Raw genomic sequence first — 57,671 nt, 5'->3', positions numbered from 1 at the left:
AGCTCGAAGTGCACATTAAAGCCGTGGGCAAAGGCCAGCGCGGCGCCGGATTTCAGGTTCGGCGCCACCTCCTCACGGTAGATGGCAGCCTGGTACTCGTCGGGCGCCAGGATCATGACCACATCGGCATCTTTTACCGCATCGGTAATTTCCGCCACGCGCAGGCCGGCTTTTTCGGCCTTGGCCCAGGAGCTGGAGCCTTTGCGCAGACCGACAACGACATTGCTAACGCCGGAATCTTTCAGGTTGTTGGCGTGGGCATGCCCCTGGGAACCGTAACCGACGATGGCTACGGTCTTCTGCCGGATCAAAGAGAGATCGCAATCTTTATCGTAAAAAACTTGCATTGTTCACTTCCTATTTCTTGCCAATTCAAACACTCAAAACCTTTTCGCCGCGGGCGATGCCCGACACTCCGGAGCGCACCACTTCCATAATCGTGTGCTCGCCGAGAGCCTGCAAAAAAGCATCCAGTTTCTCGCCAGTGCCCGCCACCTGCACGGTGTACATATTGCTGGTGACATCCACTATCTGGCCGCGAAAAATATCCACACTGCGCTTGATCTCGTCGCGCTGCGCCCCACTGGCACGCACCTTGACCAGCAACAGCTCACGCTCGATATGCGAGCCCTCGGTCAGGTCGACCAGCTTCACCACGTCAATCAGCTTGTTCAGGTTCTTGGTGACCTGCTCAATCTTGTGATCGTCGCCAATAGTAACCAGCGTCAGACGTGACAGGGTGGCATCCTCGGTCGGCGCCACCGTCAGACTCTCGATGTTGTAACCGCGCTGGGAGAAGAGCCCAACCACGCGCGAGAGTGCACCGGGTTCGTTTTCCATCAGAACTGAAATTATTCTGCGCATCGTCTTACTTCCTAGGTCCGCTCCGTCTTGCTCAACCACATATCCCGCATGGAGCCATTCGGCATCACCTGCATCGGATACACATGCTCGGACGGATCGACGTATACATCGATAAATACGGTGCGGTCCTTGATTGCAAACGCCTCTTGCAGCTTGTCGTGCAGCTCTTCACGGCGATCGATCTTTACCCCGAGATGGCCATAGGCCTCCGCGAGTTTGACGAAGTCCGGCAGCGACTCCTCGTACACACTGTTGGACAGACGCCCTTCGTACTGCATTTCCTGCCACTGCTTCACCATGCCGAGCGCCTGGTTGTTCAGGCAGAGAATCTTTACCGGCAGGTGGTACTGGGTCGCGGTGGACAGTTCCTGAATACACATCTGGATACTGCCCTCGCCGGTTACGCAGACCACTTCTTTGTCCGGATGCGCGATCTTCACCCCCAGCGCCGCCGGCAGGCCGAAGCCCATGGTTCCAAGACCGCCGGAGTTGATCCAGCGCCGCGGCTTGTCGAACAGGTAGTACTGGGCCGCAAACATCTGGTGCTGCCCCACATCGGAGGTCACGAAGGCATCGCCCTCGGTAATGTCGTAAACGGCGCGGATGACCTCCTGCGGCATGATCAGGGCGCCGTCGGTCCGGTAACGGGGCGCCGTATAGATGCCATGGCGCTCGCGCCAGTCATCTATCTGCCGCCACCAGTCGACAATCGCCGATTGATCCGGCTGTTCATCGGAAGACTTCAGCATCTCCAGCATTTCACCCAGCACCGATTGCACAGTACCCACGATCGGGACATCCGCAACGATCGTCTTGGAAATGGAGGCCGGGTCCACATCGATATGGATAATCTTGGCACCGGGACAGAACTTGTTCGGGGTGTTGGTCACACGGTCGTCGAAGCGCGCGCCGACGGCGAGAATCACATCGGCGTGATGCATTGCCGTGTTGGCCTCAAAAGTACCGTGCATTCCCAACATGCCGAGGAAGCGCTTGTCGCTGCCGGGATAGGCGCCGAGCCCCATCAGGGTATTGGTCACCGGGTAATTCAGGCGCTGTGCCAGCTCGGTCAGCAGTTCGGCACCGCCCCCCTGCACCACGCCTCCTCCCGCGTAGATCACCGGTCGCTTGGCGGAAAGCAGCAGCGCCACCGCCTTGCGGATCTGGCCGCTGTGTCCCTTACCCGCCGGCGTATAGGAGCGCATGCGCACTTTCTCCGGGAAGCGGTACGGGAAGCGGTCAGCTGGATTGGTAACGTCCTTGGGCACATCGATAACCACCGGACCGGGACGGCCGGTACTGGCGATATAGAAAGCCTTTTTGACAATTTCGGGAATTTCCTCGGCATTCTTGACCAGGAAGCTGTGCTTCACGATTGGCCGCGAACAGCCGACCATATCGGTTTCCTGGAAGGCGTCCTCGCCGATCTTGTCACTGGGGACCTGACCGGAAATCACCACCATGGGAATGGAATCCATATACGCGGTGGCAATGCCGGTAATCGCATTGGTCGCGCCCGGACCCGAGGTCACCAGCACCACCCCCGCCTTGCCGGTGGAGCGGGCATAGCCGTCCGCCGCGTGAGTAGCACCCTGCTCGTGGCGCACCAGCACGTGCTTGATGCCCTTTTGCCGAAAGATGGCATCGTAGATATGTAACGCCGAACCGCCGGGGTATCCGAATATCAATTCAACCCCTTCATCCTGCAGCGCGCGAACCAACATATCGCCGCCGGAGAGTAATTCCACTGAAGCCCCCTCAAATTTCCTGTTTCGTAGGATATCCATCACTCAAGAACGGGAAAACCGCCAGATGACGAGAAAGTCAAAGGGCGATTGTAAAGGAAAATTATGACAAATATCAGCCTGTAGCGTATTTTTGTGCCGGCTTTTAGGATAACTTCATCGGCAGCGCGAATACGCCAATCCCGCAGGACTCACTTAAAGGTGATCGCGACGGGCTTGCAGGCCTCCGAGGATAAGGAGGAGGACCCTCTCGACAGGGTGAGGCGGGCGGTGGCCCACCGGAAGGTAGAATGGAATCCGCGGGTGTGCGGTGACATCTACTCGCCGAGCGAACGATTGATTCTGCAAACTGAGTCGTGGCTGTCAATAGCGTTTGCTGCGGGTAATTGGCAAAACTGTTAAAACGGTTGCAGGAATGCGCGCCCAGACCGGTACAATGCCATCTGGCACATACGACACAGAACAAAAAGGGGCCCCCGATGCGCATCGCTCTCGCGATTCTGATTTCCATTCTTGCAATCTCCGCACATGCCGACGGCATCTACAAATGGGTGGATGAGAATGGCGTGGTGCACTTCGGCGCACAGCCACCGAAGAAAGAAGGGGTTGAGGTGGTCAGGAAGCCCAAGTCCGAGCGCTACAAGCAATGGCAGGCGGAACAGCAGGCCATGAAAGCGGAGACGACCGAGGATGCCGCAACTTCTGTCGAAAGATCCGTCGCCGCAAAACCGGAGCCGCAGCAGGACCCACAGCAGGCCGAGGCGCTGACCAAAGCGCAACAGGCTGTCCGCGCTCAACGCTGCCGTATGGCGCAGACCAATCTAAAGGAACTGACCACCCACTCCCGCGTGCGTGAGATTGGTCAGGACGGCAAGATGCGTGTCCTGCCGGAAGAGGAGCGCCAGCAGCGTATCGCCGATGCGCAGCAGACTATCCAAGAGAACTGCTAACACCCCAAGGCGAGCGCCAAGGAGGGCGCCGCTATGAAAAAGGACTTTTTCGCCACCCGCGTTCCCTCCCAGCCTTTCCCCAATTTCCCACTTTCCGCAGCGCTGTTTTCGCTGCTGCTATGTTTTACCGCTCCGCAGGCGGCGGCACAGCTCCCGAACTGTCCGCCGTGGAGCGACCATCGCGCGCAGACAGAGATCAGCCAGTTGCGGCAGAAAATTGCGCAGTGGGACGAGGCTTACTATTTCAAGCATCAGTCCCTGATCGAGGACGCGGTCTACGACCAGGCGCGGGCGAAGCTCGCGCGCTGGAACCTCTGTTTCCCGCAATACGCACAAGCGGCAACACCGCCGCAAGAAGTGGCTGGGCGAACACTGGTGCACCCGGTTCCCCACACGGGGCTGCGCAAGCTGGCCAGTGCCGCTTCGGTCGCCGACTGGCTGGATGCGCAGCAGGAAACCTGGATTCAACCCAAGGTCGACGGCGTGGCGGTAACGCTGATCTACGAGTACGGCAAATTGGTGCGAATGATCAGTCGCGGCGACGGCGAGCGCGGCCAGGACTGGACACACCACGCGCGGGAGATAGCGGCGATACTGCCGGAGATTCCCGACAACCGCGCGCAACTGGTATTACAGGGCGAAGTCTACTGGCGCTTTGAAGGCCACCGCCAAAGGTACGGCAGCAACAATGCGCGCGGACTGGCCAGCGGTGCCATGGCTTCGCGAACACTGTCACCGGAGCAGGCACAGCGGCTGGCGATTTTCATCTGGGACTGGCCGCAGGGACCTGCGGCCATACCGGAGCGCCTGCAAGCGCTGAAGGCGCTGGGCTACGACACCACGGCTTTCACCTGGCCGGTTGCAACCCTGGAGCAGGTCCGCAGCTGGCGCGACCGCTGGTACGGTGAACCGCTGCCATTCGCCACTGACGGCATCGTATTGCGGCGGGGCGCGCGACCAGCGGCCGAACACTGGCGCGCCGAGCCGCCGAGCTGGGCCGCGGCCTGGAAGTACCCCGGCGAAACGGCGCTGGCACAAGTCGTCGATGTGCATTTTCCAATCGGGCGCACCGGTAAGATCGTGCCGGTCATCGAGATCAGACCAACAACGCTCGACGACCGCGAGATCAGGCGCATCAGCAGTGGTTCTTTCGCCCGCTGGCGGAAACTCGATATCCGCCCCGGCGACCAGCTGCGCATAACTCTGGCCGGCCGGACCATTCCAAAAGTTCTCGATGTAGTGCTACCGGCGACCCGGCGCGCCGCGCTGGAGATTCCGGATCCCGGGGACTACAGCGCCCTGAGCTGTTGGCGACCGACCGCCGGATGCGAGCAGCAGTTTCTCGCACGCGCCCAATGGCTCGGCGAGAAACTGGGATTTCGCGGCATGAGCGAGGGCCAATGGCGTTCGCTACTGGAGGCGGGCGCACTGCCGGACCTGCTGGCCTGGACCAAGCTGTCGCACCAGGTACTAACTGGTATTCCCGGCATCGGCGACGGACGCGCCGCGCAACTCGAAAATAACTTTGCACAGGCCCACAGACGCAGCTTTCGCGACTGGATGATTGCGCTCGGCATGCCCTCAGCGGCCGGCCTCGCGGATGACTTCTGGCGAGGCGAGAATTTTTCCAGCCTCGCGCACCGCAGCGCTGAAGACTGGCGACAACTGCCAAATATCGGCCCCAAACGCGCGGAGTCGATCGTCGACTTTATGCGACATCCGGAAGTGTTGGCGCTGCGCCGACAGCTGGCAACACTGAAAATTGCCGGCTTCTGACGGCCTTAGACAGACTTGGATTCTGATCGGCCTTTCCGCGTCGGTCTAATTGATGTGAACGACTGGCCCGTCGCGGAACACGTAGCTCCGACCGACTCGTGCGGCCGCTGTACCGCCTCCGCCGGCTACTGAAATCAGACGAATCCGCCTCATGAATCCAATAAGAAATTAATTCACTGGTGAACGGAGTCTCCGCCTCAAGGAACCGTCGAACACTTCAAACTTAATAACGACGTGTGGACAAAAACCTTTTTCTTACGCCGAGGCAGGGGCTTGCGAATTGAACCGGTGGAGCAGAGTGCTCCACCAGCGCAACAAAAATCTATTTTTTCAGGGCTTTCTCACGAAGTGCCGTATAATTGTAATACAGACTCCCTTGAATCTCATCGTCCTCATTAACATGCTGCTCAGCGAAATCCTCTCTGGCGGTAGCAACGGGCTCCACCATGGGAGGGAGCTTAGAAAGATCAATTTGTTCCAGTACATTGATCATGACGTAAACATTGTATTGATCTATCTGCGTTTTTGAGTCAGCGTTCTTCATAATCAACATGTTATTACCGCGCTTGTCGGCCACGCTTTCAGGTAGGTCACCTATCTTCGGTCGAGCTATCACCCAGTAAACCCCAGAATCTAAACAACTATCGGTCACTTGCGGTGTGTCGCATGCCAATACTCGGTAGAGGCTTCCGCCTTCGACCGTTCTTTTCGTGACTCCATAATTTTCTATTGCAGGCTTTTCAATGTTTCGCCAACTTTCCTCAGACACATCAAAAACTTGAGGGATGAAATACGCTTTATTTGTCTCGCTAAAATTCCATGCCAGTTTACATTGGGCTTGATAAGTAGGTTTCTCACAACTTATTCTGCCTGAACGCTCAGGAGGCGAGGCATTGACTGAAAAAACAACCGCGCAGCATGATATAAAGCAAATGTAAGGTTTCATAATACGTTCTCCTCAAGGCAGTTGTTGCCCTTCGCACTGATGACGGGGTAGCCATACAAGATTTGAATCTGTATCCCACAATCCTCCAATGACAAATTTGTACCACTTGAGATTGACACCTGGTCCAACACAGCCATTTTGAGGAAGGTTATCTTGCCATTCACCCCACTCACCTTGGTTTGTGGGCGCTATCTTTATGGAATTCTTGCTCTGCACCGAATGACCGTTAGTCCAACTTAGAGCCCACAGCTTAAATAGTGGATCGCAATCGAAAAACTCCTTCCTAAGCTCAGGATCTGAAGCCGACGCTGAGAAGGCGGCAAAAGTCATACTGAGGTAGCACAAGAAGATGACTATTCGCTTCATATTGACTCCCTTTACTAGATTAAATGGATGCTCGAGTTAATCGTCGCAACCGATGTCATAATTTTTTTGAACCAGAAATCCAGAGCCAGGATAGCTGCTGCTTTAGGTTTAGCAAGATGTCAATAAATGGTTCTGCGTCACACTCGGGCCAATGAGAACGGAATCACTATATTTAGTAAAATTAGCTGATGTGATGAAAGTAGAAATGTTTGCCTCGCGTGGAGGCAGGCGACCTGGGTTGTCGGCGTCATTACCATCTAAAATGAATTGATTTTCTACGCCAATAGTTGAAGCCGGACAAGTCACTGATGAATCAGGCATAGTTATGGACTGGCCGAGCAGCTTTGCTCTATGGCTGGCACAAGACATCATGAGTACCTGCACTACAATTTACCGGCCAATTTATCACTAAGGGGATTTTGCAAGTTGAGGGATACGGAAATTTCATGGTGACCGGCATTCTGGGCAAAGCTTCTTGAGGAGAATTGCTGCGATCCGTTTACCGGGATAACACCTAACTCTTTAGGGACGCGAACTCGGAAGCCTGCCTCTTTACCATTGAGTATACGCAGGCACCAATGGATACCGGCCGAAGAGCAGAAAACGTAAATTTTTGCTCAATAGGTTTCCCATCATCCAAAACAAATTCCTGCACCCAGCCAACCGAAAATGCGTCGAGCACTACCGACGATGAAACGAAATGTTAAATACCACGCAAAGCAATGAGATACGCACTGCAAAACAATTGTATATTCATAACCCCCTAAATCGATTCTTGACAGCAGGTGCAAAAATTGACCAACACGAGAAAATTTTGAGCGCGGAAATGAAAAAAATAGAGCTAATAATGGAGCCGAAAGGTAGTATCGTCATTTATATACGTATTGACGAAAACATTGGATTTTTCGCCAACTATTGTTTTTCAATGGTCATATTAAAGTGTCTTTTTTCTAAATCTAGTCGATATTTTTAGCCGTTACTCACTTGCCGAGTAGCAGCCCGCCATCTCGAAAGCACAACTATGTGGTCCGTATAAATTTCTGGTAGTCCCGCCCGAGATACAGATACATCGCCGGCACCACGAACAGCGTGAACAGCGTGCCGATGGTCATGCCCGTGGCCACTACCAGTCCCATCGCGTAACGCGCACCGCCACCGGGACCGGCGGCGATCAGTAATGGCACCATTGCCAGTACCAGCGAAGCGGTGGTCATCAGCACCGGCCGCAAGCGGATGGACGCCGCCTCCTCAATCGCCGCGCGCCTGTACAGCCCGCCCCCCTGCAGATTGTCGGCAAATTCCACCATAAAAATGCCGGATATCTATGACTCCGTCCCATTGATCGACCCTCCTTGTCAGCCCCCGCTATCTTTATCCGAACTTTCAGAGCCAGAAAGCGCACGGATCAGCCTTCCACTCGATATCCACATAGCGGACCACATGACTATGAAAAGTATGAGCATGTAAGCAGGATCAGGAATTTCTACAGAAAACTTTTCCTCAATCCATATTCGACCACGATAGACAGCAAATCCAGAAAGCACGATAGTCGGCATCGAAACGAACAACCCAAGAAATACCGCCCTCAATACCATATTCTTTGATGATTTAACTCGTATTTCTCACAACTATAGTCATTGCCAACTGGCAGTGCTTCTGCAACCGCTCCAGATAGGTCAGCACCAGCTAGACCCACCAACCCTCCACGCAGACCAGGCTTTAACGTTCGGTTTTCCATAAACCCATTGGTAGCCCCTTCAGAGAACCCGCCAACAGCGATAAATCTATCTCTCACTAACCTAAAAGAACACGATTCACGTCTTTCGGCTTAGCACGGTAACATCGAATCATATGTTCACAATAGTCACCTACTGTTCGTATTACCAAAGTACCGGAAGCTAGTTCTTTAAGAACCTGGTGGTCTGCAACATCGCGAATATCGTAATCTAACTGATCAAACTCGTTGGCCTTGAAATTGGAGATAAAACTCGCCTTTAGATCCTCCCCAAATACCATGTCAAACGACAGCGCATCTGGATTCAGGTTAAACAAGCGAGCAACTCTTAGCTTGGCCGCTAAACGCAGATCATCTTCCGAAAATCCCATAGCACGATCTCTCTAATTGCCTTCACACTCACAGTCACCAGAAGATGTATTATCCCAGGCGGCCTTTCCGATAACCCCCCAGTCATAAAAGCCCTCAAAAATTAAAGCCCCAGTAGCTACTGTTCCCGCAGCCACACCTAAGGCCGCTCGCCCAGCTTCACGTAATACTCTGGTACCAAGCCGACCTGACCACCGACTTAACTGACCGGTATATGGGTTTAATTGCCCTTTGGGCACTCCAAGTCCTCTCAATTCTCCAGGAGTCTTGGGCATTGTGCCAATGGCCTCCGCCGTAACAAGAGTGCCGAGAGTGGCTATTAGATCGAGGCGATTTTTCTCAATTTGATCGGCAAACTTACCGAAGTCAAAACATAGCAAGCCAGTGGGGTCAATTGAATTGATCGGATCATTTGACACATATGCATAAATATTCGAGTCGCCAGCATCAAAGCGTATCGGATCTTTTGCGGTCCAACGTCCAGTCTCTGCATCGTAATCCCTCGCACCAAACCGAGTCAGCTTGGTGTGTTGGTCATAAATACCACCCGCAAAACCGAATGGCTGGAAACCAGGATTGGTATCTGCGATCACGTTGCCCCAGGCGTCGTAGTCCATACGCTGGGCAATCTCTCCCGTACTGGCCTTCACAACCAGTCTCGGGCTTCCAAGGTGATCACTGATAATACGGTAAGTAGTGCCTCCTTTTATCATGTAGGCAGGCACATTGACCTTTTCGGCATAGACGAAGCGAGCAACTATGTTGCCGCTTCCATCCAGCTCAACCACGGGGCTCAATTGATCTTCGTAGTGGAATCCCTGTACCAGCTGGCCGTTGACCTTCTTGCCGATTCTTCTGTCGCGGCCGTCGATCACGTATTCGATCCGCATGTCTCCGGGCAGGGTAGCGCTGATCAAGTTGCCGAATTCGTCGTAGCTGTAGCTGGTGTTCGCTCCGATTTCGGTCTTGCTTTTCAGTTCGCCGTTGGCGGTGTAGTCGTAGCTCGCCCCCTTGTAGGTAAGCAGGCGGTCCTGCTCGTCGTAGGTGGCGACTTGCTGGCCATTTTCGTGGGTGCGGTTACCGTTGCTGTCGTATTGCCAGCTTGTGGTCACTCCATCACGGGTAACGGACTTAAGGCGACCCGCTGTGTCGTACTCGTAGCTTTCGGTTACCGCGCTGCCGTTCAAGATTTCGGTTTTGCTGCTGATGCGGCCGAGACTGTCGCGCTGGTAGCCGAAGCTGGCCAGGGCGGTGCCCGAGGCTTCCGTCTCCGCACTAAGCAGCTCGCCGAAGCTGTTGTAGCCGTATTCGGTGACGGTGCTGCCCAGTTCCGAACTCGTCAGCAGGCCGCTCTGGGCGTGACGGGTCTGGCTCAGGGCGCCGGCCTGGAGGAGCAGGCCGTCATCGTCGTAGCCGAAGCTGACGCAGTTGTTCGTGTTGACGCACTGCTGGGTGAGCCAGAAGTTATTGTCGTAGTTCCAGGATACGCTGCCGGCAATGCTGCCGCCCCAGGTTTCGGACAGGGACAGGAAGCCGTCGTAGCTGTAGCTGAGGGTCCCGCCGCCGGGAGCGGTGATGGTGCTCAGCTGGCCGGAGTTCTCATCGTAGACATAGCTGTAACTGCCGCGGTCGATAGTGCGGCTGGCGAGGCGGCCACCGTCATCGTAGTCGTAGGCGATAGTGCGGCTGTCTGGGCGCTCTACCAGAGTCAGCTGTTTGTCCTTGTTGTACTGGTAGCGGGTCACCGTTTCCACGCCATCCAGATCCGGTGGGGTGTAGCCCTCCTCCAGGTTGACTTTGGTGTAGTTGAATAGGTGAGCCTCGCGCCCCGGCGGGATGATCGCGGTGAGGTTGCCGGCGGGGTCGTACTGGTAGCCGACACTGCGACTGTCGTGGTACGTCTGTCGGGTGACACGGCCGGCGAGGTCATAATCGAAGCTGGTGGTGCGCTGCAGGGTGTCGGTGATGCTTTCAAGGAAGCCGTCGGAGTCGTAGCCGTAGCTCACGCTGCGCTGCTCCATGCCCGTGCCCGCGGTGGACACGACCAGTCTGCCGCGAGTGTCGTAGCCAAAGCCGAGGGGCGCAAGGCCGCCGGCTTGCTGGAAGATGGGACGACCCTTTTCATCTAGCTCTGTAGTGCTCTGGCGACCTTCGGGCGTGATGCCCAGCCAAGTGCGGGTTGGGCCATCATAGGTCGCCGTCGTCACGCGACCGTTAACACTGACGGATTGCCCCAAGGAAGTATGGCTCAGGGGGTCTGACTTATCCTCCAGTGCAGCAGACCGTGTAGTGACGATAACCTGCTTCAAACCACTCGGCGTAGTCACCGTGACGTTATCGGAAACGGGCGCAGCCAAGCCAAAACGGGGATCGGGACCGGGCTTGCGGAAAGTTTCTGTTCCATCCGGAGCGATGGCAAGCACATCGCCATTTAAGCCGAAAAGTTTTGTCAGAATCGTACCGTCCGGATAAATGGTGTTGCGCAATCGGCCACCGACACTCTGTGGAACCACCTGGTAACGAGTGGTGTGACCCTCGGCGGAAGTCATGCGGTATTCATTACCGGGCTGTAGCTTATCCCTTTCCAAGGTCCAGCCACCTTCCGCTGCGTTGATGTCGGTTTGCAGAAAGCCGAGCGCGTCGTAAGTCATTGTGGAGCTGTGCTGGTTGGGGTCGGTGAAGCGGGTAAGTAGACCATCGCCCGTATAGCCCATGGTATGGCTTTCGCCAGCGGGATTGGTGGCACTGGCAAGGTAGCCTTCTGGATTCAGCAGCAGCGTGGTCCGCTGACCATCTGGTGCAACAATCGTCACGTTCGTACCGGAACTGTCGCGCTCGATGACCGTTGCACTGCCATAAGCGTCTTCGATACGCCTCAACAAGTTATTTTCATCGTAATGGAAATGGTAAACCACCTCGCCACTTACGGTGTCATATGTATTCAGGTGGCGCCCATTTACATCAAATTCATACAGTTCCCGTCCGCCTGCAGAGGCTACAAATGTATTCTCCTGTAACAAGGGTGGCCAAAATTCAACCTTACGAATATTATGTGCATTATTGTCAATTATGTAGAGTTCGTCAGCGTTGCCCAGCGCAATGCGAAGCGGCCAATTGAGTTCGGCATTATTGGCTGCACCACCATCACCAGAGACTCCTCGCTCACCCGTACCAACCACCGTCGAAATTATGCCATCGGGGGTTACACGCCGAATTCTTCGATTCCCTGTATCTGCTATATAGAGACTGCCATCTCGACCCACTGCAACGTCCGCCGGGCCAAGAGTTGCATCAATAGCCTTACCTCCATCCCCACTGAAACCAGAGCTCCCTGTCCCCGCTACCGTACTTATGACTCCATTTGGGTCGATTCTTCGTACGCGATCCGCGCCGAAGTCGGCGATATAGATACTGCCGTCTTGGGACACAGCCAGCCCACCGCTGTACTCGAAACTGGCATTTATCGCCAGCCCTCCATCACCCTCGCTTCCGAATTCTCCGGTACCAGCAATGGTTGAGATTATTCCATCGGGTCCAATTCGGCGTATGCGCGCGCCCGAACCTCCCATACTACTCCTGGTGACAATATAGAGACTGCCGTCTGGGCCAACTTCAACCGCACTCGGGTAATTTAATTTCGCGTTAACCGCAGGTCCACCATCACCTGAAAATCCCAGCTGACCAGTACCTGCCACACGCTCCAACGATCCATCTGGTCTTATTACATCGATCGTGCATGCGCTACTATTCGCAATATAAACATTGCCGTCGCCATCAACAGCGACATCCGCAGGCGAAATAATATTTATCTCGGCGGTAGGCCAACACGGAGAGGCGCTATCATCTCCCTCCACCATTGTGGAGATGATCCCGCTTGTGTCTATTCGTCGAATCCTGTTATTCCACCGGTCTGCGATGTAGACAGTGCCATCCGGAGCCACTGCCGCGCCCAGAGGCCCCCTAAACTGGGCTTCCCTAGCATCACCACCATCACCAGAGTCTCCGTATTCTCCAGTGCCGGCGATAGTCAAGATCTCCGCAATCGCAGACTTCTTCAGTGATTGCCCATCACCTCGATCCAATTGTCCATTCCGGATGTCATACTTATGGTGATTAGACAAAGTCCAGAAGCCAAATTCCTCGCCGCCCGTAGCGGAAGCAACAATTTGCTTTTGGGTCGATGACCAAAGCGTAATGGTCTGACGAGCCGGGATACCGCTGCCGCTGTCATCCACGAGCGAGCCCAACCCGGATCTCGAAAAAGCTCTCAAGGTATTATCCGGAACACTATAGAAAGCGTCATATACATAGCCGATTTTAATATTGGCCATTTGACTTCCGGATAGTTTTCGCCCAAATACATCAACCCCATCCCACACGAACTGATGCTGCAAGTTCATCTGAGGCGCAAAAGAGTACTCAAACTTTCGCCCAGCAATGGATACTTCGAGCACTACCTCTTTTAGTGAAGATGGAATTGTGTCTCCCGTGAGTTGAATTTCCGCGAACGCTTTGCGACCGGGCACGCGGTCACTGCGATAATTTAGTGTCAGGGGGGTGCCTACTACCTGCACTCGCTCCCGCAATACCTGGCCCTGACATTCGATGATCGAGCCACCCTCGCATTCCGGTTCAGGTTCCGGCTCATCAGTTTCCGTCTCTGGCTCAGGCCGCTCCGCATCATCTGGTGGAGTGAGAGGCCAGTTGAAATCCCATGGCGTAAAGTGATCAACCGGCACACGCCATAAGCTCGCACCAACTTCATAAATGTGTGTCAGCTGTTGCAGCTCGGCGTCGGTAATCCCCAATCTCGCTAGAGCAAACGCATCAGCGGCATTACCACTGCCATCCACGTCCAAGGTTGCGAGACCGTCTATTACATCTATGATCTCAATCACTACGCCATCGTCGGACGGTATCCATGCCGCACTTTGCTGATCGTACCAACCCGCGGGCACTACAGTTCCTGCGGGAAACTCTAAGAAGTTATCAACGTATACCGGTAGTGGTTGACTGAAGTCGACACGGGTGGCGCCGGCGGCGATGCCTTCGTCCACGCTGAGTTCCACGGCGTAGGTGTAGCCGCTGGTAGGCGGTAACTCACCGGGCATGGTTTCGGGGCCGTTTTCGCCGACGGTATATTCGGTGGCGCGCACGCTCAGCTGATCAATGGACGCCACGCCACCACCGGGTAGGGTCATGGTGGCCGTGGTGCCGGCGGGGAAGAGGATGGTGGCCTGACGGCTACCATCGTCGTCGGTCTGCAGGCCGCCCCGATGTATCTGGAACGGCTGGCTGTCGTCGGTTAAGTCTATAGTGGTGACCTGACTGTCCAGCGGGATCAGCACCACGTCTTCTGCGAGGGCGTAGTCGTTCCACGGGGCCTTAACCCGGCGCTGAGCGGGGAGATAACCCTCCTTCTCGTAATCAATCACCAGGTAGCCACCGCCGTTGACGGCCATATCGAAGCCGCCGTTTTCGCGGCTCTGGGTCCGGCCGAACTCCGGGTGGCCCTTGATCGTGATGGTAACGCCGTGCAGCGGGTTGTTTTCCTTGTCGCGCACTGTGCCGCGAATCACGGAGGCGCGGCGCTCCTCGATTACTTCCGGGTCCACTCCGGCCTGTATCGGGTTGGTGCCGGTGTAGAGGAACTCGGTGGTGCTCTTGAGACTGGAGGTGCCGGTGGTGTCGATGGGCGTAGCGACCTCCGCCGGTTCCGGAGGCAGATCGCCGGGCTCCCCACCGCCGCCGTCAGTGATGGTGAAGCTGCTGTCGGCGCTGGTGGCGTTACCGGCAAGGTCGCGGATGGAAGCGGTAAGCCGGATCTCCCCGGGTGGCAGGTCGTTTTGCGGCTGGCACAGGGCGGCGCCGCTATCCGCGGTGCAAATTCCGGCGCTGCCGTTGATGGTGAGTTCTATCGAGGAGGTATCAGCTACCAGGTTGTCGTGGAAGCCTAGCAGGATTTCCGGGCGCAAGTCCTGCACTTGAGCGCCACCTGCCGGTTGAATGATGGCGATGGTCGGCGCGGTTTTATCCAGATTGATGGTGACTTGAGCTTCCGCGCTGTTGCCTGCCTTATCCGTTACCGCTCCGGTAAATATCTGATTTTCTCCTTCACTGCTTACCACAACCGGCCCACTGCAGTCTTCGATACCGCTTCCTGAGTCACTGCAAATGAAACTCACCGTCACGTCATCCCTGTGCCAACCGGCGGCATTAGCGGCCGGGCTGACGACTGCATTAATTCCCGGAATATCATCGTCAAAACCAATCACTTCGGCACGCAAACCGCTTCCGGGTTGACCGGCCAACTTCACAGTTAGGGTATTTTGCAATTCAAGCGATACGGGGACTTCGAGATAGCTGGCGCTTTGGGTAAAGTCTTCCGGAGAGAACTTCTGTGTCCCATTGAGCGAGATGACACCAGACGTTACAGGGTAGGCGACCTGAAAGCTCGCCCCTTCTCCGTTGAGGATGCGCAGGCGGTAATGGTCGCCGACGGCGGGAGCGGAAAATGTGACCGTCTGCTCGACCGGCTGCCCGGTTTCTCGTATGAAGTCCTGTACACCACTAACGGAGAATTCACCGGCTACCGCTAGCGATGACACTATAAGCCCCAAGGCACACAAAAAAATTCGTTTCGCACGAAATAACTGCCGTAGAAACATGTTTCCCCCAATCGATCCTTGAAAGCAAGCACAGCAATTAGCCGAGCCAAAAAATATTGCATGCAGAAATGCGGTTAAAAAGAGTTCCGCATGCAATCACAGGGTGGCGGTGGTTTCAACAGATACATTGATACACAAAAGAATTTCGCGCCGACTTTTATTTGCCAGGAGCCTTATTAAAAATTATTTGATTTAACTTGGATTCGATTACCGAGTCTGCGGACCGTAGGCCGCTGAAGTTCGAAACTTTCTGCACGGTGCGCGCGGCACACCCTACGTGGGTTGTTCTGATTTGCGATAATCGCGGCCGAGATACAGATACATCGCCGGCACCACGAACAGCGTGAACAGCGTGCCGATGGTCATGCCCGTGGCCACTACCAGTCCCATCGCGTAACGCGCACCGCCACCGGGACCGGCGGCGATCAGTAATGGCACCATTGCCAGTACCAGCGAAGCAGTGGTCATCAGCACCGGACGCAAGCGGATGGACGCCGCCTCCTCAATCGCCGCGCGCTTGTCCAGCCCGCCTTGCTGCAATTTGTTGGCAAACTCCACGATCAGGATGCCGTGCTTGGAAATCACGCCGATCAGTGTCACCAGTCCGACCTGGGTGTAGATATTCAAGGTGGTGAACCCCAGACTGACAAAGATCATCGCACCGCACACACTCATCGGCACGGTGACCAGCATGATCAACGGATCGCGCCAGGACTCGAACTGAGCCGCCAGCACCAGGTAGATCACGATCAGGGCAAAGAAGAAAGTGACCACCAGCTGCGAGCCCTCGGATTTGTACTGACGTGACTGGCCCGCGTAGTCGACGGAGTAGCCCCGCGGCAAAATTTCCTGGGCCGCCGACTCGAGCACATCGAGCGCCTCGCCCAGCGTGACTCCCGGGCGCGGCACACCGGAGATGGTGACCGCGTTCAGCTGCTGAAACCGCTTTAACTGCTGCGGCTCTACCGTTTCGCGCAGGTTGACCAGGGTGGCCACCGGCACCAGGTCCCCATTTACGGCGCGGATATAGTATTGCTTCAGCTGATTGGCGGTGAGGCGGTCGATGCGCTGCACCTGGGGAATCACCTTGTAGCTGCGGTTATCCAGTGAAAAGCGATTCGTGTAGGCGCCGGACAACATGGAGCCCAGCTCGCGGCCGACGTCCTCCATGGTCACCCCCATGGCCGCAGCCTTGTCGCGGTCGATCTCTATTTCGACCTTGGGTCTATCGATCTTCAGATCGGCGTCGACAAAAATAAATTTCCGGCTGGCCAGCGCGCGCTCCATGATTTCATCGGAAACACTGGCGAGGTTTTCCATCGGCTCGGTGGCACCGATAACGAACTCGACCGGCAGGCGGCCGCCGGCAGTGGGCAGGCTCGGCGGCACGACTACGGCAACCTTTAGTCCGGCGATCTGCGCGACCTCTTCACTGATGATCGCCTGCATCTGCGCGGTGTCCTTGTCGCGCTCGTTCCAGGAGTCCAGCACAAAGCCGGCAACCGCGCTGTTAGTGGCATTGCCGGCACCGCCTACACCATTGAGCAGGAAGATATTCTCCACCTCGCGGTGACGCTCGGCGATATCGTTCAGCTGCACGGTGAACTGCTCCAGGTAATCGAGGGTCGCATAGGCGTCGGCAGAGGAAATCGTCAGGATAAAACCGCGGTCTTCTTTCGGCTCCAGCTCGCGCGGCGATGTCACGAACAGGAAGTAGCAGCTGGCGAGGACAATCAGGCCGAAAATGAGTATTACCAGGCGATCATCCAGGGCGTGGTGCAACCTGCGCCGATACCCTTTCCGCAGCCGCTCGAACTGACGCTCGAGCCAGTTTTCGAGCCTGGTGCCCCCGCCGCCGTTATGCGGCCGAAGTATCTTCGATGCCATCATCGGCGACAGGGTCAGGGCCACGACGCCCGACAACAACACCGCCCCGGCCAGAGAGAAGGCAAACTCTACAAACAGGGTACCGGTAAGGCCGCCCAGAAAGCCGATCGGCAAATACACCGCAATCAATGTGGTGGTCATGGCCACGACGGGCCAGGCGAGTTCGCGCGCGCCGACAATAGCGGCCTCTTTCGGCGCCATGCCCTCCTCGATGTGCCGATGGACGTTCTCCAGCACGATGATTGCATCGTCCACGACTATGCCGATTGCCAGCACCATGCTGAGCAGCGTCAACAGGTTGATGGAAAACCCCATCAACAGCATCAGGAACAGAGCCCCCACCAGGGACAGGGGCACCGCGATGGCCGGGATCAACACGCTGCGCAGCGAACCGAGAAACAGGTAAATCACCAGGATGACGATCAGCACCGCCTCGATGATAGTTTTTACCACTTCATCGATGGAATCCTGAATATATTCGGTGCTGTCATAGGGGATCTCGCCGATCATGCCTCGCGGCAATTGCGGGAAGATTTCCTGTTCCAGCTTCGCCCGCACAACCTTGATCACATCCAGCGAGTTGGCATCGGGCGCCACCTCAATGGCGATAAAAGTGGCCGAACGGCCGTTGAAGGTGACCGAGGTATCGTAGGATTCCGAGCCCAGCTCGACATCCGCAACGTCGCCGAGGCGCACCAGGCGGTCGCCATCGGCACGCACCACCAGGCGGCGAAATGCCTCCGCCGAAGCGATATCGGTATTGGCCCGAATATCCATCGCCACCCGAGAGCCCTTGGTGGAACCAACCGCGGACAGTACATTGTTGTCACGCAGGGCGTCGCTCACATCGGCCGGCGTCACCTCCTGTGCAGCCATTTCCGCCGGCCGCAGCCAGATACGCATGGCAAAGGTTCGATTGCCCAGCAGTCGCGCGCGCTGCACACCGGGAATGGTCGACAATTTTGGCTGTACCACCCGCGTCAGGTAATCGGTGATTTGGTTGTTGTCGAGAATTTCCGACGAGAAAGACAGGTACATAGCGGCGGTAGTCTGTCCCACCGCCATGTCCACACTGGAATCTTCCGACTCTTCCGGCAGTTCACTGCGCAGTCGGTTGACCTTGGCCACCACCTGAGTGAGCACTTCATTGGGATCGAAATCGAAACTCACATAGGCCTGAATGGTGGAGACCCCCTGCACACTGGTGGACACCATGTAGTCGATGCCATCGGCCGTGGCGATTTCCTGCTCCAGCGGCGTGGTGATAAAGCCCTGCACCAGGTCGGAGTCGGCGCCGACATAAATCGTGGTGACCGTGATCACCGCATTTTCCAGCTCCGGGTACTGGCGCACATTCAGCTCTGCCGCCGCGCGCAAACCGAGCAGGAATATGAACAGGCTGACCACACTCGCCAGTACCGGCCTGCGAATAAAGATCTCAGTGAAATTCACGGCCGCCCACCCACCGCTAGCTGTTTTCCGGGGACGGATCTGCAGTGGCGGGCGGCTTGTTTTCGTTATTGATGATCACCGCCCCTTCATTGCGCAGTTTGAGCAGGCCACTGCTGGCCACGACCTCACCCGCGCGCACACCCTGCAGTATCTCCACCAGGTCGCCCCGCTCCTCGCCGGTTTTGACGAAGCGCTTACTGGCCAGGTAGCTGTCGCCCTGTGCACTTTTTTCCAGGACGAATACGGCATTGCCGTAGGGTGAGAAGACCAGCGCCGTGCGCGGAACGACCAGCACCCGGCGGCGCGCCTCTACCTGCACCGCCACATCGGCAAACATACCCGGGCGCAGCTCCCTGTCGGCATTGTCCAGTGTCGCCTGTACGAGGAAATTGCGACTGGCGCTATCCACCTGCGGATCTATCGCGGTGATACTTCCGCGATAAACCTTGCCGGGAAAGGCGTCTGTCCTCAGGGTCACCGGCAGATCGAGGGTGACGCTGGCGAAATGTCTTTCCGGCAGTGAGAAATCGACAAAGATAGGGTGCAGCTGCTGCAGGGATACCACCGTTTCACCGGGGTTCACATTCTGCCCCAGGTCGACGCGGCGAATGCCCAGCACGCCGCTGAATGGCGCTGTGATGCGGCGCTTGTCGATGGTGGCGCGCTGCACCTCGAGATTGGCCAGAACCTGATCCAGTGCACTGCGGGTACTGTCCAGATCCGCCTCGGTGGTAACGCCCCTCTTATGCAGGGCTCTGACACGCTCGTGATTGCGCCGCGCCAACATGAGTTCCGCCTCCAGCACCTGCAACTGAGCCTTTTCCGGCTCCGCCGCCAGCTCGACCAACAGCCTGCCTTTCTCCACGGTTTGACCGGATTTGAAATGAATGGCGCTGACCACACCCTGGGCCTCGGTGGTCACGTCAACGCCGTTGACCGCGCGCAGGGTGCCCACTGCAGCCAGGTTTTCCTGCCAGACCTGTTGCGCCGCGGTCGCGGAAGTCACCGTCGCCGCTGGCAGCGGCATGGTGTCGAATGCCTTGTTCATCATGTGACGACCGAACATCTTGAACGCGAAAATACCGCCGAACAGCAGCAGGCAGCCGATCAGCATTAACAGCATGCGCTTGTTCAGAATTCCGCCCGAGTCAGACACAGAGCCAATCCATTCAGTGACAGCTTCAACTTCCTGCCGCCCACCCCTTCCCTGGATGAGCACCGGGACTTTTGCCGAACGATACAGTTCAGTTTACGTAGAAAAGCGCAGGCACGCGCGGGCCCTGCCGCCCCGTTGCACGCAGGCTGGCGCGGATTACCTGCTGATAAAAAACATACGATTAAGAATGTCGACGGGATCGTCTGCAATGCTGTGGGGTGCCCGTGACAGCGGGCACCCCATGCCTGAACGAGAAATCAGCGGAATACGGCTTTGTCGCCTTCGAGTTCGGCGTGGATGGTGTCACCGGGAGCAAACTTGCCCGCCAGCACATCCTGCGCCAGTGGATTTTCCAGCCACATCTGGATCGCGCGCTTCAGCGGGCGGGCACCGTATACCGGGTCGAAGCCCACGTCGGCGAGCTTGTCGAGCAGCGGCTCGGCCACTTCCAGTTTCAGGTCGCGCTCGGCCAGCCGCTTGCGCAGCTGTTCCAGCTGGATTTCCGCGATGGAGCGCACCTCCGCCTTGTTCAGCGGGTGGAAGACCACCACCTCGTCGATGCGGTTGATAAACTCCGGGCGGAAATGCTGACCGACCACTTCCATCACCGCATTCTTCATCTGCCGGTAGTGAATTTCCGCGTCGAGCTCGTCCGCATCGCGGTCGCTGGCGTGCTTCTGGATCAGGTCGGAACCCAGGTTGGAGGTCATCACCACCACCGTATTGCGGAAATCCACGGTGCGGCCCTGGCCGTCGGTCAGGCGCCCGTCGTCCAGCACCTGCAGCAGGATATTGAAGACATCGGGATGCGCCTTTTCCACTTCGTCCAGTAACACCACCGAATAGGGCTTGCGGCGCACGGCCTCGGTGAGATAACCGCCCTCCTCGTAGCCGACATAGCCGGGCGGCGCACCGATAAGACGCGCGACCGAGTGCTTCTCCATAAATTCCGACATATCGATGCGCACCATCGCATCCTCGGTGTCGAACAGGAACTGCGCCAGCGCCTTGCACAGCTCGGTCTTGCCCACGCCGGTCGGGCCGAGGAACAGGAAGGAACCGTTGGGGCGATTTGGATCCGCGAGGCCGGCTCGCGAGCGGCGCACGGCGTTTGCCACCGCCTCGACCGCCTCGCCCTGCCCGATAACGCGCTTGTGCAGTTCCTTCTCCATGCGCAGCAGTTTTTCCCGCTCGCCCTCCAGCATTTTCGATACCGGGATACCGGTCCAGCGCGATACCACTTCCGCCACCTCTTCATCGGTGACGCGGTTGCGCAGCAGGCGCGGTTCCTCAGATGTCTCGGCACTGGCGGCGGATTTCAACTGCTGTTCCAGCTGCGGGATGACACCGTACTGCAGTTCCGACATGCGCGTCAGGTCGCCGGCGCGGCGCGCGGCTTCCATATCCAGCTTGGCTTGCTCCAGTTTCTCCTTGATATCGTGGCTGCCGGCGAGCTGGGCCTTTTCCGCTTTCCAGACTTCCTCGAGGTCCGAGTACTCTCTTTCCAGCTGGTGGATTTCTTCTTCGAGCTTGGTGAGGCGTTTCTTGGCCGCCTCGTCGTCCTTGTCTTTCTTTAATGCCTCGCGCTCTATCTTCAACTGGATCAGGCGGCGATCCAGCTTGTCCATCGCTTCGGGCTTGGAGTCGATCTCCATACGGATGCGGCTCGCCGCCTCATCGATCAGGTCGATGGCCTTGTCGGGCAACTGGCGGTCGGTGATATAGCGCTGCGACAGTTTTGTCGCGGCGATGATTGCGGAGTCAGTAATGTCCACGCCGTGGTGGACTTCGTAGCGCTCCTTGAGGCCGCGCAGTATCGCAATGGTGTCCTCCTCGGTGGGCTCGTCCACCAACACTTTCTGGAAGCGGCGCTCCAGTGCGGCATCCTTTTCGATGTATTTGCGATATTCGTCGAGCGTGGTCGCGCCCACGCAGTGCAACTCACCGCGCGCCAGCGCCGGCTTGAGCATATTGCCGGCATCCATTGCCCCCTCGGCCTTACCGGCACCGACCATGGTGTGCAATTCGTCGATAAACAGGATGATACGGCCTTCCTGCTTGGAGAGTTCATTCAATACCGCCTTTAACCGCTCCTCGAACTCGCCGCGGAACTTGGCACCGGCGAGCAGGGCGCCGAGATCCAGCGACAGCAGCCGCTTGTCTTTCAGGCCCTCCGGCACTTCTCCGTTGACGATGCGCTGTGCCAATCCTTCGACGATCGCCGTTTTACCCACGCCGGGCTCGCCGATCAGCACCGGGTTGTTCTTGGTGCGCCGCTGCAGCACCTGAATAGTGCGGCGGATTTCGTCGTCGCGACCGATCACCGGATCCAGCTTGCCGGCGACTGCACGCTCGGTCAGGTCGAGCGTGTACTTATCCAGGGCCTGTCGCGCCTCCTCCGCATTGGGATCGTCGACTTTCTCCTCTCCGCGGACTTTCCTGATGGCCTCCTGCAGGTGCTTGAGGTCGCCATTGGCATTCAGGATTTTGGCGATTTCCCCAGCGGCAGAATCAAAAGCAGCCAGCAGCACTGTCTCGCTGGAAATAAAACTGTCGCCGTTCTGCTGCGCTTTTTTATCGGCGAGATTGAACAGGCGCGCCAACTCCTGGGACATGCCGACATCGCCGGTCGGCGAGCTGATGGTCGGCAGGTTGTCGAGTCGTTTGGCCAGATCGTTGCGCAGCCCATTGAGGTTGAAACCCGCCTGGGACAGAAAGGCCGGCACACTGCCATTGTTCTGGTTGAGCAGTGCCAGCAACAGGTGTTCGGGATAAATCTGATTGTGGTCGCGCCCAACGGCCAGGGATTGCGCGTCAGCAATCGCGGCCTGCAGCGGGTTTGTCATTTTATCTATACGCATGGACGAAACCTCTCCTCCTCGCAAAACTATTGAAGCGACAAGACAGTGGCGCCGATTTGGCGCCACACATTCAGTGTAGTGTTGCGAAATAAAATAAGGGCGGGAGGCCGGTTTTCAATGATCCAGATCAACTGGCGCTATTTTTTCGTATTGCGCTATGCGTTGAGCCAGATCAGGGACGCCATGCGACCGGTGGTCTTGTCGCGACGGTAGGAAAAAAATTTATCCGTTTCGGAAACGGTACAGTGGTCGCCACCGTAGATGGCGTCGATACCGAGCTGGCGCAGTTCCGCACGCGCCAACGCATACATATCGGCGAGAAAATGCAGCGGCTTTTCCGTGTGGGGGCGGAAGCAGTGTGCGATCTCCTCCATATGCTCGCCATTCAGCGCATTTTCGAAAAAGACTTCAAGTACATCGACTCCGGTCTCGAAGGCGCGCGGACCTATTGCCGGGCCGAGCCAGACCAACAGTTCCCGCGGTTCGCAGTCGAGTGCCTCAACAGTGCTGCGCAGGATGCCGCCGGCGAGACCGCGCCAGCCGGCGTGCGCCGCCGCTACCCTGGTACCCGCCCGGTCGCAGAACAATACCGGCAGGCAATCGGCCGTTAGCACCGCACACACGGCGCCGGGCCCGGAAGCGAAGCTCGCATCGGCGGTGCGCACCAGGCCGTCGGCCCGCGCTTCGATGACCTTGTCGCTGTGAATCTGCTCCAGCCACTCCGGCTCTGCCGGGAGTTCCAGTTCCTGCCGCAATTGCCGGCGATTGGCCAGCACGGCCTGCTCGTCGTCGCCGACATGGTTCCCCAGATTGAAGGACGCGTAAGCCCCCTCGCTATGCCCACCGGCACGCAGGCTAGTGGCGGCGCGCACATTGGCGGGCGCAGGCCAGCTGGGGAACAGGTAGTGGTCAGTGGACATCGGTTCTTTGCCTTAAGCCGGTTTCGTCAGTTCTCGCACCGGGCGGTCGCCAGATAACCGCCGTTAATCCGCACGCAGCTGTGCGAGCAGCTGCAGCATATCCGCCGGCATCGGCGCGCACCAGTGCATTTCCTCTCCGCTCTGCGGGTGTATCAACGCCAGCTCGGCTGCATGTAACGCCTGGCGCGGAAACTGTTGCAGCGCACCGATAAGTGCCGCCGACGCATCCCGGGGCAACTTCGGGCGACCGCCGTACAGGGGGTCACCGACCAGGGGATGGCGGATATGCGCCATATGTACCCGAATCTGGTGGGTACGACCGGTTTCCAATTTGCAGCGCAGCAACGTGTGGGCGGGAAAGCGCTCCTGCACCCGGTAGTGAGTGATCGCTTCCTTACCGCCGAAGTCCAGCACCGCCATCTTCAGGCGGTTCTGCCGGTGGCGCCCGATGGCGGCGTCGACAGTGCCACCGGCGGTGATCGTCCCCTGCACCAGGGCGTCGTACTGGCGGCTGACACTGCGCTCCTTGAGCTGATCCACCAGGCTGGTCTGGGCCGGCAGCGTCTTGGCCACCACCATCAGGCCGCTGGTGTCCTTGTCCAGCCGGTGCACTATGCCGGCGCGCGGGATCTTTTCCAGATCCGGGCAGTGGTGCAGCAGGCCGTTCAGCAGGGTGTTGTCCGGGTTGCCCGCCGCCGGGTGCACCACCAGGCCTGCGGGCTTGTTGAGCACCAGTAGAGTTTCGTCCTCGTAGACGATATCCAGATCCAGGGGCTGGGCGAGCCATTCCCCCTGGGGCTCCAGTTCGGCGCGCAGGCGCAGCTGCTCGCCGCCGAACAGCTTGTCCTTGGGCTTGGCCTGGGCGCCATTAACGGTCAATTGGCCGCCTTTTATCCAGGATTGCAGCCGCGCGCGGGAGTAATCGGGAATTAATTCCGCTGCAGCCTGGTCCAACCTGTGACCGGCCAGATGGGCAGGGACTTGAATATCGAGCTCGAGTTGGTCAATCATTAATCAGTTTCAAACGCTTTGGGCAGCACCGCGACTGTGGTTAAATGTCCGGCCCGCCCGTTACCTGTAATGGCGGCCAGTTTAATCAGGCAGAGAGCAATAAGGTAGAGAGTAATAATGATAGAGCGAGGCGCTATGCAGGCCTGGAAGACACTGTGGTTGGCCTTTTTTGCAGCGATTCTGGTCGCCTGCGCCAGCACAGATGAATCCGAAGAGGGGCTGCCCACCGGCAACCGCACCGAACAGGCTTTCTATGAAGCGGCACAGCGCCAGCTGCGCTCCAGTCAGTGGGACCTGGCCATCAAGAACCTGCGGGCCCTGGAGGACAACTTCCCGTTTGGCAACTACGCCGAGCAGGCCCAGCTGGAGCTGATTTACGCCTACTACCGCAACTATGAGAACGACGCGGCCATCGCCGCTGCGGACCGCTTTATTCGCCTGCACCCGCAGCACCGCAACGTCGACTACGCCTACTACATGAAGGGGTTGGCGTCCTTCACCGAGGGTGCGGGCCTGTTTGAGCGCTTCCTGCCCACCGACATGACCAGTCGCGACCCCGGCTCCGCACGCGAGTCCTTTGCCTACTTCGCTCAGCTGATGGCTCGCTACCCGGAGAGTCGCTACGCGCCGGACGCGCAGAAGCGCATGATCCACCTGCGCAACCTGCTGGCGCGCTACGAGATCCACGTCGCCAACTACTACTTCAAGCGCGGCGCCTACCTGGCCGCCGCCAACCGCGGCCGCTATGTAGTGGAAAACTTCCAGCAGACCCCGGCGGTACCCGATGCACTGGCAGCGATGGTACAGGGATATCACCTGCTGGAGATGCCGGAACTGGAAGGCAATGCACTGACCGTATTGCGCGCCAACTATCCGAATCACCCGGCCTTCCGCGCGGACGGCAGCTTCAATTACAACTACTACAAGGGCGCCAGCGGTCGCAGCTTTATCCACCGGGTCACCCTCGGCCTGTTCGAGAAGTCGGACCCTCGCGGTTTCGACAGTCGCGAGCTGTACAACGCGGAATACAACCGCGACGAGGCGCCGCTGCCGCCGGAACTGATCTAAGCCAGCAACAGCTGCAAACGAAAACGGCGCCCGCGGGCGCCGTTTTCGTTTGCTGACAAAGTAATGCTGTGAAAATTTAAGGCGAAGTGCTAGGACGAGTGTTTCGAAATGCTCGTCCTAGTGCTTGGCCGCCACTGCACCAGCTCAGAACGGAATGCGGGGTTTATCAACAGTCTGAAACGGCGCCCGCGGGCGCCGTTTTTTATTGCTTGTCCGATCGGTGGCGCCTACTCGCCCGCTTTCCAGCCATTGGTGACCGGATAGCGCCGATCGCGCCCAAAGCCCCGCTCGGAAATGCGCACGCCGACCGCCGCCTGGCGGCGCTTGTATTCGTTGCGGTCCACCAGCCGCACTACCCGCTCCACGGTCTCCTGCTCAAAGCCGCGCGCAACTATATCCGCGGCGCTGTAGTCCTTGTCGACATACAGATTCAGTATCTGATCCAGGATCTCGTACGGCGGCAGGCTGTCGGAATCCACCTGATCCGGTGCCAACTCGGCACTGGGTGGGCGGGTGATGACCGTCTCCGGGATAACTTCAGACAGCGAGTTGCGGTAGCGGGCCAGCTCGAACACCAGCACCTTGGGCACATCTTTCAACGCGTTGTAGCCGCCCACCATGTCGCCGTAGAGGGTGGCATAGCCCACGGCCAGCTCACTCTTGTTACCCGTCGTCAGCACCATGGCGCCCTTCTTGTTGGAAATGGCCATCAGCAGCACGCCGCGCGAGCGCGCCTGCAGGTTCTCCTCCGTGGTATCCCGCTCGCTGCCGGCAAACTCTTCCGCCAGCGCCGCCATAAAGGCATCGAATATCGGCTCGATGCTAATCACCCGGTAGTGGATGCCCAGGCGCTGCGCCTGGTCGGCGGCATCGTTCTTGCTGAGGTCGGACGTGTAGCGGAACGGCATCATCACCGCTTCGACCCGCTCCTTGCCGAGGGCGTCGACCGCAATGGCCAGGGTCAGGGCGGAATCGATACCGCCTGACAGGCCGAGCACTACGCCATTGAAACCGTTCTTGTTCACATAGTCGCGCACGCCCAGCACCAGGGCGCGGTACACAGAGGCGAGGTCCTCCAGCGCCGGGGTCATCGCCCCCGACTGCAACGTCACTTCGCCACCGTCATGGCGCACCGTTACCGGCAGCAGATGCTCGGCGAACTCGGGCGCGCGGGCGCAGAGCTTGCCCTGGGCATCGACGGCGAAGGAACCTCCATCAAATACCAGTTCATCCTGGCCACCGAACCAGTTCACGTACGCGATCGGCATACCGCCTGCCCGCGCCTGGTTAGCGAGCAGCTCGAGGCGCTCCTGTGCCTTGCCGCGGTGGAATGGCGAGGCGTTGATGTTCAGCATCAACTTGGCGCCGGCGGCCGCTGCCTGTGCGACCGGCTCCGGATGCCAGATATCCTCGCAGATGGTGATGGCGGTGGGTATGCCCTTGATGTCCACGACGCAGGCCTGCTCGCCCGACACGAAATAGCGCATCTCGTCAAAGACCGAGTAATTGGGCAGCTTTTGTTTGGCGTACTCCGCTGCCAGTTTGCCATCGGCAATCAGGCCGGCCATATTGAACACTTTGCCGGCCACCACCCGCGGATAGCCGATCAAGACGGCGCAGGGCAGTTCCGCTGCCATCAACTGTGCCAGCGCGGCATCGATGCGTCGCTGCATACTCGGGCGCAGTAACAGGTCCTCCGGCGGATAGCCGCTCAGGGTCAACTCGGGAAAGAGCACCAGCTCGGCGCCCAGCTCGCTATGCGCCTTGCGGGCCACATCGATGACCTGGGCGGTATTGCCGGGAATATCCCCTACCAGGGAATTGATTTGTGCCAGCACTAGCTGCAAAGTAGACATCTTTGTACCTCGGACCAGAGAGGCCGCTATTGTACAGTGACCCGGGGGACTACCGCAGCGGCCCAGAAGAACAATAGCAAGCAGACCACTTTGAGCAGTACAGCCCCCGCAATCAGTGCACCCGCCGTGCAGCACCACGAGTTGCTGCGGGTCTACACCATCTACCGCGTAGCCATCGCACTGGTGCTGCTGGGCATTTTCACCTCCGATATCGGTAAGGGCGCCGTGGGCAACAGTTCCCCCGCGCTCTACCTGAATACCGTGATCGCCTACGCCGCGCTCAATTTCGGCTGGCTGCTACACCTGCGCCACAGCGCCTACCACGCCAGCCCCGGCCAGACAGGATTGATCCTCGGCTGCGATATCCTCGTCTTTCTCCTGTTGATCCAAGCCAGCGGCGGCCTTAATTCGGGCCTCGGCTACCTGTTACTGATCAACTGTTCCGTGGGCTCGATGCTGCTGGACAAACGCATGGGCGCCTTCTTCGCTGCCATCGCCAGTATCGGCGTCATCGGCCAGCAGTTGTACAACCTGGTGACCGGTCACGCAGACACCCAGGATATCGTTTCCGCCGGCAGCCTCGGTATCTTGCTGTTCGCCACGGTCAGCGCACTGCAGTACCTGTCCGCCCGCATCCGCAGTGCCAATCTGCGTGCAGACCAGCAGAGCCGCCAGGCCGCCCACCTGCAGCGACTCGCGCAGCAGATCATCGAGCGCATGCGCACCGGGGTTCTGGTGATGGACGCCTCCAACAAGCCGGAACTGATCAATCGAGCGGCGCGCCAGCTGCTGGGGGACCAGCTGCAACCGGATGGCGAGCGCCAGGCGGAGCTGCGGCATATCGTTCGGGAGTGGCGTCGCGACGACTCCCGTGGCAGCGCCCTGGTACAGGCGGACAGTGGCAGCGAACTGCGGCTCAGCTTTGCCAACCTGCGCCGCGACAATGGCGACAGCACCCTGGTGTTTGTCGAGGACAACCGCAAACTCATCCAGGCCGCACAGAAACTGAAACTCGCCTCACTCGGCCATTTGACGGGCTCCATCGCCCACGAGGTGCGCAACCCGCTCGGCGCCATCAGCCATGCCGCGCAGCTACTGTCGGAATCGCCGAAGCTGAGCGAGGAGGACCGGCATCTCACCGAGATCATCTGTCGCCACAGCCAGCGGGTAAACCAGATCGTCGAGAACGTGATGCAGCTGTCGCGCCGCCGCGCAGCGGCGCCCCAACTGCGCGATCTCGGTGACTGGCTGGAGCAATTTCTTCCCGATTTCCGCGCCGGCGCGCCGACGGATATCCAGCTTCATATACGCCGGGCAGAACCGCCGGTATATGCACGCTTCGATCCGGAGCAATTGGCCCAGGTAATCACCAATCTGTGCAATAACGCCCTGCACCACTCCCAGCTCGCCACCGGACGGCGGGAGGCGGAAATCGCGGTCTACCGCCACAGGGACCGCGACTGCGCGATTCTGGACGTGATCGACAGCGGCCCCGGTGTACCAGAGGAACATCGGGACAAGGTTTTTGAGCCCTTCTTCACCACCGGCAACAGTGGCAGCGGCCTCGGCCTCTACATAGCGCAGGAACTGTGCGAGGCCAACCAGGCCAGGCTGTTCTGTTGTCGCAGCGAAGACAACAAAAGTTGCTTCAGGGTAGAATTCGCCCACGCGAGTCGGGTTTTCTAAACAATTGGGGGTATATTTTCCTAACCTGTTTTGGGGGAAACTTGTCACAGCCCGGTGCGAAAATCGGGCTAGAAAACCGATTACCAAACCATTCAACAGAACAACAAAAAGATCAAAAGATAGATGCAACCACTTGCCCTGGTCGTCGACGACGAGCCGGATATCTGTGAACTCCTGACCATGACCCTGCGGCGCATGGAGGTTCGCTGCCACACTGCCGCAAACCTCAGCGAGGCGTACCGTCTGCTTGGCGAACACCAATACGACTTCTGCCTGACCGACATGCGCCTGCCGGACGGAGATGGACTGGAGCTGGTCGCGAAAATACAGGAAGAGAGGGATGGGGAACTGCCTGTGGCGGTCATCACCGCCCACGGCAACATGGATACCGCAATTAGTGCCCTGAAAATGGGCGCCTTCGATTTTGTCAGTAAGCCGGTGGACCTGGAGCGGCTGCGCAGCCTGGTGCAACTTGCCCTGCGACTCAAACAGAAGCGTGAGGATGTAGAGGCCGGGCATGCAGACCAGTTGTTACTCGGTGAAGCGGAGAATATTCGCAACCTGCGCCGCCAGATCGCCAAGGTCGCGCGCAGCGATGCGCCGGTTTATATCAGTGGCGAATCGGGATCCGGCAAGGAACTCGCGGCCCGCTCCATCCACGCCCAGGGTGCCCGCGCCGACCGGCCTTTCGTGCCGATCAACTGCGGTGCCATCCCTGCAGAACTGATGGAGAGCGAATTTTTCGGCCATAAGAAAGGCAGCTTTACCGGCGCTCACAAAGACAAACCGGGACTCCTGCAGATCGCAGAAGGCGGCACCCTGTTTCTGGATGAAGTGGCCGATCTCCCGCTGGATATGCAGGTAAAACTGCTGCGCGCCATTCAGGAAAAACGCGTGCGTCCTATAGGTTCCAGCGAGGAGCTGCCGATTGATGTACGCATCCTGAGTGCGACGCACAGGGATCTGGCCAAGGAAGTCGCCGCAGGGCGTTTCCGCAGCGATCTTTACTACCGCATCAACGTCATCGAGATCGCGGTCCCGCCATTGCGGGAGCGCGCGGAAGATATCCCCCTCCTCACAGAGGTCATCATGCGTCGTATCGCATCAAACGCCGGGATAACTCCGCCGCGTCTTGCTGGTGAAGCCCTGGACGCACTGAAAATGTACTCGTTCCCCGGCAATGTGCGCCAGCTCGAGAACATTCTGGAGCGGGCCTTTACCCTGAGCGACCAGCACGAAATTCGTCTGGACGACCTGCTGCTCGAGCCGGAAGCGACACCGACACTGACACCGACACCAAAGACAAACGCTGCGCAGCCCCCTCCTCCCACCCCGGCCGTTCACAAGCACACCGATGAAGAGAGTTATTCCGGCCAGTTTGACCCGAGTCAGTACGAATCTCTGGACGAATTTCTGCAGGACATCGAGCGGGAAGCCATAGAAAGCGCACTGATGGAAACCCGCTGGAACAGGACAGCGGCAGCGCAGAAACTTGGCATCAGCTTTCGCTCATTGCGCTACCGGCTGAAGAAACTGGGGCTGGAAGACTGACGCACCCATAAACTTAGACGACCGTGCTGTAATCCCCTGTGATTGGCATTGTCGATTCGCGCGGTATGCTGGAGCTCTCTCAGGGAGGGGAGACGCACCATGCAAACACTGCCAAGGGTTTCGGGGTACACACTGATCGAGCTGATGCTCACCATTACCATTCTCGCCATTGTCGCCGCCGTGGCGACGCCACCAATGGCTGACTTTATAAGTCGCTATCAAACTGAGACAGCCGGCAGACAGCTGTTCGAACTGATCAATTTCAGCAGGGGGAAAGCTTACAGCCACGGCCAGGTTTACACGCTGTGTCCGAGCGCCGATGGACAGAGCTGCAGCTCAGACTGGTCAAGCGGGGCATTGCTGTTCGTCGACAGCAACGGCGATGGTCAACGCGCAGCTGCGGAGAAAATCGAGAGAATCATGCCTAAAATGGCGACTGGCGCCACTCTCGAGTGGCGCAGCTTCAACAGTAAAAAGTATCTCCAGTTCCGGCCGAATGGCCTCACCCTTAGCCAGAACGGCAACTTTGCTTACTGCCCGCCAAGTCAGCAGGCCGAAAAGGGTTGGATCATAGTGATCAACGCGACCGGGCGCCCGTATTTCGGCAAAGATAGCGACAGTGACGGAATAGTGGAAAGCGGCAGTGGCAAAAACCTAACCTGTACCAACGCCGACTAGATTAGTTGCAGGTCTTGTTCCAGCACAGGTCACCGGGATTCGCGAATGCTCCATCGTTCCCGCGATCCCAGGCTTTTTCACCACTGGAAGACAATTGCAGTATGCCGTCTCCGGTTTGGCTGCCTTTCGGCTGAGCCTGCAAGGTGTAAGAAGAACCATCTGCCGCCGTAATGACGAGATTATAAGTTTTGTTGCTGCCATCTAATGGCGACTCGGTAGGAAAAATTTGTGGAGCCCCCGTATCGGCATCGGCTGCAGCTGCCTCTTCATAGGTGCCGTTCTGGGTAAAGTGCCTCTCCATCGCCTGCGCCAACCCGAGCAGTGCACCCTGCGCATCGGCCCGATTGGTCGCGCGAATGTGATTCTGGTATGAAGGCCAGGCCACGGCCGCCAGAATCGCGACAATTGCCACCACAATCATCAATTCGATCAAAGTAAAGCCACGCTGTTGTTTCATTTTTAATCCGTCTAACAATTACTTGGTTAGAGATTCCAGGCCGCTTTACGCGGCCATCGACCTTGTACTTTATCTAGCGGGGAGAAAACTCTTCCCAGGACAGGCGCCCCTCGCGCTCTTCGTCGCCCACATCGATATCATCGCAGATAACATCACCGCTACTACCCGGTGTACAGCGCACGTCGCCGATAAAGCCCGACTGTCCCGGCATACCCGGGTCGCCACCGGAACCGCCGCCCTCATCGCAGTTATCACCGGTGCACTGCTCGAACTTTATGCCCACATACCCCTCATCCTGGGCATCGATCTCGCCGTCTTTGTTAAAGTCCGCCACCGCATCGTCGCCGGCGAGGCCAGTGCGGAAGTCGAGGCTCATCAGATAACCCGAGCCGCTTGAGGCGCAGGGCTGCGGGTTGGGGCTGACCGTGCTGAAGAACAGCGTATTGCGGCGCAGCGTGGGCGATGAGATCACGCGTTCACCAGCATAGCCGGTTGCGTCTACGCTGCCGGTATCGAGTACCATTTTCCAGCCGTGGTGCGTCGTCCAATCAAGGGTATCGGTATTGTCGGTATCAATCACGCGCCCGTAAGTACCGGAATCCAGCTGCCGCTCGGCCAGATCGGTGTCCGTAATCGAGGCATTACTGACAGTATGGTCGTTGTCCCAGACCGCATAGAAAGCTCCCGCCGCATTGTCGGTGAGATCGCTGCCATTCAGGTACTGGCCAGTACCAAACATCACCAGCACGTTGGCGCCGCTGCCACTCACTGCAATATTACGCGCCACCAGTGGTGCAGCCATTATCGCCCGATGAGGCTTTCCGACGTCAGCGGTCGGGGCAGCGAACAGTGGCTTGCCGCCGTAGATACCCCAGCTGCTATCCGAATTCGCCGAGAGATCGAAGGACCACATGTTACCCATCATGTCGCCGGCATAGACACGGTCGACGACACGGTCGCCATTCAGATCGATCAGACGCGGTGACGACAGACCATTCTTGCGACCGGTGCCATCCGCACCTACGCCGGTGGAGATGAATTTCCAGTCGCCCGTACTCCAGCCGTTGAGCCCTTCCTCGATATAGACGACGAAAAGCCCGGCCACGCCATTGTCACTGTTGTAGCCGTTACCGAAAATCACCGCCCATTTATCATTATTCAGCTTGGCGATCTGCGCCTCGGAATAGGAGTACCCCAGGTTCGCCGCATCCGTCGCGCCATCAAACTCCCACATGGCGATTTCGTCGGCGTTGGTCTCGCTCAGGCGAGTGGGGTCGCTCACATTCAGGGCAAAGTATCCCTTGCCGCCGCCGCGCAGGCCGCCGACCAGTACCGAAACCCACTCATCCTGGTTGTTACCCACCGCGTTGATATAAATATCGGAAACTGTCGGGGTCAGATCCACATAGTAGTTGTGTGGATAGTTACTATCGGTAAAAGAGTGCAAGCCCTTATAGCGGGTCGTATCCAGGACCAGTTCGGGCACATAGGCGAACACCTCCTCACCGGTGTTCGCGTTGAAGCCGTGCAGCATACCGTCGTTGGCGCCCACGTAGACCATCGGCGTACGACTGGCATTGTCGATCACAAACTGGTCGTAGGAGTCGGCAGCATTATTGCCACCAAAAGACGACGGCCAGTTCAGCTCCGGCTTGCCCACGTAGATGGGTGTGGAGTGCACGATATCACCGAGCAGTTTGGGCCCGGTCAGCTTGTCGACCAGGGCGGAGAAGGCACCGCGCTGCCGATAGTTGCCGCTACCATCATTGGTGGTATTACCGCGCAGGTAGTCCAGGCGACTAGCCCAGGCACCATCCGCGGCGCCAGTGGAATCGTTAAAGTTGAGATCGTCTTCATGGGCCGAATCAGTCGGGTTATCGTCGACGCCGGAGTTGGTGGCAGTGAAGGGTACCCCGGTACCGTCCATCGACGTGATAATCGCACGGCTCGCGGAAGATTCGTCGGCGAGTTTTTCCGAAGCCTCCCACAGGGTCGTGGCGATACGCCCGGTATCCGGGTTCAGTGATCGGGCATATAAGCGCCCGCTGAAATCCGAGGTATCGAATTTAGCGGAGTAGATGACCGAGCCGATATCCAGCGACGTGGAGTTAAAGGCTACCGATGCCTGGGTACCCACCGAATTGGAAATGGAATTGACCGCATCGTTGAGAGAAGTTAACAGACTTGCTGCACTGTCGGCATAGCTATAGCTGCCACCACCATTGGCGCCCGCATCGGTCAATAACTGGTTGTTGGCGAGTGCAGGATCGGCGAAGCCGATATAGTGACTGACAATATTGTTCTTGTGGCTGGCATCATTCGGATTGGTAAGATCGGGGCGCCAGTCAATGTCGTACAGAGCCTTGGCGACATCGTCGAGTACGTCATTGTTATCCGTATTGGCATCACCGTCGTAGTTGCTGATATAGGTGCTGCTCGGATCGTCGTGGGTTGGAATACCGTCTGTCAGGGCGAGAATGAAGTTCTTTTGGCAGTACTGCTGAATTGCCGGACTCGCTGACGTCGGCTTGGATACAGAGCCGTAGTTTGGCTCGAGCGCCAGGATATCGCTGGCCTTGATCGTGTCCTCACCGGTCACTCCGGGATGTATGGTCACATCATTGCCGTGATAGCCCTCGACAAAGTAGCGCCCGAGTTCCGCCATGGCTTCACCCAGGGGTGTATAGCCGTCGGCTTCAATGGCTTCGATCTTTGTTAAGAGATCGTCCCTGGCGCCAGTGTCTGAAATACTGGTCAGTCCTTTAAGCAGTGTCGCACCGTGACTGCCGTTAAACTGGGCCAGGCCCACACGCAGGTCTCCCAGGCCGCGCACCACGGTCTTGGCCGCGTCCTTGGCGATCCCAAGCCGACTTTCCGCGTCTGTGGCCGCATCGTTTTCCGAGTCCACTTCGCGCTTCATCGAGCCCGAGGAGTCAATCAGAATCATCAGGTTCGGTTCTACCTTGCCCGTTGCCTGCAACGGCACACTGGACAGCGTCAGCGGGTCGGCACTGACACAGGTAGAAAGACTGAACGAAAAGCCGAACAGGCCAAACAGCAGTGGCTTCACGGTAAATTTATTCAAGTTCTTTTTGTGCATGAATCTATCCTAGAAACGCTTGCCGTAATGGCTGACGATGGTGCGGGTGGTGCTGCCGGTGATGCCCTGCCCCTGCGCCACGATACGGAACACCTTGATTTCACCACCACCGGTGCTCTGCCCGTAACCACCTACGGTGATGCTGTCTGCCGGGTCTTCCTTTTCGGCATTGCCGGCAATTTCGATAAACATGCGTCCGCTCATCGGCGTCGAGCCGTCGGGGCCTTTCATGGTGACGGTAAACACCCTGGAGCTGCTGCCTGCCCAGGTTGAGGTGCTGTACAGGCTGTCGGGACCGTCCCCTTCTGAATACAGCCAGCTGGAGTTATCAAACTGGCCGGTGGTAGACAGGCTATCGATAAATGCCTCGCCCTGGCGCACCAGCGCCTCGGCCACTTCCAGCGCGACCTTGGCATCCCGCGAGGCGAAGGTCATCTTTTCTTCCAGCAGTACCGTGCGCGCTGCGGAGACCCCGATAAGGGTCAATACCAACAGGATGATCAAGCTGATCGCCAGTACCGCACCTTTTTGACGAGAAAGACCTTTCATCACAACCTCCCCCGATTGCGTACCTTGGCCGTACTCAGGTAAACCTTGCGCAGCTTGCCATCGGCATAAGTGGTGTCGACTCCGTCGAGATCCGTCACGGTGAGGTCTTGCGCACTTACGCCGCTGTCACTGGCCACCACCAGCTGTATCTTGATTGCGATGGCCTCTTCCATATCCGCAGCGTTGGCACTGGCCTGGGTCCAGCCATCCACGACATCATCGCCGTCGGTATCGCGGCCGTAGAGGATCTGCATATCTTCGACGCCCGGGACCAGTTCCACCGCATCGCCTCCCGTATCGGCAACGTAGAGGGCGGGCCCAGCCGGGCCATCGGCAATAAAGTAAGTGCGGTCGTAGGGTTTGAGGATCCGCGCATCCGCACCATACTGGCGCTGCAGGTCCTTGGTCTTGTTGTCGACCCAGCCGGGAGTGCTGTTATTACCGGTGTTGTGTACCACGGTTCTTTTGTCGGAGTCGCCGCCATTGCCCTGCTGCAGGTTGGTCACCGTCATCAACTCGCCGCTTTGGCAGTTGGTCAGCAGGATGATTTCCCCTTCTTCAACCTGGCAGTTCTGGCTCACGTGCAATGCGGCTGCGGTCAGCGACGGCACCATGCGCCCGGTACCGGCACAGGCATCATCGGCACCGCGCAGCGTCAGCGTATCGGTGCCGTCCAACACAGCCATAGTGCCCACGGTGAGACTGGAAGAATTGTCAGTGCCGAGGACCCCGTCGCTGCCAATATCGTCATACAGGTCTTGTGCCTTGTTGTAGTCGGTGTCGGCGGGATCCAGGTGGTTCTTGATGGCGCTTTCCTCGGGCACACAGCCCCAGTAATCCGCCATGCGAATCTCTTTGGTCAGCAGGTCCATGGCGAAACGCCCGCTCTCCTGAGTCCGTGCGAAGGCGGTTTGCATCTGCATGGTGTTGCGGTTGCTGTCAAAAATCTGCAGCACACCCCACAGCAGCATGGCGCTGAGCAGCAGCGCGATCATCAGCTCAATCAGAGACAGGCCGCGCTGCCTGGCGAGAGAAGTCATATTCATAGTTCCACTACCATCTCAAAGGTGGAATTTTCGAGGCCGCCCGCTGCCGTGCCCCGGTTTTCGCCGGTGTGCTGCTCGTTCCAGCTCACGGTCAGGGTCACGGTTCTGACGGCGCGGGTAATCTGCCCGGTGCCCGATGGCAGGTTATCGGAGATAACCTGGCCCCAGTCATACAGATCCAGGTCGGCGAGATCACCGGCGCTGCAACTCAAAGTTGCGCTGCAGTTGGGTGTCGTCTCGCTGCCATCCACGGTTTCGCCGTCGTAACTCCCCAGCTCGAGACCGTCCGGGTTCGCACGCATCCGTTCCGCCATTTCATGTGCCGCCAGGGCGGCCATGTAGCGGTGGTGCGCGTTGTTGCCGTTCTTGAGGCTCATCACCTGGGTGGCGGACAGGCCCAACAGCCCAACTGCCAACACCAGAATGGTGACGAGGATTTCGATCATCGTTGCGCCGGTTTGCTGTTTCATACCTCCCCCTTAATTGCAGGCAACGCCGGGCGTCAGCCGCAGCAGGCCGGAAGCCAGCAATGTCAGCTGTTTGCCGTGATTGCCGCTGCGGTCATCGCAGACGGTGAATGTCATCCAATCGCCACTACTGACTACCCCGCGCGGGCTGTAGCTCATATCCAAATCCGTGGCAGCGGTGCCGTTCACCGCACCACTCACCGCCACGCCGGCGGAAGCGGGGAGGCGCACAACGCGCAGCTCTTCACCATTGTCAAACCCGCCATCGCCGTCTGCGTCGAACCAGATTCGCAGGCCGTTGGTAACGTTGTTATCAAGGGCCTCTACCTGTACGGAGCGGCCGCGACGTACGGCTTCCGCGCGCGCAAAATGCAGCGCGCCGGCCACATCATTGGAGGCCGCCGCCAATCGGTTGTTCATGATCATGGTGTTGAACGAAGGGATACCGATAGCCATGACGATGCCGAGAACGGTGACCACGATCATCAGCTCAATCAAGGTAAAGCCCTGCGTGCGCGTACAGCTGTACATTTTTTATTCCTTTTTGACAGGAGTGCTCTGTCGCTATTTTTGCGAGGGCTACTTATATCGAAGGGAATTAGCAAAAAAAAGGAATCCGTTACCACGAAACTCCGGTGGCTGACCAGCGTAATGAATTAACCGACAAGCGGTATCAGGGAACGGAGCTGGTGAAAAAACATACGGACAAAGGTGTCGAATTTTTATCCAGATTCGAAACTGCGGCGAAATCGACTTGCGTAAGACTGCAACCGGCCAGATACCCGCTGGCTGCGGCAATTGGTGGGCCTGCGAGCGAGATCGTCAGCGGCGCTATTAAATTTTCCGGTGGCGCACTACGGAGGGGAAAAGGATCAATGGAGGACAGAACCAAATTCGGGATCGATCGAGGTGAAAAATGGGCACGGCGCGGATCGGCTCTCAGCCATTAACGTCATCCGCGCCGCGGCCATTGCCGGGGACATGAAACTCAATCGGCTACCAACTCCTGCCAGGTCAGCCGCCCCTCACGCTGGATTTTGCCCACATTGATATCGTCGCAGACGACACCGCCGCCGCTGCCCGGGGTGCAGCGCACATCGCCGATAAAGCCCGACTGGCCGGGCATGCCGGGAGGGACATCGTCATCGCAACTGTCACCCAAACAGGGCGGGGGCTGGTATTCCTTGCCCACATAGCCGGCATCCGCCACGCTGATCTGACCGTCGTTATTGAAGTCGGTCACTGGATAAACTGAGTCCGCTTCCGGCATACCGGTGCGGAAATCCAGGCTCATCAGCCAGCCGGAGCCGCTGGAGGCACAGGGGGCTGCATTGGGGATGATGGTATTGAAGAACAGCGTATTGTTTCTCAGTGCCGGTGATGTGACCACACGCTCGCCGGCGCCACTGACAGCGCCATCGTCGAGGGGCATATACCAGCCGTACTTTGTGCTCCAATCGATCTGCCCACTGGTGCTCTCGGAAATACGACGCGTGCCGTCTGCCGTGTCCAGAGCGCGCTCGACCAGATCATCGGTGTCGAGTGCGGAGTTTCCCTTGTCCCAGACTACATAGAATGCGCCACCGGCGGCATCCCATAGGTCACCTTGGTTCAGGTATTGGCCGGTGCCGAACATCACCAGCACATTCGGTAGTACCCCTCCCTGCACTGACGTATTTCGCGCTACGAGCGGCGCTGCAGTGATGGCATTGTTCGCTTCGCCATTGCCCACACTGAATAGCGGATTTCCGGAATAGTCCACCGACCAGTCAGTATCAAAACTGCTGCAGCTACCGTCATTCTGTGCATCACAAAGATCGAACGCCCACATATTGCCATGCAAATCTCCGGCATAGGCGCGGTCGACTTTGCCGTCGCCATTCAGGTCGACCAGCCGCGGCGTGGAGAGTCCGTTGGGCGTATCGCTCGAGCCGCTATTCGTACTGATAAATTTCCAGTCGCCGGGGTCCCAGCTGCCATCGACGCCATCTTCGATGTATATGATAAATAGCCCGGCCATGCCGTTACCGCTGTTGTAGCCATTACCGAAAATAGCCGCCCACTTGCCGTTGTTCAGCTGCGCGATCTTCGCTTCGGAGAAACCGAGGCCGAGGTCAGTGGCGTTAGTGGCCCCGTCAAACTCCCACAGCACTATATCGTCAGCATTATTCTCAGCGTTGGTGAACTCGGACGGATCAGTGACGTTTAAAGCAAAATACCCCTTGCCGCCGCCGCGCAGGCCACCGATAAGTACCGTGTTCCACTGTGACCCGGTGCCATCGAGATCGGCAAATACATCGGAGACTGTTGGCGTCAGATCTACATAGTACTTGTGCGAGTAGGCGGACGAAGTGAGCGCGTGTAGTCCCTTATACCTCTCGCCATTCAAGAGCAGTGCCGGGACATAGGCAAACTCTTCTTCACCACTCGATGCATTGAAGGCGTGCAGCATGCCGTCGTTGGCACCCACATAGACCATGGGCGTTCGGTCTTTCTTGCCATTGAGGAAGTTCTGGTAATTATTGACGGTCAGGCCCAGCTGGGGTTCGCCGACATAGATGGGGGCGGAGTGCACTATATCTCCCAACAGGTTTGTACTTCCGCCGGCAATAGTACCCCTGCGGCGAAAATCGTCTGCACCCTCATTGGTTGTATCGCCACGGATATAGTTCAGACGGCTCCTCCACTGATCGTCACGGCTGTCAGCAACCGCATTTTTTTCCAGGTCTAATCGGTGGCGCGTGTAAGTGGCGGTAACACTCTCGCTGACACTGTTCAAACTGTAGGAAGCGCCATTCGCAGTCAGAATTACGTCGGTCAGTGTTTTTTCAACACCGCCGATGCTGGCGGAAGTGATCTGCACCTGGGTACTGACTGAGCAGTTGTCACAAACGACGGTGATATCACCATCAATATCGTTGGTAATGGCGCTCAGCGTATTTCCGGTACTCGTGCTCGCAATTGGGCTACCGGAAATCATAAGGCTTACCGTCGCCTCGTTAATATCCAGGCGATTCAGGTTAACGCTAATACCGTAACTTTGCTCTGACCCGTATAGAGAGCTGAAGTCAAAAGGCACACCTGTACCGCCGCGCAGGGTAATTATCTGGCGACCACTGGAACCCTCACCAGCAAGCATTTGCGACGCCTCCCAAAGTGGCGTGTTAACCATGCGACCGGTCTGTGGATCCAGACTGTGGGCGAACAGGCGGCCACTGAAATCGGCGGTATCGTAGCGGGCTGAATAGATGACCGAGCCCGCTTCCAGGGATGTAGAATTGAAAGCTACCGAGGACTGGGAGCCGGCAACGCTGGAAATTGTGTCTGCGATTTCACTCATTGCGTTAGCCAATGAAGCAGCGCCGGAAATCTGCCAGTAACCTTTTTCACCAGTGCCACCGGTACCGTTTCTGCCGGCATCCGCGAGCAATTGATAGCCTTCCTCACCTTCATCTGCGAAACCGACGAAATAACTGATGACATTATTCTTATGCGAAGCGTCGTCGGGATTCACCAGGCCCGGGCGTAGATTGATATCGTTGAGGGCCAATGCCACATCATCGAGGTAGTCGGAGCGATTGTCGTCGTAGGGCACTCCTCCTTTCATATCGAAAACACATGCGGGGTCACTACCTTCACAATCGCGGTCGTAGTCTCTAATGTACTCGTTGCCTGCAATATCGATATCCTCGCTGGGCAGGCCCGCGGTCAGAGTCACTATAAAATTTTTCTGACAGTACTGCTCAATAGCGGGCGCCTCACTGTTCGGCTCACTCACTCCAGAGCCATACGCAGGTCCTGTCCCCAACACTTCTGAAGCAATGGCAGTTTGCGCGCTTCCATCGGGATGCAGCGTCAGAAATGCACTGTCATAACCCTCGACAAAATAACGGCCAATGGACAGCAGCGCCTCGGCCAGTGGCGCTGCGCCGCCGGCACCCTGGTCACGTACGTCCCCGATTTTGGTAATCGCCTCCTGGCGAGTACCTTCGGCGTTGACGCTGGTGAGCCCCCTTAGAATATGGGCACCGGTATCATCGACGTCGCCAATCTGCGCCACACCGACACGCATATTTTGCACCCGACTGACGACATCCGTCGCGGCCTGCGCGGCCTCAGACAGACGTATGTCCCCCATGTTCGCCGACGAATCCAGCAGTATCATCAGGTTGGGCTGCGTCTTGCCGACAGAAGTGAGCGGCACATCGGAAATATCGACTTCTGCCGCGCTCACACAGGTGGAGAGAGTCGCCGAAAACCCCAGCGCTGCGAAAAGTATCGCGTTCATGTTGCTATTTGGTTGCTTGGTTTTCTTCATAAGGCAATCCTCAAAACCGCCGGCCATATTGAACGACGATGGTGCGTTTCGTGTGTGGCGAGAGTCCTTCGCCTTGGGCTACGATACGGAATACGTTTATCACGCCTGCGCCAGTGCTGTTACCGTACCCCTCGACCGTAATGCTTTCCGACGCATCCATATTGTCGGCAACGCCGGCCATTTCGATAAAGTAGCGCCCCTTCAGTGCCTGGCCGTTTACTGTCTCGTTAATATCTATCGATTGGCCAGCCCACTCGCTGGAATCGAATAAATCGACCGGACCTTCGCCTTCCAGATGCAGCCAGTCATTCCCCTCTGTTCCGAAATCACCGGTGGTATTTATGTCATTCTCCAGATAGTCCTCTGCAACTCGCAGAATGGCCTCGGCCGCCTCCAGTGCAGTTTTTGCGTCGCGAGAGGCAAAGGTCATTTTCTCTTCCAGCAGGATGGTTCTGGCCGCGGAGACACTGATCAGCGACAGCACCAACAGGATGATCATGCTGACGATTAACACTGCTCCTTTTTGTCGAGCTATGGAAACCATCACATTGCCCCCCGGTTGCGCACCTTGGCTGAGCTCAGATAAATTTTCCTGAGCTTACCGTCGGTGTATTCCCATTTAGTGTCATCCAGATCAAAGAACTCCAAATCATCCGCCTGCACCGGATTTCCGCTGGCGACCATCAGCTGCACCCGGATATTGAGGACCTGTTTCATGTCCACCACATCATCGGCCGAGCCCCAAAAATCCACGGCGTCATCCCCATCGGTATCTGCACCGTAAAGGATCTGCATATTTTCGATGCGCGGTACAAGTTCCTGTGTTCCAACGCCGCTTTCGCTAACGTACAGTGATGTGCCAAATTCATTCTCGCCGACAAAAAATGTGCGCAGATACGGAGTCAGAATACGGGCATCGGCGCCGTACTGGGTTTGCAGCGGCAAGTTCAGATTATTGATGGCCCCGGGCTTATTGCAGTTGCCGGAGTTGTGGGTGATCGTCAGCTTTTCCGGTTCGTTGTTACCACCACCGCCGCCACCGCCAGTACAGCCGCCCTTGCCCTGCACTGAGGTAATGGTCATCAGTTCTCCCAGCTCGCAGTTGCCAATCAGGACTATTTGCCCCGGCTCGACCGCGCAATTCGGCGATACATGCATTGCCTGCGCGTTTACCGATGGCACCATGTTCCCCCGGCCCCGGCAGGCATCTTCGGTACCGCCGAGAATCAGCATGTCAGTGCCGCTCTTAACGGTCAGGGTCCCAATAGTCTTTCCATTAGTAGCATTGTTTTCTCCACCTATACCGTTGGAACCGGTTAGTGCGCCGTAGACATCGTCAAAACCCGCGCCATAATCCGCGTCACCCGGATCCAGGTGGTTGCGGATTGATGACGAAGGTGGAAGACAGCCCCAGAAATCCGCCATGCGGATTTCCTGCAGCAACAAATCCATCGCAAAGCGCCCGCTTTCCTGTACCCGCGCAAATTCGTTCTGCATGCGCATGATGTTGCGGTTGCCGTCGAAGATCTGCAGTACTCCCATCAACAGCAGTGCACTCAGAAGAATGCCAATCATCAATTCGATCAGGGACAGCCCGCGCTGTCGGTTGAATAAATTCATATTCATAGCTCCACGACCAGCTGATAGGAAAATTCTTCCGGCACCGCGGCAGAAGTGCCGCGGTCTTTGCCGGTGTGCTGCTCTTTCCAGGTGACGGTTAGTGTCACCTGGTCTCCATTGACGTCGATCTCACCCTGGCCAGACGGCAGGTTTGCCTCGATCACCTGTTTCCACTCGTACTTATCTTGGGCAACACAGGTCGCGCCGCAACCCGGCTCTGTCTCACTTCCGTCCGAAGCTGTGTCGTAGTTGTTGTAGCTCGCCCGCGCCTTGGGATTGGCGCGTATTCGATCGGCCATCTCCTGAGCGGCGAGGCCGGCGAGGTAACGGTTGTGGGAGTTGTTGGCATTTTTAAGGCTCATTACCTGGGTGGCAGACAACCCAAGTAGACCGACAGCCAGGATGAGCACAGTGATGAGCACTTCCATCAGCGTCGCACCAGCTTGCTTATTCATCGTCAGCCTCCTCCGCAAGTCATGCCGGATTTGGTGCGCATGACACCTGTAGCCAGCAGGCTCACCTCTTTGCCGTAGTTACCCGAGCGGTCATCGCAAAGACTGACGGTCAAGGCTCCACTCGCCCTGCCCCGCGGACTGAACGTCAGGCTGACATTAGTGCCCGCATCGGCAGCGGCCGAGATGTCTGATGCATTCAGATGCACCACCCGCAACTTTTCGCCATCGTCATCGCCGCTATCCAAATTGCCGTCGCCGTCTTTGTCGAACCAGACCATGACGCCGTTGGCGATATTGTCGGAAACGGAACTGACCTGAATCCTGCTCCCGCGGCGCACGGCCTCTGCGCGCGCAAATTGCAGCGCACCCGCAAGGTCATTGGTCGCGGCCGCCAGGCGGTTGTTCTTGATTAATGTGGTAAAGGAGGGGACACCGATGGCGATCACGATAGCGAGTATCGCGATCACCATCATCAATTCCACCAGGGTGAATCCCGGGGATCTTTTCGGTATTAGCATTATTGTTTCCCTACACGAGACACGATCGCGGCTGTTCCCTCAGCCGCGCGACAAAGTCCTCTGTAACTTAGAAGAAAAGAAAAAAAACGACGTTAATTTGGCGGAAGCTTCATCTTTTCACGACAAACGGTACCGGCCTGACGACGAACGGCATCCCAACAAGTCTGTGATACACATATCAAATCGCGCATAGACTGCGATACCTGCCAATTGCGAACAGGGACACGCCAGAGCTCTGTAACAGCCTGGCAGCGAGCATTTTGCCAGATAGCACAGTGGCCACGGCAATATATGGAAGGGGATTTTTACTAGAGGGGATAGCGACGCTTCGCGTCGCTATTTCATCGCAGTTCTTTGGGCAGTGAGAAGCGGATATTTTCCTCGCGCCCGGACATCTCCTGCGGCAGTTCGGCACCGAGCTCCTGCAAACGCTGGATCACTCCCTGCACCAGTACTTCCGGCGCAGAGGCACCGGCGGTGATACCTATGGCCTGTTTGCCTTGCATCCAGCTGGGGTCGATATCGGCAGCACCATCGATCAGTTTGGCGGTAGCGCCACAGCGCTCGGCGAGCTCGCGCAGGCGATTGGAATTGGAGCTGTTGGGGCTGCCCACTACCAGTACCAGGTCGCTCTCCAATGCCAGCTGCTTGACCGCATCCTGGCGGTTCTGGGTGGCATAGCAGATGTCGTCTTTGCGCGGGCCGCGGATTTTGGGGAAGCGCGCGCGCAACGCGTCGATCACCCGCGCGGTGTCATCCATGGACAGGGTGGTCTGGGTCACATAAGTGAGGTTGTTTTCGTCTTTTACCTGGAGATTGGCGACGTCTTCCTCGTCTTCCACCAGGTAGATAGCACCGCCGGCACTGGTATCGTACTGCCCCATGGTCCCCTCTACTTCGGGGTGTCCCTCGTGGCCGATCAGGATGCACTCTGATCCATCGGTACTGAATTTGCTCACTTCCATATGCACTTTCGTGACCAGTGGGCAGGTGGCATCGAACACTCTCAGGCCGCGGTCGTCGGCCTCCTGCTGTACCGCCTTGGACACACCGTGCGCACTGAAAATCACGATCACATCGTCCGGCACTTCCGAAAGCTCGTCCACGAACACGGCGCCTCGCTCGCGCAGGCTGTCCACCACGAACTTGTTGTGCACCACTTCGTGACGCACATAGATGGGCGCACCGAACACGTCCAGGGCGCGATTGACGATATCGATAGCGCGGTCGACACCGGCACAGAAGCCGCGGGGATTTGCCAGTCGGATTTGCATAGTCAGCTCAAAACTCTCAATGCGGGAATCGCCGATACTAGTCGGGCCTGCGGCCCTACTGGATCGAATCCACCGCGATAATCTTCACGTGAAAATTCAGTGTTTGCCCCGCCAGCGGATGGTTGAAGTCGACGGTGACCTCGTCCTCGCCGATCTCACGGATCACGCCGGGCAGCTCACCACTGCCGTTATCAAAGGAAACCACCAGCCCCTCTTCCAGCTCGATATCCGGAGAGAAGCTATCGCGACGCACCTTCTGCATATTGGCAGGATTGCGCTGGCCGAAGCCCAGTTCCGGCGGTATCTCTATTTCCGCCTCATCACCGGCCTTCAGGCCAAACAGGGCTTTTTCAAAGCCCGGCAGCAGACTGCCATCGCCGACACTGAACGTGGCAGGATCGCCCTCGAAAGTGGAATCCACCTCGGTGCCGTCATCCAGTTTCAGGCTGAAATGCAGTGTCACCCGGCTATGTTCGCCGATTTCGGTATTACTCATAAATATCTAAACTTCTGCGCTCTTCTTTTCATCGCCACTGTCTTTTTCGGCAAAAAACAGCAGTTCGATCACCAGCATGACGGCGCCGATACTGATCGCCATATCCGCCACGTTGAACACCGGGAAGTGCCAGCTGCCGTAGTAAACGGAAATAAAGTCCCGCACGTAACCCAGCAGCATTCGATCCCACAGATTACCCAGCGCTCCACCGAGTATCAGCGCCAGGGCGAAAGGCTCCCAGCGCTTCCTGGCGGGCAGGCGCCACAGCCAAACAGTGACCATGGCACTGAAGCCCAGCGCGATGGCACCAAACAGCCAACGCTGCCAACCGCCGGCGTCGGCGAGAAAACTGAAGGCGGCGCCATAGTTTTCGGCGTAGGTGAACTTCAGTAGCCCGGGAATGATCTGCAACGAGGGACCGTGCATAAACTCATCGACCGCCCAGACCTTGGTGGCGATATCCAGTCCAATCACCAGCAGCGCCAGCCAGTACCAGCGCCAAGGGTGACCGAACAGGCTCACACCTTTATGCCCGTTAGGCATAGTGACGCTCCTCACCTTTGCCCGCAACATTGTCTATGCAGCGGGAACAGATTTCCGGATGCTGCGGATCGGCGCCGACATCCGCGCGATAGTGCCAGCAGCGCGCGCACTTGGGATGATCCACTTTGCGCACATTGACCTTGAGTCCGGCCAGTTCTGTCGCCTCGGCGCCGGCGGCGTCGCTGAGCGGCTGTACCGAGGTGGAGGAGCAGATCAGCACGAAACGCAGCTCGTCCTGCAGTTCGATCAGTTTTTCGCGCAGGTCGTCATCGGCAAACAGCGTGACTGCAGCCTGCAGGGAACCGCCGATATTGCCGGCAGCGCGCTGCTCCTCGAGCACCTTGTTGACCGCGGTTTTCACCTGCGCGATTGCCGCCCAGTAATCCGCGCCCTTGCCCGCATCCGCCGGCAGTTTCGGCAGAGAGTACCACTCCTCGATAAACACGCTATCGCCCCGCTCACCCGGGATAAACTGCCACAGTTCCTCGGCGGTAAAGCTCAGGATCGGCGCAACCCAGCGGGTAAACGCCTGCACTATGTGATACAGCGCAGTCTGTGCGGAGCGGCGCGCGACGCTGTCCTCCTGCGTGGTGTACTGGCGGTCCTTGATGATATCCAGGTAGAAACCACCCATTTCCACCACGCAGAAGTTGTGCAGCTTCTGGTAGATCTGATGGAACTGGTAGTTGTCGTAAGCCGCAATGATCTCATCCTGCAGGCGCGCAGCTTTATCCAGCGCCCAGCGATCCAGTGCCAGCAATTCATTTTCCGGCAACAGATCCACGGCCGGATCGAAACCGGCCAGGTTCGACAGGAAGAAGCGCGCGGTGTTGCGCAGGCGCCGATAGGAATCCGCGGTGCGTTTCAGGATCTCGTCGGATACCGCCATCTCGCCGCTGAAATCCGTGGCCGCCACCCACAGGCGCAGCACATCGGCGCCCAATTTGTTGATCACGTCCAGTGGCGCGACGGTATTACCGATGGACTTGGACATCTTGCGTCCCTCTGCATCCACGGTGAAACCGTGCGTCAGCACCTGCCTGTAGGGAGCGCAGTCGTTAATCGCGATAGATGTCTTCAATGAGGACTGGAACCAGCCGCGATGCTGATCGGAACCCTCCAGGTACAGGTCTGCCGGGAAGCGCAGGCCATTGCGGCGCTCCAGCACCGCGTAGTGGGTCACGCCGGAGTCGAACCAGACATCCAGAGTATCGGTCACCTTCTGGTACTGGTCGGCGTCGTCGCCCAGCAGCTCGCGCGGATCCAGGTCGAACCAGACATCCATGCCCTCGGCGTCGACTTTCTCGGCCACTTTGTCCATCAGCGCCGGGGTGTCCGGGTGGATCTCATGGGTCTCTTTGTGCACAAACAGCGCGATGGGCACACCCCAGGTGCGCTGACGCGAGATACACCAGTCCGGGCTGGCGTCCAGCATCGCATCGATGCGCGCCTTACCCCAGCCGGGAATCCACTGCACTGCGTCGGCGGCTTTCTGCGCGTGATCCAGCAGGTCGTTCTGCTGCATGCTGACAAACCACTGCGGCGTGGCGCGGTAGATCAGCGGCGTCTTGGTACGCCAGCAGTGCGGATAGCTGTGCACCATCTTGCCCTGGTGCAACAGTACGCCCTTCTCTTCCAGCAGTTCGACAATCTTGTCATCCACCTTGTAGACATGTTCGCCGGCGAAGACCGGCACGCTGTCGCGGTAGACGCCGTTGTCGTCGACGTAATTGAGTGTCTCGATACCGTAGCGCTTGCCCACCAGGAAGTCGTCCGGGCCGTGGTCCGGCGCCGTGTGCACACAGCCGGTACCGGCATCGGTGGTGACGTGGTCGCCGAGGATGATCGGCAGTTCCTTGTCGTAGAAGGGATGCTTGATCTTCAGGTGCTCGAGCGCGGCACCGCGAATACGGCCCACCACAGCACCATCCAGTTCCGCGCGTTCCAGCACCGCATCTTTCAGTTCTTCGGCCACCAGGATGCGGCGGTCACCGGCCTGTACGACGACATATTCGAGTTCCGCGTTGACGGAAACCGCCTGGGAGGACGGCAGCGTCCAGGGGGTGGTGGTCCAGATAACCACCGACAGCGGGCCATCGCCGGCGTGACCGCCGGCGGCATCGGCAATCGCCAGCGCGGTCTCTTCCGTGACCGGGTAGCAAACATCGATGGAATAGGAGGTTTTGTCCTGGTACTCAACTTCCGCCTCGGCCAGCGCCGAGCCGCCCACCACACTCCAGTACACCGGCTTGAAGCCGCGTGCCAGGTGGCCGTTCTTCACGATGCGGCCGAGGGCGCGAATGATGTCGCCCTCGAACTGGAAATCCATGGTGCGATAGGGGTTGTCCCACTCGCCGAACACGCCCAGGCGGATAAAGTCTTTCTTCTGCCCCTCAACCTGCTTGGCGGCGTACTCACGACACTTCTGGCGGAAGGTCTTTTGATCCACCTTGGTGCCGGCCTTGCCGATTTTCTTTTCCACGCGGTGCTCGATGGGCAGGCCGTGGCAGTCCCAGCCGGGCACATAGGGCGCATCGAAACCGCTCAGGGTCTTCGACTTGACGATGATGTCCTTGAGGATCTTGTTGACCGAGTGACCGATATGAATATCGCCGTTGGCGTAGGGCGGGCCGTCGTGCAGGATAAACTGTTCGCGCCCGGCACGCGCCGCACGGATCTGTTCGTATAGCTTGCTCTCCTGCCACTTTTGCAGAATGGCCGGCTCCCGCTGCGGCAGGTTGCCGCGCATCGGAAAATCGGTCTCAGGCAGATTCAGAGTCGCTTTGTAATCGGTCATTGAAATGAATTCAGCTCTGTACGATGGGCAAAGGAGCGCAGCGACGTGCCCATCTTCGGCGTTGTTGATGGGCACGCTGCGCTTTGCCCATCCTACGATGTTGTTTACAGGTAATGTTACGAATTCTGTGCGAACCAGGCTTTCGCGTTCTCGATATCCCGGGCTATCCACTCTTTCAAGATTTCCAGGGATGCGAACTTCTCTTCATCGCGCAGCTTGTGGCAGAACTCCACCGCCAGCTCGCGGCCGTAGAGATCACCGCTGAAATCGAACAAATTCACTTCCAGCAACGGCTGGGCGCCCTCGCCCTCCACTGTGGGGCGGAAGCCGACATTGGCCACCCCGTCTATTTCTGTGCGGCCACTGGCGAGTTCACTGCCATTGGTCGCGGTAGTGCGCACCGTATAGACGCCGACGAGGGGCGAACGGTAGCGGTGCAGGCGCACATTGGCCGTCGGCGCGCCCAGCTGGCGCCCCAGGGAGCGGCCAGGTGCGACGCGCCCGGTAATGCGGTAGGGCTTGCCCAGCAGCGCCTGTGCCAATTCGAAATCCCCGTCCTGCAGCGCCTCGCGTATTCGCGTGCTGCTGACCCGCGCACCGCGGATTTCCACCGTTGCAGTATCTTCGACGGAAAAGCCCGCTTCCGCACCGACTTTTTGCAGCAGGCGGTAATCGCCGCTGCGATCACAGCCGAAGCGGAAATCGTCACCGACGACCAGGTGTCGGATACCGAGGCCACCCACCAGGATCCGCCGGATAAACGCCTCGGCACTGAGATTGCGCAGCGTTTCATTGAACTGCAGGCACAGCACCCGGTCCACGCCGGCCTCGAACAGGGCCAACACCTTTTCCTTAAAGCGCATCAACCGCGCCGGTGCCTTTTCGCCGGAGAAGAACTCGTGGGGCTGCGGCTCAAAGATGATTGCCACCGAGGGCAGGCCGTGTTCGCGGGCGCGCTGGTTTAGCTGCGCAATAATCGCCTGGTGACCGCGGTGTACGCCGTCGAACGAACCTATCGTGGCCACGCAGCCGCGGTGGCGGGGGCGCAGGTTATGAAACCCGCGAATCAGCTCGCGCTCCTCTTCCCGTTCTTGGGCCAATGCGGTCTTCCCATCCTGACAAAATCGAGCCGCGCAGTATAACGGATTCGCGGTTGTGGGTCAGTGGGGCTAGTCGGCCCGCGGGCGCCGTTTACCGGTGTCTCCCCGGTCAGCTGGTGGCGCGGAAATGGCGCGGACGCAACCCGGTAGCCAGCAACACCAGCACGAATATACCGCCGCCGCCGGCAACCATCACCCCCATGCGCCAGGCTCGATCCAGCCATGACCAGTCACTCCAATGCGGCCAGTAATGCAGCGCCACCAGCAACACACTCACCATGGCCAGGTTGGCCGCCAACAGTCGCAATAGATATGCCCCCCAACCCGCTTCCGGACGGTAGACATCGTCGCGGCGCAGCCCCTTGTACAACAGCCAGGCGTTGATCGCTGCCTGGCAGGCCGTGGCCAGTGCCAGCCCCATGTGGCCGAGCTTGAAGTAGTGATTGAGCGGGATAACGAAGGCCAGGCTCAGAAGCATCTTTGCGGCGATCGCAATCAGTCCGAAACGCACCGGGGTGTAGGTGTCCTGGCGGGCAAAGTAACCGGGCGCCAGCACCTTGATCAGCATGAACGACAGCAGACCAAGGGAATAGGCACGCAGCGACCAGGCGGCCATCTGCATATCGCGCGGCTCCATTTGCCCGTACAGGAACAAAGTCGTCAGCAGCGGCTCCGCCAACACGATCAGTGCCACTGCCGCCGGCAGTGAGATCAGCGTGACGCTGCGCAGCGCCCAGTCCAGGGTGTGGCGGAAGCGCCGCGGATCGCCGCCGGCGTGCTGGCGCGACAGATTCGGCAAAATCACCGTGGCCACGGCAACCCCGAAAACCCCGAGCGGCAGCTCTGTGAGCCGATCGGAAAAATACAGCCAGGACACGCTGCCGGTGGGCAGGAAGGACGCCAACACCGTATCCAGCACCAGGCTGATTTGCGTGACCGACACGCCAAAAATCGCCGGTGCCATCAACCGCAGGATCTTGCGCACCCCCGGGTAATGCCAGTCCCAGCGCGGCCGCGGCAGCAAACCCTGGCGCATCAGAAACGGCACCTGGAACAGTAGCTGCACAACACCCGCAGCAAACACCCCCCAGGCCAGTGCCATGATCTGCGGCTCGAACCAGTCTGTCGCCAGCGTGGCGGCGGCAATCAGCATCAGGTTCAGCAACACTGGGGTCAATGCCGGCACGGCAAAGCGGTCGAAGCTGTTCAGGACCGCCCCGGCAAATCCGGTCAGGGAAATCAGCATCAAATAGGGAAAGGTGATGCGCAGCATGTCGGTGGCGAGGTCAAACTTCTCCCGCTCGCTGCCATCCCACCACCAGCCGAACGCGAATATTCCCGCCACCAGAGGCGCGAACAACACCCCGAACAGGGTCACCAGCAGCAGGGTCCCGCCCAGCGCACCGGCGACCCGATCGTTCAATTCCCGCGCTGCCGCCAATCCGCCCTTCTGCCGGTACTCGGCCAGTACCGGCACAAAAGCCTGGGAAAAAGCGCCCTCGGCAAACAGGCGGCGAAAGAAGTTGGGAATCTTGAAAGCAACAAAAAAGGCGTCTGCTGCATCGCCGGCACCGGCAAAACGGGCTAAAACCATGTCACGGGCCAACCCCATGACTCGCGACAACATGGTCGCACCGCCGACGATCGAGCTGCCACGCAGCAGTCCGGCGTTGCCGGATTTCTCGCCTGACGGGGTCGGTTTGGCGGGCGGTTGCGACAAAGCTGCGGCTCCTGATAGTTGGTGCGGGCGTAGTGGCCGGCAAGTCTACATCAATTCAGCCGATCACACGGGAATGCAGGAATGCCAAATAGGTCCTACGACCGCTGGCGCGCCAGCCTATACTCAAGGTGAGCTAGACGCGCGCCCCGAGGGAGAGTGGTGGCGTAAGGAGATGACGGATGACCATCAACGCATTGATTATTGCTCTGGCGCTGGCAATTGTGCTGTATGTCGCTGTAGTGCTTGGGCCCCGTCCCCAGCGTGTGCGTGTGCGTATCGACGCACCCCGCGACCGGCGCTATCGCCGCCAACACCGCTAGCTCGGCGGTAGTTGCGGCGAAGCTGCCACATTTCGCCACAATTGCGCTCGACTTTGCCATTCGGGCGCCATGCCAGCGCCTCCTTGCGGTTTTTAAATAAGTCTCGACCGGGCAGGAAACCCAGACAGGTCAGAAAGGCCGGAACTGAGTTGCCCCAATCGAGAGACTGATTAAAACCGCAAGGAGAAGGAACAATGAAAAAAGTATTGATGGCTGTAACTCTGGGCTCCCTCATCGCTACCAGCGCGCAGGCGACAGAACAATCACAAGAGTTGAAGGGATCTAAACTCACTCCGGCCAAGCAGGCCACCGTATTTACCGGCGCCGCCGTCGCGGGCGCTGCCGTGGGCGGCCCGGTTGGATTTATCGCCGGTGCCCTCGGCGGAGCCTGGCTGGGCGAGCAGATCAAACAAGCAGAAGAGGCAGACATGCTGGCGACACAACTGACAGAAAGCCGCGCAGAACTCAGCAACCTGGCACAACAACTGGACGCGGCCCGCCTGTCGGCCAACGATGCCAATGAGCTGGCTCTCGACTCGCTGCACTTTCAAATGCTGTTTACCACCGGTAACGACCAGTTGCAGGACGGCCAGATGCGCCAGCTGAGTGCGGTGGCAGACTTCCTCAAGCGCCACGCCCACCTGCAGGTACACTTGGAGGGCCGTGCCGATCCCCGCGGCAGTGATGGTTACAACAATGTACTGTCCGACCAGCGCGCACTGAGCGTCCAGCGCGCCCTGGAAGCCTACGGTATCGAGGCATCGCGCATCAGTCGTCGCGCCCTTGGCGCCACCTACTCCAAGGCCCCCCGCGGCGATGCGGACGCCTACGCGATGGAGCGCCGGGTGGATATCCAATTCAACCTGCCCGAGTCCATGGCCGGCCACTTCTGAAGTCCAACAGCTCCGCGCGGATCACAAATCCGCTGCGGAGCCGTCTGTAGGCTCCTCCCCTCCCTGTCAGTAACCCCTGCTGTACTTGCGGGCGCCGTGCGCCCGCTTTTTTCCATTAGCCGGCGATTTCAGGCATGATTCCCCGCCAGTATAAAAATCAACCGGACGCAGCCATGAGTGCCACCATCGCCATTGTCGAAGACGAGCGCGCTATCGCCGAAAACTACCGCGACGCCCTACGCCGCAGTGGTTACCGGGTCGATCTGTACAGCGCCCGGCCGGAAGCGCTGGAGGCTTTCCGCCAGCGCCTGCCGGACCTGGCGGTGATCGATGTGGGCCTCGGTGCGGAAGTCGAGGGCGGCTTCGAGCTGTGCCGGGAGCTGCGCGCCATGGCGCCGACGCTGCCGATTCTGTTCCTGACCGCCCGCGATTCGGAACTGGACATCATCTCCGGGCTGCGCCTCGGTGCCGACGACTACCTGACCAAGGACATCTCCCTGCCCCACATGCAGGCGCGTATCAACGCACTGCTGCGCCGGGTCAGCGTGCTGCGCGATCAGAGCGATGAAGCCGAAACCCTGACCCAGGGCAAGCTGGAGCTGGATATCTCACGCCTGCACTGCCACTGGGCCGGCGAACCGGTGGACCTGACCGTGACCGAGTTCTGGATAGTGCATGCCCTGGCGAAGCGACCGGGTCATGTTAAATCCCGCGGCCAGCTGATGGAGGCGGCGCGCGTGGTCCTCGACGACAACACCATCACCTCCCACGTCAAACGCATCCGCCGAAAATTCCAGGTGCTGGACCAAAACTTCAACGCCATCACCACCGCTTACGGCATGGGCTACAGATGGCAGGCGTAATTGATCGTCCTGCAAGAGCCTGCCTTCCAGGCGATCCTCGACGACCCTATATCGCCAGCAGGGCTGGCTCCCACAGGTCCGGGGCTATTTTTGGCCATTTGTGGGAGCCTGCCCTGCAGGCGATTCTCCGCGGCCCTGCATCGCCAGCAGTCCCGGCTCCAACAGGCGCGGGCCTATCACTGTGAAACTGCGCCGCCAACTCCTGCTCGTCAGCCTGGTCGCCCTGGCCCTGCCATGGGCCGGCTGCCAATACCTGCGCCAAGTGGACCAGGCACTCGCCGAGGGACAGCTGCAGGCGCTCGACGCGACGGCCAGCGCCGTGGCGGCGCGGCTAGCCAGTGCGCCGCAACTGATCGCGCCGGATCCGGAGCGCCACGGGCGCCCGCCGGGCGCCCAGCTGTATCTCAATCCGCTGCCGCAGGCGCCGCTGTTGGACGGCTACGGGGACGACTGGCGCCCCCTGGAACTGCCCGCACGGGAGCTGCTCGACCAGCGCGGCGAGGCGCTGGCGCAAGTCACCCTCGGCCAGGTTGCCGGTCGTGTCTACCTGCTGCTCACCGTCGCCGACAGCACCCCGGCCTACCAGGACCCGCGCACCGGCCTGCTGGCCGGCGGCGACGCCATCGAGCTGCATACCGCCGACCGCCACTACACACTGCCGGTGGCCAGCCAGGGCGCCGCCCAGGCGCACTGGTACAACCTGCACCGCGGCACCCACGAGCGCGAATTGCGGCTGCGCGGTCGCTGGACCTCGTCCGCCCGCGGCTACCAGCTGGAACTGTCCCTACCCTATCCGCTGACCGGCGGCTCACTGGCTGTCACTGTCGCCGATCGGGCCAGTAGTGACGGAGCCAAGCCACTGCGCAGCGCCAGCACCCTGCCCGCCGACGGACTGCCCGGCAAACTGGTACAGCCACTGCCGCAGTTGCAGGCGGAGCTGGATCATTTCGCCCGACCACAGCTGCGCCTGGCGGTCGTCGACAGTGAGGGCTTTGTACTCGCCAGCAGCGGGCAAGTGGAGCGGGCGGAGGAGGACCTGCAGCGGCCGTCCTGGCTGCGCAACTGGATCTACCGGCGTCTGCTGGCACGTGAATCCCTGCCGGAAATGCCCGCGGCACAACTACCGGCGACGCTGACGCAAAATCGCACCAGTGCGGAGCAGTGGTTTCGCGGCCCGCTGGAAGGCCGCATTGGTGCCGTCAGCGTGCCGGTAATCACCCGCGCCGACGATATTATCGAGCGCCCCCTGCTGGGGCGCGTGGTGGCCCTGCAGTCCGCTGAAGCGCTGCAGTCGCTGACCGAGTCCGCAGCGCACCAACTGTGGCTGATCAGCTGTGCCGCCGCCGGCGCCGCTCTGTTGCTGTTGCTCGGCTACGCCAGCTGGCTGTCCTGGCGCATCCGCCGCCTGCACCGGGCCGCCCGCAATGCGGTGGATGCCAGCGGCAAACTGCGCGGCAATTTCCCCCGCTCGCGCTTCGGCGACGAACTGGGAGCGCTGAACCGCGCCTTTGCCGGCTTGCTGGCCGAACTGGACCAGTACCACCACTACCTGCGCACCCTGGCGAGCAAACTGTCGCACGAGTTGCGTACGCCGCTGGCGGTGGTGCGCTCCTCCCTCGACAATTTGTCCGTGAGCGACCTCGATACGGACAGCCGCCGCTACGCCGAGCGCGCACTGGACGGCAGCGCACGCCTGTCCGGCATCCTCAACAGCCTGTCTGCCGCCAGCAACCTGGAGGCGAGCATCCAGCAGGCCGAAACCGAGATGTTCGACCTGGCCGACTTGCTGGACGTGCTGGTGCAGAGCTACGGCGACGCCCAGCGCGGGCACCGCTTTGCCCTGGACAAGCCCGCGGGCGAACTGCCCTGCCGCGGTGCGCCGGAACTGCTCGCTCAGCTGCTCGACAAGCTGGTCGACAACGCCTGCAGCTTCGCGCCGCAGGATAGCGAGATAAAGCTGTCAGTGGCCCGAGAGAAGGACGCCTACCGAATCGAGGTCGAGAACGACGGCCCGCTGCTGCCGGAAGGCTACAGCCACAAGCTGTTCGACTCGCTGGTCTCTGTGCGCGACGACGGCGGCCGGGCCGGTCATCTGGGGCTCGGGCTGCATATCGCACGCCTGATTGCCGACTTCCACCGCGGCCATTTGACCGCGGCAAACCGGCAGGATGGCGCCGGCGTGATATTCACCCTGCAGCTGCCGTATAGGGCCGCCGTAGGGCCCCTGTAGACAGGCCCGTGGCGGCCCTGCTGCCGGGGGCCGTCCGCTCAACAGCCTCATCGGCAAATGTTTTACGAACGGCCCCCGGCAGCAGGGCCTTGTCATCCGGCTCAGGCTTGCGATCCCAAGCCCTCATCATGGTTGACAAACAACCAACTGTGGGGATAATGTCGCGTCCCAATCGGGCCCCGGCCCGTTAGTTACAGATTTATTGAGATTCCAGACAGGAGCAACCGGTGGCCAACTCACCTCAAGCGAAGAAGCGCGCGCGCCAGAACGACAAGCGCCGCAACCACAACGCCAGCCTGCGCTCCATGGTGCGCACCTACATCAAGAAGGTAGTTGCGGCCATTGATGCAGGTGATGCGGAAAAAGCCAAGGCAGCCTACACAGCAGCCGTACCGGTCATCGACCGCATGGCGGACAAGGGCATTATTCACAAGAATAAAGCCGCTCGTCACAAGAGCCGCCTGAACGCACAGATCAAGGCACTGGCTGCCTGATCGACGCCTCGCGCGACGCAAAAAGCCCCGCATTAGCGGGGCTTTTTCGTTTTCGGGCAGTGGAACTTAACCTCAGCCGAGCAGGTTTGCACCGCCGTCATCCAGCTTCTGCGGGCGCTGCCAGTAATTGAACTGCGGGGTCCAGTCTGCCTCGCCCAGGCCGGCAAGCCCGAGCAGGCTCCACATGGAGCAGTAGATGTCACCGGGCCCGAAGACACAGCTGTTCTTGCGGTAGATGGTGTCGCCATCGCGCTCGTAGACCACCGCGCCGGGCATATTGCCCTCTCCCGGCAATACCGTTTGCTCGCGGATATAGTCCCCACCGCCGTGGGAAGCGAGCCGGAACCGCCAGCCGCGACTGTTGGCAAACTGGCGCTGCACGTCCGGCGCATCCTTGGATACCAGCACGATCGACATCGCCGACTCCAGGTGCGGCACAAAGCCGTTAAAGCCGTCCGCCCACAGGGTGCAGTAGCGGCAGCCCTGGCCCATATTGTGAATCAGCAACAGCCGCTCGCGGTCGGCGAACAGCTCCAAGAGCGATACCTCGCCGTCGAGGGATTTGAAGGTGTAGTTGGGCACCGCATCACCGCGGTGCTGCTTGCGCAGCTCGCTGAGCTTCTGCATCAACTCGAAGATCTGCTTTTCTGTCTGCTGAATTGCATCCACGGCCGTTCCCCTCCCAATCGGATTGCCTGTTGATCCGACAGACTAACCCGGGGACGCGACATTGGGGTGGGAGCCGGGGATTTCCGGCGCCTAAATTTTTGCAAAAGGCACGAACCGTGGCGAACTGGTTTGCAGGACTACAGCAGAATCAGGTTGTCGCGGTGAATCAGCTCGTCATCGTCGCGATAACCGAGCAG

At 58.7% G+C, this 57,671-nt stretch carries 44 protein-coding genes (2 of these 44 cut by a window edge); 12 read left to right on the top strand and 32 right to left on the bottom strand.

From position 1 onward, the window contains the following. The 3 genes in view from ilvC to BUC36_RS17610 are tightly spaced (at most 25 nt apart) and all read right to left on the bottom strand, a layout consistent with a single transcriptional unit that may run on beyond the window. A protein-coding gene (gene ilvC / locus BUC36_RS17620; RefSeq protein WP_073277652.1) for a ketol-acid reductoisomerase crosses the window boundary here: on the bottom strand, positions 1-347 show its start. 679 nt of this gene lie to the left of the window's left edge; 347 of the gene's 1,026 nt are visible here — the first part of the coding sequence; it begins with the start codon at positions 345-347; its stop codon lies off the left edge, out of view. Positions 348-372: 25 nt separating this feature from the next. Beyond that, positions 373-864: an acetolactate synthase small subunit gene (ilvN, locus tag BUC36_RS17615; RefSeq protein WP_073277650.1), complete on the bottom strand. Its 492-nt coding sequence runs from the start codon at positions 862-864 to the stop codon at positions 373-375. A gap of 11 nt (positions 865-875) precedes the next feature. Then, positions 876-2,612, bottom strand: coding sequence for an acetolactate synthase 3 large subunit (locus BUC36_RS17610; protein ID WP_073277648.1), 1,737 nt, complete (start codon positions 2,610-2,612; stop codon positions 876-878). 476 nt (positions 2,613-3,088) lie between these two features. On the opposite strand from BUC36_RS17610, the gene BUC36_RS17600 reads away from it, so the two are divergent. After that, positions 3,089-3,559, top strand: a complete 471-nt coding sequence (locus tag BUC36_RS17600; RefSeq protein ID WP_073277644.1) for a DUF4124 domain-containing protein — start codon at positions 3,089-3,091, stop codon at positions 3,557-3,559. A 33-nt stretch (positions 3,560-3,592) separates the two neighbouring features. Beyond that, positions 3,593-5,335, top strand: a complete 1,743-nt coding sequence (gene ligB / locus BUC36_RS17595; RefSeq protein WP_084536244.1) for an NAD-dependent DNA ligase LigB — start codon at positions 3,593-3,595, stop codon at positions 5,333-5,335. 322 nt (positions 5,336-5,657) lie between these two features. Here the strand turns inward: ligB and BUC36_RS18900 are convergent, their stop codons facing one another. From BUC36_RS18900 to rluD, 9 genes are all read right to left on the bottom strand, one after another. Continuing rightward, positions 5,658-6,281, bottom strand: coding sequence for a hypothetical protein (locus BUC36_RS18900; RefSeq protein WP_143187038.1), 624 nt, complete (start codon positions 6,279-6,281; stop codon positions 5,658-5,660). A 1,385-nt stretch (positions 6,282-7,666) separates the two neighbouring features. After that, positions 7,667-7,954, bottom strand: coding sequence for an efflux RND transporter permease subunit (locus BUC36_RS17585; RefSeq protein WP_073277642.1), 288 nt, complete (start codon positions 7,952-7,954; stop codon positions 7,667-7,669). 487 nt (positions 7,955-8,441) lie between these two features. After that, on the bottom strand, positions 8,442-8,753 hold the full coding sequence (locus BUC36_RS17575; protein WP_073277638.1) for a hypothetical protein: 312 nt from the start codon (positions 8,751-8,753) through the stop codon (positions 8,442-8,444). A 12-nt stretch (positions 8,754-8,765) separates the two neighbouring features. Then, positions 8,766-15,359 carry an NHL domain-containing protein gene (locus BUC36_RS17570; RefSeq protein WP_159436043.1) on the bottom strand — a complete coding sequence of 2,198 codons (6,594 nt, stop codon included), beginning with the start codon at positions 15,357-15,359 and terminating at the stop codon, positions 8,766-8,768. Between the two features lie 333 nt (positions 15,360-15,692). Then, a complete protein-coding gene (locus tag BUC36_RS17565; RefSeq protein ID WP_073277634.1) occupies positions 15,693-18,758 on the bottom strand; it encodes an efflux RND transporter permease subunit in 3,066 nt (1,021 codons plus the stop codon). A 16-nt stretch (positions 18,759-18,774) separates the two neighbouring features. Continuing rightward, positions 18,775-19,914: an efflux RND transporter periplasmic adaptor subunit gene (locus BUC36_RS17560; RefSeq protein WP_234995052.1), complete on the bottom strand. Its 1,140-nt coding sequence runs from the start codon at positions 19,912-19,914 to the stop codon at positions 18,775-18,777. Between the two features lie 257 nt (positions 19,915-20,171). Further along, entirely contained in the window at positions 20,172-22,775 is a 2,604-nt protein-coding gene (gene clpB, locus BUC36_RS17555; protein WP_073277632.1) for an ATP-dependent chaperone ClpB, read from the bottom strand. Positions 22,776-22,930: 155 nt separating this feature from the next. Then, the gene (gene pgeF / locus BUC36_RS17550) at positions 22,931-23,695 is read right to left on the bottom strand and encodes a peptidoglycan editing factor PgeF (RefSeq protein WP_073277630.1); all 765 of its coding nucleotides are present in this window, start codon (positions 23,693-23,695) and stop codon (positions 22,931-22,933) included. A 63-nt stretch (positions 23,696-23,758) separates the two neighbouring features. Continuing rightward, positions 23,759-24,706 (bottom strand): 23S rRNA pseudouridine(1911/1915/1917) synthase RluD, encoded by a 948-nt coding sequence (gene rluD / locus BUC36_RS17545; protein WP_073277628.1) that lies wholly within the window; start codon positions 24,704-24,706, stop codon positions 23,759-23,761. Positions 24,707-24,823: 117 nt separating this feature from the next. Here rluD and BUC36_RS17540 point away from each other — a divergent pair, with 117 nt between their 5' ends. Next, a complete protein-coding gene (locus tag BUC36_RS17540; RefSeq protein ID WP_073277626.1) occupies positions 24,824-25,774 on the top strand; it encodes an outer membrane protein assembly factor BamD in 951 nt (316 codons plus the stop codon). A gap of 227 nt (positions 25,775-26,001) precedes the next feature. On the opposite strand, the gene BUC36_RS17535 is transcribed toward BUC36_RS17540, so the two are convergent. Further along, the gene (locus BUC36_RS17535) at positions 26,002-27,630 is read right to left on the bottom strand and encodes an NAD+ synthase (protein ID WP_073277624.1); all 1,629 of its coding nucleotides are present in this window, start codon (positions 27,628-27,630) and stop codon (positions 26,002-26,004) included. A gap of 90 nt (positions 27,631-27,720) precedes the next feature. Between BUC36_RS17535 and BUC36_RS17530 the strand changes: the two genes are divergently transcribed. From BUC36_RS17530 to BUC36_RS17520, 3 genes are all read left to right on the top strand, one after another. Further along, positions 27,721-29,316: a two-component system sensor histidine kinase NtrB gene (locus BUC36_RS17530; protein WP_073277622.1), complete on the top strand. Its 1,596-nt coding sequence runs from the start codon at positions 27,721-27,723 to the stop codon at positions 29,314-29,316. A gap of 123 nt (positions 29,317-29,439) precedes the next feature. Continuing rightward, on the top strand, positions 29,440-30,867 hold the full coding sequence (locus tag BUC36_RS17525; RefSeq protein WP_073277620.1) for a sigma-54-dependent transcriptional regulator: 1,428 nt from the start codon (positions 29,440-29,442) through the stop codon (positions 30,865-30,867). A gap of 99 nt (positions 30,868-30,966) precedes the next feature. Further along, a complete protein-coding gene (locus BUC36_RS17520; protein ID WP_073277618.1) occupies positions 30,967-31,545 on the top strand; it encodes a GspH/FimT family pseudopilin in 579 nt (192 codons plus the stop codon). 1 nt (position 31,546) lies between these two features. Here BUC36_RS17520 and BUC36_RS17515 read toward each other — a convergent pair whose 3' ends face one another. From BUC36_RS17515 to BUC36_RS17490, 6 genes are all read right to left on the bottom strand, one after another. Then, entirely contained in the window at positions 31,547-32,002 is a 456-nt protein-coding gene (locus BUC36_RS17515; RefSeq protein ID WP_073277616.1) for a type IV pilin protein, read from the bottom strand. Between the two features lie 73 nt (positions 32,003-32,075). Further along, entirely contained in the window at positions 32,076-35,102 is a 3,027-nt protein-coding gene (locus BUC36_RS17510) for a PilC/PilY family type IV pilus protein (protein WP_073277614.1), read from the bottom strand. Positions 35,103-35,111: 9 nt separating this feature from the next. Continuing rightward, entirely contained in the window at positions 35,112-35,651 is a 540-nt protein-coding gene (locus BUC36_RS17505; protein WP_073277612.1) for a pilus assembly PilX family protein, read from the bottom strand. Then, positions 35,651-36,697 (bottom strand): PilW family protein, encoded by a 1,047-nt coding sequence (locus BUC36_RS17500; RefSeq protein ID WP_073277610.1) that lies wholly within the window; start codon positions 36,695-36,697, stop codon positions 35,651-35,653. Before BUC36_RS17500 ends, BUC36_RS17505 begins: the two co-directional genes overlap by 1 nt. Then, entirely contained in the window at positions 36,694-37,167 is a 474-nt protein-coding gene (gene pilV / locus BUC36_RS17495; protein WP_073277608.1) for a type IV pilus modification protein PilV, read from the bottom strand. The genes BUC36_RS17500 and pilV (BUC36_RS17495) overlap by 4 nt, the downstream gene beginning before the upstream one ends. 9 nt (positions 37,168-37,176) lie before the next feature. Continuing rightward, a complete protein-coding gene (locus tag BUC36_RS17490; protein ID WP_073277606.1) occupies positions 37,177-37,695 on the bottom strand; it encodes a GspH/FimT family pseudopilin in 519 nt (172 codons plus the stop codon). A gap of 104 nt (positions 37,696-37,799) precedes the next feature. Between BUC36_RS17490 and BUC36_RS18895 the strand changes: the two genes are divergently transcribed. Continuing rightward, the gene (locus BUC36_RS18895) at positions 37,800-38,114 is read left to right on the top strand and encodes a hypothetical protein (RefSeq protein WP_143187037.1); all 315 of its coding nucleotides are present in this window, start codon (positions 37,800-37,802) and stop codon (positions 38,112-38,114) included. A gap of 38 nt (positions 38,115-38,152) precedes the next feature. Here BUC36_RS18895 and BUC36_RS17485 read toward each other — a convergent pair whose 3' ends face one another. The 11 genes from BUC36_RS17485 to murJ form a co-directional block, all read right to left on the bottom strand. After that, on the bottom strand, positions 38,153-41,482 hold the full coding sequence (locus BUC36_RS17485; protein ID WP_159436042.1) for a PilC/PilY family type IV pilus protein: 3,330 nt from the start codon (positions 41,480-41,482) through the stop codon (positions 38,153-38,155). Positions 41,483-41,492: 10 nt separating this feature from the next. Then, positions 41,493-42,026 carry a pilus assembly PilX family protein gene (locus tag BUC36_RS17480; RefSeq protein WP_084536240.1) on the bottom strand — a complete coding sequence of 178 codons (534 nt, stop codon included), beginning with the start codon at positions 42,024-42,026 and terminating at the stop codon, positions 41,493-41,495. Beyond that, positions 42,026-43,102 (bottom strand): PilW family protein, encoded by a 1,077-nt coding sequence (locus tag BUC36_RS17475; protein WP_159436040.1) that lies wholly within the window; start codon positions 43,100-43,102, stop codon positions 42,026-42,028. Before BUC36_RS17475 ends, BUC36_RS17480 begins: the two co-directional genes overlap by 1 nt. Positions 43,103-43,104: 2 nt before the next feature. After that, entirely contained in the window at positions 43,105-43,557 is a 453-nt protein-coding gene (gene pilV, locus BUC36_RS17470) for a type IV pilus modification protein PilV (protein WP_073277598.1), read from the bottom strand. A gap of 2 nt (positions 43,558-43,559) precedes the next feature. Further along, entirely contained in the window at positions 43,560-44,075 is a 516-nt protein-coding gene (locus BUC36_RS17465) for a GspH/FimT family pseudopilin (RefSeq protein WP_073277596.1), read from the bottom strand. 341 nt (positions 44,076-44,416) lie between these two features. Further along, a complete protein-coding gene (gene ispH, locus BUC36_RS17460; protein WP_073277594.1) occupies positions 44,417-45,349 on the bottom strand; it encodes a 4-hydroxy-3-methylbut-2-enyl diphosphate reductase in 933 nt (310 codons plus the stop codon). 55 nt (positions 45,350-45,404) lie between these two features. Further along, on the bottom strand, positions 45,405-45,845 hold the full coding sequence (locus tag BUC36_RS17455; RefSeq protein ID WP_073277592.1) for an FKBP-type peptidyl-prolyl cis-trans isomerase: 441 nt from the start codon (positions 45,843-45,845) through the stop codon (positions 45,405-45,407). Positions 45,846-45,851: 6 nt separating this feature from the next. Further along, positions 45,852-46,388 (bottom strand): signal peptidase II, encoded by a 537-nt coding sequence (gene lspA, locus BUC36_RS17450; RefSeq protein ID WP_073277590.1) that lies wholly within the window; start codon positions 46,386-46,388, stop codon positions 45,852-45,854. Beyond that, positions 46,381-49,185, bottom strand: a complete 2,805-nt coding sequence (gene ileS / locus BUC36_RS17445) for an isoleucine--tRNA ligase (RefSeq protein ID WP_073277588.1) — start codon at positions 49,183-49,185, stop codon at positions 46,381-46,383. Before ileS ends, lspA begins: the two co-directional genes overlap by 8 nt. 116 nt (positions 49,186-49,301) lie before the next feature. Next, positions 49,302-50,285, bottom strand: coding sequence for a bifunctional riboflavin kinase/FAD synthetase (gene ribF / locus BUC36_RS17440; protein ID WP_073277586.1), 984 nt, complete (start codon positions 50,283-50,285; stop codon positions 49,302-49,304). A 109-nt stretch (positions 50,286-50,394) separates the two neighbouring features. Next, positions 50,395-52,005, bottom strand: coding sequence for a murein biosynthesis integral membrane protein MurJ (gene murJ, locus BUC36_RS17435; RefSeq protein WP_073277584.1), 1,611 nt, complete (start codon positions 52,003-52,005; stop codon positions 50,395-50,397). Positions 52,006-52,184: 179 nt separating this feature from the next. Here murJ and BUC36_RS19005 point away from each other — a divergent pair, with 179 nt between their 5' ends. From BUC36_RS19005 to rpsT, 5 genes are all read left to right on the top strand, one after another. After that, positions 52,185-52,325, top strand: coding sequence for a hypothetical protein (locus BUC36_RS19005; RefSeq protein WP_159436039.1), 141 nt, complete (start codon positions 52,185-52,187; stop codon positions 52,323-52,325). Positions 52,326-52,519: 194 nt separating this feature from the next. Further along, on the top strand, positions 52,520-53,218 hold the full coding sequence (locus BUC36_RS17425; RefSeq protein WP_073277582.1) for an OmpA family protein: 699 nt from the start codon (positions 52,520-52,522) through the stop codon (positions 53,216-53,218). 173 nt (positions 53,219-53,391) lie between these two features. Beyond that, complete coding sequence (gene pdsR, locus BUC36_RS17420) at positions 53,392-54,081, top strand: proteobacterial dedicated sortase system response regulator (RefSeq protein WP_073277668.1); 690 nt, start codon at positions 53,392-53,394, stop codon at positions 54,079-54,081. Positions 54,082-54,262: 181 nt separating this feature from the next. Further along, positions 54,263-56,311, top strand: a complete 2,049-nt coding sequence (locus BUC36_RS17415; protein WP_073277580.1) for an ATP-binding protein — start codon at positions 54,263-54,265, stop codon at positions 56,309-56,311. Positions 56,312-56,538: 227 nt separating this feature from the next. Continuing rightward, a complete protein-coding gene (rpsT, locus tag BUC36_RS17410) occupies positions 56,539-56,805 on the top strand; it encodes a 30S ribosomal protein S20 (RefSeq protein WP_073277578.1) in 267 nt (88 codons plus the stop codon). 72 nt (positions 56,806-56,877) lie between these two features. On the opposite strand, the gene BUC36_RS17405 is transcribed toward rpsT, so the two are convergent. Beyond that, on the bottom strand, positions 56,878-57,474 hold the full coding sequence (locus BUC36_RS17405) for a DUF899 family protein (RefSeq protein ID WP_200797312.1): 597 nt from the start codon (positions 57,472-57,474) through the stop codon (positions 56,878-56,880). Positions 57,475-57,611: 137 nt separating this feature from the next. Next, positions 57,612-57,671 carry the end of a glutamate 5-kinase gene (proB, locus tag BUC36_RS17400; RefSeq protein WP_234995051.1) on the bottom strand. 1,065 nt of this gene lie beyond the right edge of the window, so only the last 60 of its 1,125 coding nucleotides appear in the window; the start codon falls outside the window, past its right edge — the gene reads right to left on this strand; it ends in the stop codon at positions 57,612-57,614.

This window comes from Microbulbifer donghaiensis (assembly GCF_900129095.1).
GTDB lineage: Bacteria > Pseudomonadota > Gammaproteobacteria > Pseudomonadales > Cellvibrionaceae > Microbulbifer > Microbulbifer donghaiensis.
The sequence above is the reverse complement of the archived record's forward strand: the minus strand, read 5'-3'. Positions and strand labels throughout refer to the sequence as shown.

What these genes read in the sequence shown, in the direction of transcription:
- ilvN (WP_073277650.1), bottom strand. Translation starts at nt 864, where the DNA reads ATGCGCAGAATAATTTCAGTTCTGATGGAAAACGAACCCGGTGCACTC.
- BUC36_RS17600 (WP_073277644.1), top strand. Translation starts at nt 3,089, where the DNA reads ATGCGCATCGCTCTCGCGATTCTGATTTCCATTCTTGCAATCTCCGCA.
- ligB (WP_084536244.1), top strand. Translation starts at nt 3,593, where the DNA reads ATGAAAAAGGACTTTTTCGCCACCCGCGTTCCCTCCCAGCCTTTCCCC.
- BUC36_RS18900 (WP_143187038.1), bottom strand. Translation starts at nt 6,281, where the DNA reads ATGAAACCTTACATTTGCTTTATATCATGCTGCGCGGTTGTTTTTTCA.
- BUC36_RS17585 (WP_073277642.1), bottom strand. Translation starts at nt 7,954, where the DNA reads ATGGTGGAATTTGCCGACAATCTGCAGGGGGGCGGGCTGTACAGGCGC.
- BUC36_RS17575 (WP_073277638.1), bottom strand. Translation starts at nt 8,753, where the DNA reads ATGGGATTTTCGGAAGATGATCTGCGTTTAGCGGCCAAGCTAAGAGTT.
- clpB (WP_073277632.1), bottom strand. Translation starts at nt 22,775, where the DNA reads ATGCGTATAGATAAAATGACAAACCCGCTGCAGGCCGCGATTGCTGAC.
- pgeF (WP_073277630.1), bottom strand. Translation starts at nt 23,695, where the DNA reads ATGTCCACTGACCACTACCTGTTCCCCAGCTGGCCTGCGCCCGCCAAT.
- rluD (WP_073277628.1), bottom strand. Translation starts at nt 24,706, where the DNA reads ATGATTGACCAACTCGAGCTCGATATTCAAGTCCCTGCCCATCTGGCC.
- BUC36_RS17540 (WP_073277626.1), top strand. Translation starts at nt 24,824, where the DNA reads ATGATAGAGCGAGGCGCTATGCAGGCCTGGAAGACACTGTGGTTGGCC.
- BUC36_RS17535 (WP_073277624.1), bottom strand. Translation starts at nt 27,630, where the DNA reads ATGTCTACTTTGCAGCTAGTGCTGGCACAAATCAATTCCCTGGTAGGG.
- BUC36_RS17525 (WP_073277620.1), top strand. Translation starts at nt 29,440, where the DNA reads ATGCAACCACTTGCCCTGGTCGTCGACGACGAGCCGGATATCTGTGAA.
- BUC36_RS17520 (WP_073277618.1), top strand. Translation starts at nt 30,967, where the DNA reads ATGCAAACACTGCCAAGGGTTTCGGGGTACACACTGATCGAGCTGATG.
- BUC36_RS17515 (WP_073277616.1), bottom strand. Translation starts at nt 32,002, where the DNA reads ATGAAACAACAGCGTGGCTTTACTTTGATCGAATTGATGATTGTGGTG.
- BUC36_RS17510 (WP_073277614.1), bottom strand. Translation starts at nt 35,102, where the DNA reads ATGCACAAAAAGAACTTGAATAAATTTACCGTGAAGCCACTGCTGTTT.
- BUC36_RS17505 (WP_073277612.1), bottom strand. Translation starts at nt 35,651, where the DNA reads ATGAAAGGTCTTTCTCGTCAAAAAGGTGCGGTACTGGCGATCAGCTTG.
- BUC36_RS17500 (WP_073277610.1), bottom strand. Translation starts at nt 36,697, where the DNA reads ATGAATATGACTTCTCTCGCCAGGCAGCGCGGCCTGTCTCTGATTGAG.
- pilV (WP_073277608.1), bottom strand. Translation starts at nt 37,167, where the DNA reads ATGAAACAGCAAACCGGCGCAACGATGATCGAAATCCTCGTCACCATT.
- BUC36_RS17490 (WP_073277606.1), bottom strand. Translation starts at nt 37,695, where the DNA reads ATGTACAGCTGTACGCGCACGCAGGGCTTTACCTTGATTGAGCTGATG.
- BUC36_RS17485 (WP_159436042.1), bottom strand. Translation starts at nt 41,482, where the DNA reads ATGAAGAAAACCAAGCAACCAAATAGCAACATGAACGCGATACTTTTC.
- BUC36_RS17480 (WP_084536240.1), bottom strand. Translation starts at nt 42,026, where the DNA reads ATGGTTTCCATAGCTCGACAAAAAGGAGCAGTGTTAATCGTCAGCATG.
- BUC36_RS17475 (WP_159436040.1), bottom strand. Translation starts at nt 43,102, where the DNA reads ATGAATTTATTCAACCGACAGCGCGGGCTGTCCCTGATCGAATTGATG.
- pilV (WP_073277598.1), bottom strand. Translation starts at nt 43,557, where the DNA reads ATGAATAAGCAAGCTGGTGCGACGCTGATGGAAGTGCTCATCACTGTG.
- BUC36_RS17465 (WP_073277596.1), bottom strand. Translation starts at nt 44,075, where the DNA reads ATGCTAATACCGAAAAGATCCCCGGGATTCACCCTGGTGGAATTGATG.
- ispH (WP_073277594.1), bottom strand. Translation starts at nt 45,349, where the DNA reads ATGCAAATCCGACTGGCAAATCCCCGCGGCTTCTGTGCCGGTGTCGAC.
- BUC36_RS17455 (WP_073277592.1), bottom strand. Translation starts at nt 45,845, where the DNA reads ATGAGTAATACCGAAATCGGCGAACATAGCCGGGTGACACTGCATTTC.
- lspA (WP_073277590.1), bottom strand. Translation starts at nt 46,388, where the DNA reads ATGCCTAACGGGCATAAAGGTGTGAGCCTGTTCGGTCACCCTTGGCGC.
- ileS (WP_073277588.1), bottom strand. Translation starts at nt 49,185, where the DNA reads ATGACCGATTACAAAGCGACTCTGAATCTGCCTGAGACCGATTTTCCG.
- BUC36_RS19005 (WP_159436039.1), top strand. Translation starts at nt 52,185, where the DNA reads ATGACCATCAACGCATTGATTATTGCTCTGGCGCTGGCAATTGTGCTG.
- BUC36_RS17425 (WP_073277582.1), top strand. Translation starts at nt 52,520, where the DNA reads ATGAAAAAAGTATTGATGGCTGTAACTCTGGGCTCCCTCATCGCTACC.
- pdsR (WP_073277668.1), top strand. Translation starts at nt 53,392, where the DNA reads ATGAGTGCCACCATCGCCATTGTCGAAGACGAGCGCGCTATCGCCGAA.